This is a genomic window from Pseudomonas sp. IT-P395, from assembly GCF_949767675.1.
Classification (GTDB): Bacteria; Pseudomonadota; Gammaproteobacteria; order Pseudomonadales; family Pseudomonadaceae; genus Aquipseudomonas.
In genome coordinates, this window is sequence record NZ_CATKPW010000060.1 from 172,437 (window position 1) to 230,107 (window position 57,671).

At 59.7% G+C, this 57,671-nt stretch carries 46 protein-coding genes (2 of these 46 cut by a window edge); 16 read left to right on the top strand and 30 right to left on the bottom strand.

All coding sequences use genetic code 11. The features are described from left to right. Together ACM6IN_RS27415 and ACM6IN_RS27420 are read left to right on the top strand one after the other, a co-directional pair. On the top strand, positions 1-401 hold the end of the coding sequence (locus tag ACM6IN_RS27415) for an amino acid permease (RefSeq protein WP_414917043.1). Its footprint begins 1,021 nt before the window's first position; only the last 401 of its 1,422 coding nucleotides appear in the window; the start codon falls outside the window, past its left edge; its stop codon occupies positions 399-401. A gap of 165 nt (positions 402-566) precedes the next feature. Beyond that, positions 567-2,051 carry a glucosyltransferase domain-containing protein gene (locus ACM6IN_RS27420; RefSeq protein ID WP_414917044.1) on the top strand — a complete coding sequence of 495 codons (1,485 nt, stop codon included), beginning with the start codon at positions 567-569 and terminating at the stop codon, positions 2,049-2,051. A 60-nt stretch (positions 2,052-2,111) separates the two neighbouring features. Here the strand turns inward: ACM6IN_RS27420 and ACM6IN_RS27425 are convergent, their stop codons facing one another. Together ACM6IN_RS27425 and ACM6IN_RS27430 are read right to left on the bottom strand one after the other, a co-directional pair. Next, positions 2,112-3,731, bottom strand: a complete 1,620-nt coding sequence (locus ACM6IN_RS27425) for an FMN-binding glutamate synthase family protein (protein WP_414917045.1) — start codon at positions 3,729-3,731, stop codon at positions 2,112-2,114. A 171-nt stretch (positions 3,732-3,902) separates the two neighbouring features. Continuing rightward, complete coding sequence (locus tag ACM6IN_RS27430; protein WP_095112357.1) at positions 3,903-4,703, bottom strand: helix-turn-helix transcriptional regulator; 801 nt, start codon at positions 4,701-4,703, stop codon at positions 3,903-3,905. A gap of 125 nt (positions 4,704-4,828) precedes the next feature. On the opposite strand from ACM6IN_RS27430, the gene ACM6IN_RS27435 reads away from it, so the two are divergent. Both ACM6IN_RS27435 and ACM6IN_RS27440 read left to right on the top strand, forming a co-directional pair. Beyond that, positions 4,829-5,650, top strand: coding sequence for a carbon-nitrogen hydrolase family protein (locus tag ACM6IN_RS27435; protein WP_414917046.1), 822 nt, complete (start codon positions 4,829-4,831; stop codon positions 5,648-5,650). A gap of 295 nt (positions 5,651-5,945) precedes the next feature. Next, positions 5,946-7,271 (top strand): APC family permease, encoded by a 1,326-nt coding sequence (locus tag ACM6IN_RS27440; RefSeq protein WP_007916762.1) that lies wholly within the window; start codon positions 5,946-5,948, stop codon positions 7,269-7,271. 7 nt (positions 7,272-7,278) lie between these two features. Here ACM6IN_RS27440 and ACM6IN_RS27445 read toward each other — a convergent pair whose 3' ends face one another. From ACM6IN_RS27445 to ACM6IN_RS27465, 5 genes are read right to left on the bottom strand one after another with little or no spacing between them, the layout of a single operon-like run. Then, complete coding sequence (locus ACM6IN_RS27445) at positions 7,279-8,682, bottom strand: ATP-binding protein (RefSeq protein ID WP_095112355.1); 1,404 nt, start codon at positions 8,680-8,682, stop codon at positions 7,279-7,281. Then, positions 8,679-10,493 carry a DAHL domain-containing protein gene (locus ACM6IN_RS27450; protein ID WP_095112354.1) on the bottom strand — a complete coding sequence of 605 codons (1,815 nt, stop codon included), beginning with the start codon at positions 10,491-10,493 and terminating at the stop codon, positions 8,679-8,681. Before ACM6IN_RS27450 ends, ACM6IN_RS27445 begins: the two co-directional genes overlap by 4 nt. Further along, complete coding sequence (locus tag ACM6IN_RS27455; protein ID WP_414917047.1) at positions 10,490-11,443, bottom strand: cytochrome-c peroxidase; 954 nt, start codon at positions 11,441-11,443, stop codon at positions 10,490-10,492. Before ACM6IN_RS27455 ends, ACM6IN_RS27450 begins: the two co-directional genes overlap by 4 nt. Before the next feature lie 40 nt (positions 11,444-11,483). After that, a complete protein-coding gene (locus ACM6IN_RS27460; RefSeq protein ID WP_414917048.1) occupies positions 11,484-13,358 on the bottom strand; it encodes a putative bifunctional diguanylate cyclase/phosphodiesterase in 1,875 nt (624 codons plus the stop codon). Then, the gene (locus tag ACM6IN_RS27465; RefSeq protein ID WP_042704859.1) at positions 13,355-15,613 is read right to left on the bottom strand and encodes an EAL domain-containing protein; all 2,259 of its coding nucleotides are present in this window, start codon (positions 15,611-15,613) and stop codon (positions 13,355-13,357) included. Before ACM6IN_RS27465 ends, ACM6IN_RS27460 begins: the two co-directional genes overlap by 4 nt. A 252-nt stretch (positions 15,614-15,865) precedes the next feature. Here ACM6IN_RS27465 and ACM6IN_RS27470 point away from each other — a divergent pair, with 252 nt between their 5' ends. The 4 genes from ACM6IN_RS27470 (at position 15,866) to ACM6IN_RS27485 (ending at position 18,890) form a co-directional block, all read left to right on the top strand. Further along, complete coding sequence (locus tag ACM6IN_RS27470) at positions 15,866-17,227, top strand: HD domain-containing phosphohydrolase (RefSeq protein ID WP_007916752.1); 1,362 nt, start codon at positions 15,866-15,868, stop codon at positions 17,225-17,227. 66 nt (positions 17,228-17,293) lie between these two features. After that, complete coding sequence (locus ACM6IN_RS27475) at positions 17,294-17,728, top strand: NUDIX hydrolase (protein ID WP_007916750.1); 435 nt, start codon at positions 17,294-17,296, stop codon at positions 17,726-17,728. A gap of 23 nt (positions 17,729-17,751) precedes the next feature. Next, a complete protein-coding gene (locus tag ACM6IN_RS27480; protein WP_007916748.1) occupies positions 17,752-18,390 on the top strand; it encodes a LysE family translocator in 639 nt (212 codons plus the stop codon). A gap of 2 nt (positions 18,391-18,392) precedes the next feature. Further along, positions 18,393-18,890 carry a GNAT family N-acetyltransferase gene (locus tag ACM6IN_RS27485; RefSeq protein ID WP_414917049.1) on the top strand — a complete coding sequence of 166 codons (498 nt, stop codon included), beginning with the start codon at positions 18,393-18,395 and terminating at the stop codon, positions 18,888-18,890. A gap of 110 nt (positions 18,891-19,000) precedes the next feature. On the opposite strand, the gene metR is transcribed toward ACM6IN_RS27485, so the two are convergent. Then, a complete protein-coding gene (metR, locus tag ACM6IN_RS27490; RefSeq protein ID WP_007916739.1) occupies positions 19,001-19,918 on the bottom strand; it encodes a transcriptional regulator MetR in 918 nt (305 codons plus the stop codon). Positions 19,919-20,152: 234 nt separating this feature from the next. Continuing rightward, the gene (locus tag ACM6IN_RS27495) at positions 20,153-25,708 is read right to left on the bottom strand and encodes a dermonecrotic toxin domain-containing protein (RefSeq protein ID WP_414917050.1); all 5,556 of its coding nucleotides are present in this window, start codon (positions 25,706-25,708) and stop codon (positions 20,153-20,155) included. Positions 25,709-25,926: 218 nt separating this feature from the next. Here ACM6IN_RS27495 and ACM6IN_RS27500 point away from each other — a divergent pair, with 218 nt between their 5' ends. Further along, positions 25,927-26,961: an alpha/beta fold hydrolase gene (locus ACM6IN_RS27500; protein ID WP_007916736.1), complete on the top strand. Its 1,035-nt coding sequence runs from the start codon at positions 25,927-25,929 to the stop codon at positions 26,959-26,961. A 163-nt stretch (positions 26,962-27,124) separates the two neighbouring features. After that, positions 27,125-27,790: a DsbA family oxidoreductase gene (locus ACM6IN_RS27505; RefSeq protein WP_414917051.1), complete on the top strand. Its 666-nt coding sequence runs from the start codon at positions 27,125-27,127 to the stop codon at positions 27,788-27,790. Positions 27,791-27,986: 196 nt separating this feature from the next. Here ACM6IN_RS27505 and ACM6IN_RS27510 read toward each other — a convergent pair whose 3' ends face one another. The 15 genes from ACM6IN_RS27510 to ACM6IN_RS27580 all read right to left on the bottom strand — a co-directional run bounded on the left by ACM6IN_RS27510 (position 27,987) and on the right by ACM6IN_RS27580 (position 44,198). Beyond that, positions 27,987-28,325: a GlpM family protein gene (locus tag ACM6IN_RS27510; protein WP_095112348.1), complete on the bottom strand. Its 339-nt coding sequence runs from the start codon at positions 28,323-28,325 to the stop codon at positions 27,987-27,989. Between the two features lie 11 nt (positions 28,326-28,336). After that, positions 28,337-29,665 (bottom strand): sigma-54-dependent transcriptional regulator, encoded by a 1,329-nt coding sequence (locus ACM6IN_RS27515; RefSeq protein ID WP_007949592.1) that lies wholly within the window; start codon positions 29,663-29,665, stop codon positions 28,337-28,339. Then, positions 29,662-31,563, bottom strand: a complete 1,902-nt coding sequence (locus ACM6IN_RS27520) for a sensor histidine kinase (protein WP_414917052.1) — start codon at positions 31,561-31,563, stop codon at positions 29,662-29,664. The genes ACM6IN_RS27515 and ACM6IN_RS27520 overlap by 4 nt, the downstream gene beginning before the upstream one ends. A 144-nt stretch (positions 31,564-31,707) precedes the next feature. After that, positions 31,708-32,442 (bottom strand): amino acid ABC transporter ATP-binding protein, encoded by a 735-nt coding sequence (locus tag ACM6IN_RS27525; protein WP_007916729.1) that lies wholly within the window; start codon positions 32,440-32,442, stop codon positions 31,708-31,710. After that, entirely contained in the window at positions 32,439-33,110 is a 672-nt protein-coding gene (locus tag ACM6IN_RS27530) for an amino acid ABC transporter permease (protein WP_007916726.1), read from the bottom strand. Before ACM6IN_RS27530 ends, ACM6IN_RS27525 begins: the two co-directional genes overlap by 4 nt. Further along, complete coding sequence (locus ACM6IN_RS27535) at positions 33,110-33,856, bottom strand: amino acid ABC transporter permease (RefSeq protein WP_095112347.1); 747 nt, start codon at positions 33,854-33,856, stop codon at positions 33,110-33,112. The genes ACM6IN_RS27530 and ACM6IN_RS27535 overlap by 1 nt, the downstream gene beginning before the upstream one ends. Before the next feature lie 194 nt (positions 33,857-34,050). Next, positions 34,051-34,965, bottom strand: a complete 915-nt coding sequence (locus tag ACM6IN_RS27540) for a glutamate/aspartate ABC transporter substrate-binding protein (RefSeq protein WP_095112346.1) — start codon at positions 34,963-34,965, stop codon at positions 34,051-34,053. Between the two features lie 262 nt (positions 34,966-35,227). Beyond that, complete coding sequence (gene mtr, locus ACM6IN_RS27545) at positions 35,228-36,487, bottom strand: tryptophan permease (RefSeq protein ID WP_007916720.1); 1,260 nt, start codon at positions 36,485-36,487, stop codon at positions 35,228-35,230. 150 nt (positions 36,488-36,637) lie between these two features. Beyond that, entirely contained in the window at positions 36,638-37,966 is a 1,329-nt protein-coding gene (locus ACM6IN_RS27550) for an amidase family protein (RefSeq protein WP_414917053.1), read from the bottom strand. A gap of 30 nt (positions 37,967-37,996) precedes the next feature. Then, complete coding sequence (locus tag ACM6IN_RS27555; protein ID WP_123376504.1) at positions 37,997-39,706, bottom strand: NAD(P)/FAD-dependent oxidoreductase; 1,710 nt, start codon at positions 39,704-39,706, stop codon at positions 37,997-37,999. A 19-nt stretch (positions 39,707-39,725) separates the two neighbouring features. Beyond that, a complete protein-coding gene (locus ACM6IN_RS27560) occupies positions 39,726-40,211 on the bottom strand; it encodes an aromatic-ring-hydroxylating dioxygenase subunit beta (RefSeq protein ID WP_414917054.1) in 486 nt (161 codons plus the stop codon). Next, positions 40,192-41,490 carry a Rieske 2Fe-2S domain-containing protein gene (locus tag ACM6IN_RS27565; RefSeq protein WP_414917055.1) on the bottom strand — a complete coding sequence of 433 codons (1,299 nt, stop codon included), beginning with the start codon at positions 41,488-41,490 and terminating at the stop codon, positions 40,192-40,194. The genes ACM6IN_RS27560 and ACM6IN_RS27565 overlap by 20 nt, the downstream gene beginning before the upstream one ends. A 14-nt stretch (positions 41,491-41,504) precedes the next feature. After that, the gene (locus tag ACM6IN_RS27570; RefSeq protein WP_007916711.1) at positions 41,505-42,437 is read right to left on the bottom strand and encodes a flavin reductase family protein; all 933 of its coding nucleotides are present in this window, start codon (positions 42,435-42,437) and stop codon (positions 41,505-41,507) included. Further along, positions 42,434-42,850 carry a DUF4440 domain-containing protein gene (locus ACM6IN_RS27575; protein WP_414917056.1) on the bottom strand — a complete coding sequence of 139 codons (417 nt, stop codon included), beginning with the start codon at positions 42,848-42,850 and terminating at the stop codon, positions 42,434-42,436. The genes ACM6IN_RS27570 and ACM6IN_RS27575 overlap by 4 nt, the downstream gene beginning before the upstream one ends. Beyond that, positions 42,831-44,198: an MFS transporter gene (locus ACM6IN_RS27580; RefSeq protein WP_007916707.1), complete on the bottom strand. Its 1,368-nt coding sequence runs from the start codon at positions 44,196-44,198 to the stop codon at positions 42,831-42,833. Before ACM6IN_RS27580 ends, ACM6IN_RS27575 begins: the two co-directional genes overlap by 20 nt. Positions 44,199-44,303: 105 nt before the next feature. On the opposite strand from ACM6IN_RS27580, the gene ACM6IN_RS27585 reads away from it, so the two are divergent. Then, positions 44,304-45,191 carry a LysR family transcriptional regulator gene (locus tag ACM6IN_RS27585; RefSeq protein WP_414917057.1) on the top strand — a complete coding sequence of 296 codons (888 nt, stop codon included), beginning with the start codon at positions 44,304-44,306 and terminating at the stop codon, positions 45,189-45,191. A 288-nt stretch (positions 45,192-45,479) separates the two neighbouring features. Here ACM6IN_RS27585 and glpD read toward each other — a convergent pair whose 3' ends face one another. The 4 genes from glpD to ACM6IN_RS27605 form a co-directional block, all read right to left on the bottom strand. Beyond that, positions 45,480-47,018 carry a glycerol-3-phosphate dehydrogenase gene (glpD, locus tag ACM6IN_RS27590; protein WP_007916702.1) on the bottom strand — a complete coding sequence of 513 codons (1,539 nt, stop codon included), beginning with the start codon at positions 47,016-47,018 and terminating at the stop codon, positions 45,480-45,482. A gap of 246 nt (positions 47,019-47,264) precedes the next feature. After that, entirely contained in the window at positions 47,265-48,020 is a 756-nt protein-coding gene (locus ACM6IN_RS27595) for a DeoR/GlpR family transcriptional regulator (protein ID WP_007916700.1), read from the bottom strand. A gap of 274 nt (positions 48,021-48,294) precedes the next feature. Then, a complete protein-coding gene (gene glpK / locus ACM6IN_RS27600) occupies positions 48,295-49,797 on the bottom strand; it encodes a glycerol kinase GlpK (RefSeq protein WP_007916698.1) in 1,503 nt (500 codons plus the stop codon). A 77-nt stretch (positions 49,798-49,874) separates the two neighbouring features. Further along, positions 49,875-50,726 carry an MIP/aquaporin family protein gene (locus tag ACM6IN_RS27605; protein WP_007916695.1) on the bottom strand — a complete coding sequence of 284 codons (852 nt, stop codon included), beginning with the start codon at positions 50,724-50,726 and terminating at the stop codon, positions 49,875-49,877. 362 nt (positions 50,727-51,088) lie between these two features. Here ACM6IN_RS27605 and ybaK point away from each other — a divergent pair, with 362 nt between their 5' ends. Then, a complete protein-coding gene (ybaK, locus tag ACM6IN_RS27610; protein WP_007916692.1) occupies positions 51,089-51,559 on the top strand; it encodes a Cys-tRNA(Pro) deacylase in 471 nt (156 codons plus the stop codon). A gap of 95 nt (positions 51,560-51,654) precedes the next feature. Next, positions 51,655-52,437 carry a PhzF family phenazine biosynthesis protein gene (locus ACM6IN_RS27615; RefSeq protein WP_007916690.1) on the top strand — a complete coding sequence of 261 codons (783 nt, stop codon included), beginning with the start codon at positions 51,655-51,657 and terminating at the stop codon, positions 52,435-52,437. 78 nt (positions 52,438-52,515) lie between these two features. Here the strand turns inward: ACM6IN_RS27615 and ACM6IN_RS27620 are convergent, their stop codons facing one another. Both ACM6IN_RS27620 and argF read right to left on the bottom strand, forming a co-directional pair. Further along, positions 52,516-53,625, bottom strand: a complete 1,110-nt coding sequence (locus tag ACM6IN_RS27620) for an ABC transporter ATP-binding protein (protein WP_007916688.1) — start codon at positions 53,623-53,625, stop codon at positions 52,516-52,518. Beyond that, positions 53,622-54,542, bottom strand: coding sequence for an ornithine carbamoyltransferase (gene argF / locus ACM6IN_RS27625; RefSeq protein ID WP_414917058.1), 921 nt, complete (start codon positions 54,540-54,542; stop codon positions 53,622-53,624). The genes ACM6IN_RS27620 and argF overlap by 4 nt, the downstream gene beginning before the upstream one ends. Positions 54,543-54,946: 404 nt before the next feature. Here argF and ACM6IN_RS27630 point away from each other — a divergent pair, with 404 nt between their 5' ends. The 3 genes from ACM6IN_RS27630 to grxD all read left to right on the top strand — a co-directional run. After that, on the top strand, positions 54,947-55,237 hold the full coding sequence (locus ACM6IN_RS27630) for a hypothetical protein (RefSeq protein WP_007916677.1): 291 nt from the start codon (positions 54,947-54,949) through the stop codon (positions 55,235-55,237). A gap of 134 nt (positions 55,238-55,371) precedes the next feature. After that, positions 55,372-57,477 (top strand): molybdopterin oxidoreductase family protein, encoded by a 2,106-nt coding sequence (locus tag ACM6IN_RS27635; RefSeq protein ID WP_414917059.1) that lies wholly within the window; start codon positions 55,372-55,374, stop codon positions 57,475-57,477. A gap of 97 nt (positions 57,478-57,574) precedes the next feature. Continuing rightward, on the top strand, positions 57,575-57,671 hold the 5' portion of the coding sequence (grxD, locus tag ACM6IN_RS27640) for a Grx4 family monothiol glutaredoxin (RefSeq protein ID WP_007916674.1). Its footprint extends 245 nt past the window's final position; 97 of the gene's 342 nt are visible here — the first part of the coding sequence; its start codon is at positions 57,575-57,577; its stop codon lies off the right edge, out of view.

The following is a 57,671-nucleotide window of genomic DNA, read 5'->3' on the forward strand; positions in this document are numbered from 1 at the left end:
TGCCGCGTCGTGCATTGTTGTTGTCGATCGCTGCCTTGCTGTTGGGCGTGCTGCTCAACTATCTGGTGCCGGAAAAAGTCTTCGTCTGGGTGACTTCGATTGCCACCTTCGGCGCGATCTGGACCTGGGTGATGATCCTGCTGGCTCAGCTGAAATTCCGCAAAGGCCTGAGCGCCAGCGAGCGTGCCGGCCTCAAGTACAAGATGTGGCTGTACCCGGTAAGCTCGTACTTTGCCCTGGCGTTCCTGGTGCTGGTGGTCGGCCTGATGGCGTACTTCCCGGACACGCGCGTGGCGCTGTATGTAGGCCCTGCGTTCCTGGTGCTGCTGACGGTGTTGTTCTACGTGTTCAAGTTGCAGCCAAGTAACGTGACACAAGGTGCTGCGCGTTCGGCGTCTTAAGTAAAAAACGCTGATACAGCCAAGCCCCGATCGCGAGATCGGGGCTTTTTTGTGGGGGCTGGTGCCGCCCGACCACTGGTCTGAAACAGCGATACAAAACCGCCGTGGCCGCTCAAAGCTTTATCACACACCGCTCCCCGCGCAGTCGTGAACAGAGGCGCCGCCATGAGGATCAGCGATTTTGTCGTTCGCGAGCTCGGTCGTCGCCAGGTTCTGCTGTTCTTTGTGCTGGCGACCGGGTTGTATGTTCTGCCGTTGATCCTCGCCGACTTTCCTTACATCGACGACAACTGGCGCGCACTGGCCGCCGGTAATGCGTGGGCCGGTTACGGGCGGCTGTTTGCCGACTGGCTGTATCAGGCGTTGACGTTCACCGGCGCTGCGCCGGATGTCTTCCCTTTGCCTTTGCTGCTCGCCACCTTGGCGATGAGTCTGGCACTGACCCGGCTGACGTTTCACTACTTTGTCGAGCCGACGCTGGCCTGTTGTCTGGTGCCATTGCCGCTCTGGTACAACCCGTTCCTGCTGCAGAATCTCTCCTATCAGTACGACGGGCCGAGTATGGCGTTGAGTCTTGTCGCGATGATCTACGCGATCACCTTTCACGGTGCGACTCGGGTGCAGCGCTGGCTGATACCGGCGTTACTGATTGCACTGGGCACAGGGTTGTACCAGATCAGCGTCAACGTCTTTCTTGGCTTGTGTTGTGTGGAGTTGCTCAGGGCGTTGCACCGGCAAGTATCGTGGACTGAGGTCTGGCTTTTGCTTGGCGGCAAGCTTGCGCAGCTCGGTCTGGGCATCGCGATCTATGGCGTCACCGCGTATCCGTTCATGACAGCCGGGCGCTATTCAGAACGGCTCGATGGGGCAGGGCATCCATTCCTGCAGATCGGCACGAACATGGGCCGCGTGCTGGAAAAAACCGCGCTGTTGTTTCACGGCGGATATCTTTGGGTGTTTGCCGCTTTGGTGCTTTGTGCGTTCTTGGGGCTGGCCCGTCTCGGTCGTCCGGATCGGCGCGCAAGTCATGTGATCCTGGGCCTGACGGTTTTTGCTGTATTGGTGCTACTGGTGCCAGGTATCACGCTGTTGTTTCGCGACTTCAACGAGGGCGCGCGCACGTTGATGGGTTTTGGCGTGCTTCTGGTGTGTTTGTTTTATCTCAGCCGTCTGGCGCTGGCGGCGCATAACCGCTGGTTGCCCTTGCTGCTGATCATCCCGCTGCTGGCGACGTTGTCGCTGTCGTTTGCCTACGGCCGCGTGTTGAGCATGCAGAAAACCTTCGCCACTGCAGCCCTGTACAGCCTCGGTCACGACATCGCCACCCATAGCGAACTGCGAGAAGCCAAGCGTATATACCTGTCGATCAACTACTCCGATCGCTGGCTGGCCAGCGCCGAGGGATCGTTCAGGCAACTGCCGGTTTTGCGTTATCTGCTCAATGTCGACTACTACATGCTCGCGGAAAACCTGCCTTCGGTGGGCATCACCAACGTGGTTGCCGAACGTGAGCGCCGCAATGCCACGCACGTTGGCTATCTGCAATATCCAGCGCTGGTGGAAAGCCTGTATTACCGCATTTATCTGCTCGGCGATTACGGGTTTATCGTCATGAAGGAGCCGCCGCACGGGCGGTTGTTGCAATGGTGAGTGCTGATTATTCGTCGGGAGGAACGCGCCAGTCTGCGGTGCAGACCGGCGCTTTTGCCGTTATGCCGCGGCCACTTCCTGCGGCTCGAAACTGTCCGCCCGCGCCATCTGCCACATCCGCGAGTAAAACTCGCCATTCACTTCCCCGGTAAGCAATTCCCCCGGTTTCAAGAACACGTGCAACTGCGAGAACAACTTGATCTCGGTCGCCGACATGCGCCGCACCAGATGCTTGGCCGACAGTTGTGATGGATGTTCAAGCCCGGCCGCTGCGAGCATTTCCGCCAGAGCCTTCAAGGTGTTGCGGTGGAAGTTGAATACACGCTGGGCCTTGTCCGGCACCACCAGCGCACGTTGGCGCAAGGCATCCTGAGTCGCTACGCCGGTCGGGCATTTGTTGGTGTGGCAGCTTTGCGACTGGATGCAGCCGATGGCGAACATGAAACCGCGCGCGGAGTTGGCCCAGTCGGCGCCGATGGCCAGCACGCTGGCGATGTCGAAGGCGCTGACGATCTTGCCGCTGGCGCCGAGTTTGATCTTGTCGCGCAGGTTTAAACCGACCAGGGTGTTGTGCACAAACAGCAGGCCTTCGCGCATCGGCACGCCGATGTGGTCGGTAAATTCCACCGGTGCGGCGCCGGTGCCGCCCTCCTTGCCGTCGACGACGATGAAGTCCGGGAGGATGCCGGTTTCCAGCATGGCTTTGGCGATGCCCATGAATTCCCACGGGTGGCCGAGGCAGAACTTGAAACCGACCGGTTTGCCGCCGGACAGCTCTCGCAGTTGCTGAATGAACTGCATCATTTCGATCGGCGTGGAAAACGCGCTGTGGCGTGACGGCGAGACGCAATCTTCGCCCATCAGGATGCCACGGGTTTCGGCGATTTCCTTGGTGACTTTGTGCTTGGGCAGGATGCCGCCGTGGCCGGGTTTGGCGCCTTGGCTCATCTTGATTTCGATCATCCGCACTTGCGGGTTCTGCGCTTGGGCGGCGAAGCGTTCCGGGTCGAAACGGCCGTCGCTGGTGCGGCAACCGAAATAGCCACTGCCCAGTTCCCAAGTCAGGTCGCCGCCATTTTCGCGGTGATAGGGGCTGATGCTGCCTTCACCGGTGTCGTGGGCGAAGTTGCCGAGTTTCGCGCCTTGGTTGAGTGCGCGAATGGCGTTGGCGCTGAGCGAACCGAAGCTCATCGCCGAGATGTTGAACACCGAGGCTGAATAAGGCTGGCTGCACTGCGGGCCGCCAACGGTGACGCGGAAACTGCTCGGGTCGCTCAGCGGTGCCGGACGCATCGAGTGGCCGATGAATTCAAAACCGGATTGATAGACATCGATCAGCGTGCCGAACGGTTTGTCGGCGGTTTCGTTTTTCGCTCGCGAGTAGACCAGCGAACGTTGCGCGCGGGAGAAGGGCAGGGCATCGCTGTCGGACTCCAGCAAATACTGGCGGATCTCCGGGCGGATGCCTTCGACCAGATAGCGGATGTTGCCGAGGATCGGGTAGTTGCGCCGTACCGCGTGGGGGCTTTGCAGCAGGTCGAACAGACCGATCAGGCTCAGTACGCCGGTGACGGCGGTGATTGGCCATAGCCAGTCATGTTCGAGGAACGGCAGGCTGGCGAGGGTGAACATCACACAGACGGCAAAGAAGGCGTAGCGGCTCAGGAGTGACAGGCTCATACGGTTTCCTTGGTTCGGACTCGGAATAATCAGCGAAGATTGAGGGATAAACACATTCCCTTGTAGGAGTGAGCCTGCTCGCGATAGCGGTATATCAGCTACGAATGATTTGACTGACCCGACGTCATCGCGAGCAGGCTCACTCCTGCATAAAGCAACTTCACCAAACGATCAGGCGTTTTGTGCCTGAAGAAATATCGAAAACAGCTCGGACTGGGATTTGATCCCCAACTTGCTGTACATGTGTTTCTTATGGACTTTCACGGTTTCTACGGAGATTTCCAGCTTACGGGCGATTTCTTTACTGGAGCAACCGCTGAGCATCAAGCGCCCGACATCCAGTTCCCGCGCCGTCAGTTGCGCACCCTTGAGTTGTTGCACCGAGGCTTCCAGTTGCACGCGCCAGTCTGCTTGAACGGGTGCGGCAGCGAGGGCCACGGTTTCGTTGATTTCATACGGTAACCGCTGACGCAACAAGCCCAGCACCCAAGGCTGGATCAATGACAGCAAGGCGATCTGTTCGCCAGTGAAACGTTTTTCACTGCCCAGCGACAGACACAACGTGCGCTCACCTTCGAGCTGACAATTGAACTGGATTTCGTCCGCCACGACATTCAGACGAAAGTATCGCTGGTAATACTCGGTCAGTTCGAAATGCTCCGGCGCCACTTCTGACAGGCGATACAGACCGGTGCGCGTTTGCTCGCGGCAGGCGATGTAGAACGGGTCAAGCAGGTACAGGCCGCGCAGATAGTCCTGGAATAACGGATCAGGGCTGCCGTCTGCGCCGGGGCATTCGGCGAAGACTTGCGGGTGTTGATCGGCGCTGAACAGCAACGCCACCCAGCTATCGAACGGCACGTACTGGTCGAGCAACCGCACCAGTTGCGCCCAGAAATTCGGCTTGTCGAGCGCGTCGATCAGTTGCCCGACGGCGCGGTGCCAGGTGATGTCGTCAAACGAAAGTGTCATCGATCTACCCCTATCGGGTTACCCCGGCCGCGTAATTCCCTGGCCGCTCGCTTGCTGCGCATACTGGCCCACAGACAGCCACCGGGCAATCTTTCCGCGCCCGTCGCTCAGCACAAGGAATTCCCATGAAAGTCGAACTCGCCCAACTGGCGGGCCGTGACAATGCCACGGCCTACAACCTCGAACGCGCCCTGGCGGCGATTGCCGCGTGCGCGGCCGACACGCAATTGATGGTGTTCCCGGAAACCCACCTGATGGGCTTCCCGACAGCCGAAACCGTGGCGCAAACCGCCGAATCCGTCGACGGCCCGACCGTCAGTGCGGTGCTGGCCGCTGCGCGCGAACGCAACATCGCCGTGGTGATCGGCATGGCCGAGAACGACAACGGCCATTTCTACAACACCACGCTGCTGATCACCCCTCAAGGCATCGCCCTGAAATATCGCAAGACCCATCTGTGGGCGTCGGATCGCGGCGTGTTCGAGGCCGGCGACCGCTATGCCACGTGCGAGTGGAACGGTGTGCGTATTGGCCTGTTGATTTGCTACGACATCGAGTTTCCGGAGTCGGCCCGTGCCTTGGCGCAAATCGGTGCGGAACTGTTGATCGTGACCAACGGCAATATGGATCCGTACGCGCCGACACACCGCACCGCGATCATGGCCCGCGCGCAGGAGAATCAGGCCTTTGCGTTGATGGTCAATCGCGTGGAGGCGGGGGATGACGGTTTGATGTTTGCCGGTGGCAGTGCGTTGGTCGATCCGCTGGGGACGCTGCTGTTCGAGGCCGGGCGTGAGGAAGGGACGTTCTGCGTTGAACTGGATTTCGCGCGGTTGGAGATTGCGCGCAGGGATTACCGCTATCTGGATGATCAGCGTTTGAAGTTGCCGGGGGAGGTGCTGGAGCGTGGCGATGGTGTTCGCGAATTGTTGATTCCACGTCGTTGACCGCTGCCCTCACCCTAGCCCTCTCCCAGGGGGAGAGGGGACTGACCGAGTCGAACTGAGGATTTGAAACTGCGAATTCAAGTTGAACTCAGGATCTGAAACCCCTGGAGATCGGCTCCCTTTCCCCCTCTACCCCTTGGGGGCGGTCCGACGTTTCGGGAGGGCTGGGGTGAGGGGGAAGAGATTTCAAGTCGAACAAAAAACTCAAGCAACACCAGAACAATAAAACACACCCGAAAACATTCGCCGAACCCGGCTCTGCCATAAATCCAATAACATTCGGAGTAAGTCGCCCATGGCTCGTTTGCAACGCACCCTTTCATTAGGGTCGGTGGTGCTGTTCGGCATCGCCTACATGACGCCGATCATTGTCCTCGGCACCTTCGGCATCCTCGCTCAATCCACCGCTGGCATGGTGCCCGCCGCGTATCTGGCGGCGCTGGTGGCGATGTTCTTCACCGCCATGAGCTACGGGCGCATGGCCGCCGCGTTTCCAGTGGCCGGTTCCGCTTACAGCTACGTGCGCAAGGCGATCAGCCCGAAACTGGGCTTTATCGCCGGTTGGGCGGTGTTGCTCGATTACCTGTTTCTGCCGATGGCGATCTGGTTGATCGGCGCGGCTTATCTGGCCTCGGCGTTCCCGTCGATCCCGCAATGGATCTGGGTGCTGGCGTTCATCGGCATCACCAGCGCAATCAACATCATTGGCCTGAAACTGGCGAACGGCATCAACGCCTTGCTGATGCTGGTGCAGTTTCTGGTGCTGATTGCTTTCGTCGCGCTGTGCGTGCACTACATTGGCGGCGATGCGGGCACGCCGTTGTGGTCGATCAAACCGTTCTTCAACGGCGACATGCAGATGCCGCTGATCATGAGCGGCGCGGCCATCGCCTGCTATTCGTTCCTCGGTTTCGATGCGGTCAGCACCCTGACCGAAGAGACCCGCGACCCACGCCGCACCATTCCAAGGGCGATCATGTTGATCACCTTGATCGGCGGACTGATCTTCGTCGGTGTTTCGTATTTCGTGCAGATCGCGCACCCGTCGTTCCAGTTCGACAGTGTCGATTCGGCCGCCTATGAAATCGCCCGCAATATCGGCGGCGATCTATTCGTGTCGATTTTCCTCATCGGTCTGATTGTCGGCCAGTTCGCCTCGGGACTGTCGGCGCAGGCCAGCGGCTCGCGACTGCTGTTCGCCATGGGCCGCGACGGCGTGCTGCCCAAGTCATTTTTCGGCACCTTGCACGCGCGCTTCGGCACACCGGTCAACAGCATCCTGCTCTGTGCCGTGGTGGCGTTGCTGGCGCTGAAACTCGACGTGACCACTTCGACCTCGTTCATCAACTTCGGCGCTTTCCTGGCGTTCAGTCTGGTCAACCTGTCGGTGATCTTTCATTACTGGATCGGCGGCGAGAAAAAAGGTCCGCGCGAGTGCCTGCTGTTTCTGGTTTTCCCGTTTATCGGGCTGGTGGCGGACTTGTGGCTGATGGTCAGCCTTGATCATCTGGCGGTGTATCTGGGGCTGAGCTGGCTGGCGATCGGCGTGGTGTACCTGGCGGTGCTCACTGGTGGTTTCCGTCGGCAGCCGCCGGAGATGGACTTTCAGGAAACCACCTGAAGCGCCCTCAGGCAGCGGGCCGGTTCTGGCGCATCGGCAATTCGACGCGAAAGGTCGTGCCGACGCCCGGTTCGCTGCGTACGGAAATGTCGCCACCGTGCTTTTTGACGATGCCGTAGGACAGGGACAGGCCCAGCCCGGTGCCTTGGCCGACGGGTTTGGTGGTGAAAAACGGATCGAAGATTTTCTGCAGGATGTCCGGCGCAATCCCCGCGCCGGTGTCCGCGACTTCCACCCAGGCCGTGTCTTGTTGTTGCCCGGTGCGCAGGGTGATAGTGCCGCGCTCGGGGCCCATGGCCTGCGCCGCATTGACCACCAGGTTCATGATCACTTGATTGATTTGCGACGGCAGGCACTCGATGTCCGGCAGGGGCTGGTACTCCTTGATCAGGTCGGCCTTGTACTTGAGTTCGCTGGCGACGATGTTCAGGGTCGACTCGATGCCTTGTTGCAGATTGGCCCACTGCCATTGCTGCTGGGTATCGACCCGGGAGAAATCCTTCAGGTCCTTGACGATCTGCCCGACCCGGCCAATGCCTTCCTTGGATTCGCGGATCAGCACCGGGATGTCCTCGAGCAGAAAATCCAGGTCGGCGTCTTTGCGCAATTGCTCAAGCCGCGCCACGGACTCGCTGTCTGGCATTGGCCCAAGCGTCTGCCAGGCGTCGAGTACGCTGAGCAATTGTTTGAAGTAGCCGTCCAGTGTGCCGAGGTTGGAGGAGATAAAGCCGATCGGGTTATTGATTTCATGGGCCACGCCCGCCGCCATTTGCCCCAGTGAGGCAAGTTTTTCCGACTGCACCAACTGACTTTCCAGTTGCTTGCGCTCATCGATTTCCCGCTGCAGTTCTTCGCTGGCCTGCTTGAACTGGGCCGTGCGTTGATCGACCAGATGTTCCAGGTGATGCATTTGCAATGACGCACGTTCGGTCATCTGCCATTTGGTCAGCAGGGTGTTGGCCATCTGCTGCACTTCGATGTTGTCGAACGGCTTCTTCAGAATCAGCAAGCGGTCATGCGCCTGCAGACGCTCCAGCAGTTCATCCCAGGAATAATCCGAGTAGGCGGTACAGACCACCACTTGCAACTGCGGATCCTGCTGCCACAGATGCTCGATGGTTTTCGCGCCGTCCCAGCCGTCGGGCATGCGCATGTCGACAAAGGCCAGCGCGTAGGGGCGTTGTTCTGCCAGGGCCTGCATCAGTTTGCCCAGGCCCTCTTCGCCGCCATAGGCGGAATCGAGTTCGAACAGTGGGCGCTGGGGGCGTGTCTGGGCACCGAACAGTGCCGCTTCCATCTCGTCCAGTTCCACGGACTGCGCCGCCGGCGGCGCGAGAATCTTGCGAAAGTCTTCATGAATCGACGGCATGTCGTCGATCAGCAGAATGCGGCGGTTCGACAGCTCGCTCATGCGTTCTCCGTGACGCTGATCAGGGGGATCTGCAAGGTGAACAGTGCACCCTGGCCAGGGCCGTCGCTGTGCGCGGTGAGGTGGCCATTCATCTCGATAGCCGCCAGGGCGCAACTGTGCAGGCCGAAGCCGTGGCCTTCCTTGCGGGTGGTGAAACCGTGGGCAAAGATTCGCGTCATGTTTTCCGGCGCAATGCCTTCGCCGTCATCCTTGACGCTGATCTCAAGGAAATTGTTATCGACGATCCTGACCGCCAGGGTCATGGTGCGGGGGCGGTTGCTGAGGTCGGACATGGCGTATTTGGCGTTGCTGATGAGGTTGATCAGGATCAGCAGCAATCGGTGTTTGTCGCCCATCACCTGCGGCACCTCGGCGTACTCCCGGACCACCGTGACATGGTGGCGGGTCAGGGCACCGGCGTTCATGCGCAACGCGTCTTCGAGCAATTCGTTGATGAATAGCGGTTCGGTCATGCTGTTGGCGCCAGCATAGGATTGCTGGGTGGCGACGATGTCCTTGATATGATCGACGCTTTTGTTCATCTGATTCAATTCGTCGAGCATTTCCTGTTGTTCCTGGGCAATCGCGACCACCAGTTGGTTGAGGTAACCGGGGAGCAATTTGCCTTTGGCGTCTTCGCTGAGGAACGCGCCGAGGTCATCCGGGTGTTCATTGATCAGTTGCATGGCCTTGCCCAGGCCTTGGCTCTTGCTGTTGCGCAGCTTGCGCGTGATCAGGTCGCTGGAGATGTTCACGCTGTTGAGCACGTTGCCGACGTTGTGCAGCACATTCGTGGCGATTTCCGCCATGCCGGCCTGACGTGCCGCGTCGAGCAGTTCGCTCTGGGCGTCCTTGAGTTCGCGGGTGCGTTCTTCGACCCGTTGTTCCAGCGCATCGTTGGCCGTTTGAAGCGCATTATTGACCCGGTTGATTTCGGCGAAGCTGCCGATCAGGCGGATGGCCAGCCACACCAGCGACAACATCAACAGCACCGAAAACAACAGCAGGTAGAAGTGGTATTGCCGGTCGACCTGATCGGCGCGCTGCTGATCGTGATCGAGCATGGTGGTGATGTTGTCGAGGCTGTCAGCCACGGGGATGTTTTCGATGTTTTCGAGCAACTGGTTGACCAGTGGCTGTTCGCGAGCAATCAGTGAGATATGGCTGCTCAGGATTTTGATCGGGGTCTGAAACGCCGGCGGCAGGCGTTGTGCATTGACCTTCAGCTTGTTCAGGCCGACCTCGATGTCGGCGGCCCGGTCGTCGGAGGTGACCTGGGCGAACTCAAGGGCGCTGAGCAGCAAGTCGTAGGTATCGGTGATGATGTTTTGCAGCTGCAATTTATCGAAGTCCGACAGGCTCGCCAGTTGCTGCTGGATGTCGTCTTCAGCGGTGGGTAAAAAAGCCAGGGAGTTACGCAACAGCGCGTTGTGCGATTTGAACTGTTCGACCAGACGGGTCTTTTCCTGCATCGCCTGCAGGAAACGCTCGTGAGCTTCGTTCCATTGCGCCGAGTCTTTACGCCCGTGCCCGGACTCGATCGCTTCGAAGCGCGCCCAGAGCCGGTTCATTTCGTTCATCGGCGACACCAGCGGATCGTAGTTGTGGGTGAGCGCCACTCGCGCCTTGAGAATTTCGTTTTCCCACAGCGAGTTCTGCTGTTTGATCTGCCGGATCAGATCCCGTGATTCGGTGTACGTCATGCTCTGGTCAGAGCTGGATTTCAAGTACAGAAACAGCAGAGTCGAGGCCAGCGCCAGGGCGACCAGGGTCAGCAACAACAGGCTGCGTCGCCGCGAGATGTTGATCATGGCTTGTCTCTCCCTTGGCCGGTGAGGGTGGTGAGAAACAGAATGATCAGTGTTTTGTCCTTTTCACTCGGTAAGCGCCCCAACTGGTACCGGAACATCACATCCACAGCATCTTCGAGGGTGAGCGCCGAACCGTCGTGAAAGTACGGCGCGGTGATCGCGACATTGCGCAGGCTCGGCACCTTGAACACGGCCCGGTCCGCTTCGTCGCCGGTCACGTTGAAACGTCCCTGATCGGCCACGGTCGGGTTGCCGCGATCGACTATGTAATCGCCGAACACGCCGAACTTCTGGAACATGTTGCCGCCGATGTTCACCCCTTGATGGCAGGCAATGCAGCCGTATTCCTTGAAGCGCTGGTAACCGTACTTTTCCTCCAGAGTGAGGATGTCGGTGTTGCCGAGCAAGTATTGATCGAAGCGTGAGTTGGGCGTCAGCAGGGTGCGTTCAAAACTGGCCAGCGCCTGCTGGACATTGGCCTGGGTCACGCCGTCCGGGTAGGTGGCGGCGAAATCACGACGGTAGTCGGGGTCGTTGCCGATGCGTTCGATCACGGTGCGCCAGTCGCTGCCCATTTCATGGGGGCTGGTGATAACGACATTGCTTTGTTCCTCCAGCGTTTTGACGCGGCCATCCCAGAACTGACGAAAGTTGAGGGCCGCGTTGAACACGGTCGGTGTGTTGACCGCTACCGGTTTACCGTCGAAGCCCAGTGACAAGGCGCGGCTGTCGGCCCCGTTCTTGTCGAGTTGGTGGCAGCTGGCGCAGGACAGCGTGTTGTTGATCGACAAGCGTGGCTCGTGGAATAACCGTCGACCGAGTTCCACGCGCCGGGCATCCTGCTGCGGCACTGCGGGCAACGGTTTGAGCGGCTCGTCCAGTGGCTCGGCACTGGCGCCGACGCAGAGTCCGCACAGCAGCAACGCCATGGCGTGGTGGAACAGGCTCATCGGCAAATGTCTCCCTGACTCAAGGCCGTTTTCACAGTGATCATTCAATCGCCCAGGGCGTGGGTTGCGTACCAGCGAGCAACTGCGCAAACGTGTCTGCCGGCAGCGACTTGCTGAAAAAGTAGCCCTGGCCCTCTTCGCAGTGGTGGGCCTTGAGAAACGCCAGTTGTTCGGCGGTTTCGATGCCCTCGGCGATGACGTTCAGGCCCAGGCTCTTGCCCAGGTTGATGATCGCGCTCACCAGCGCGGCATCGCTGCGGTCGTTGCACAGGTTGCGAATGAACGATTGGTCGATCTTCAGCACATCGATGGGAAACCGCCGCAGGTAGCTCAGGCTGGAATAACCGGTGCCGAAGTCGTCGATGGCCAGCCGCGTGCCCAGCGTTTTCAGGCGGTTAAGTGCTGTCATCGTCGCTTCGACGTTTTGCATCAGCACGCCTTCGGTGATTTCCAGTTCCAGCCACTCGGGCGCCAGACCAGTCTGTTGCAGTACGCGTTCGATGCCGGCGACGAAGTCACGCTGGCGAAAATCGATGGGTGAAGTGTTGACCGACATGCGGATCGGCGGCAGTCCGGCCAGTTGCCAGGCACGGGTCTGCCGACAGGCTTCAGCCAGCACCCATTTGCTCAACGGCACGATCAGGCCACTGTCCTCGGCCACCGGGATGAAGTCCGCCGGATAGACCCAGCCATGCCCGGGTTTTTGCCAGCGCAGCAGTGCTTCGGCACCCACCACGGCGGCCGTGCGCAGGTCGATTTTCGGCTGATAGTGCAGGACGAATTCATGTTCCTGCAGGGCGCGGCGAATGCCCGACTCGATGCTGTGCTGTTCCCGGGCGTGCTGGTTCATGGCTTCGATAAAGAAGCCGATGTTGTCAGGCCCCAGTTCCTTGACGTTGCGCATCGCGGTCTCGGCCTTCTTGATCAGCTCGGTGGCTTCGAGGCCGTCATCGGGGTAGACGCTGATGCCGACGCTGGCAGTGACGCTGACATCGTGACCGGCAATCGTCTGCGGCAAGCGAATGGCAGTGAGGAGTTTTTCCGCGACGGCGTGGGTTTGCTGAGGGTGGTTGATGTCGCCGAGGATCACTACGAACTCGTCGGAGCCGTAGCGAAACACCGAGTCCGAATCACGCACACAGGTCAGCAGTTGTCGGGCGACCCGTTTGAGCATCTCGTCGCCCGCCGGATGGCCCAGCGCATTGTTGATGCGCTTGAAGCGATCCAGGCCGAGAAACATCACCACCAGTTGTTTGTCATGCCGTCGGCACACCGCTATGGCCTGGCTCAGGCGATCACCGAGCAGGGTGCTGTTGGGCAGCTCAGTGAGGCTGTCGTATTGCAGCAGGTGCGAAACCTTGAGCAGTTCGTGCACCCGCGCCTCGATGGTTCGCTCAAGGCTGAGCATCTTCAGCGCCGCGTCTTGCGCCAGTTGCCATTTCCACGTCAGGGCGTTGGCCATCTGGCGGATTTCCAGACTGTCGAACGGCTTTTTCAGGATCAGCAACTGGTCGCCAAACTCCAGCCGTTCGGCCATCGCCTCCCAGCTGTAGTCGCTGTAGGCGGTGCACAAGGCGATTTGCAAATTCGGGTCGACTCGCCACAGTTGCTCAATGGTTTCCAGGCCGTCCCAGCCGGGCGGCATGCGCATGTCGATAAAGGCGAGGGCGTAGGGATTGCCACTGGCCAGTGCCCGGTTGACCAGCGCCAGCGCTTCCTGGCCCTGATAGGCAGAGTCGAGCTGGAAGCTCAGGTGCGGCGTCTGCTGAGTGCCGAACAACGTTTGCTCCAGTTGCTGCAAATCCGCTGCGTCTGAAACCTGTGGCGCAAGGATCTTGCGAAAGTCATCGTGGATCGCCGGCGTGTCGTCGATGATCAGGATGCGCCGGTTGGTCTGGGGAAAAGGCGCTTTCATGCCTCGTCCTCCTTCGGTGCGAGGAGGGAACTGTCCTTGAGCAAATGCCCGGCCTGTTCGGCGCTGACCGCCGCGCTGAAATACAGGCCCCGGGCACTGGGCAGCGCGGCTGCGGCAGAGGGCGCGCGCGGCTGCTCCGGCGATGGCTGGCCTTCAGCGATGATGCCGATGCCCAAGTCCCGGGCGAAGTTGACGATCGCGCGCAGGGCATTGGCGCCGGCGACATCGTGGGCGGCACTGTCGACGAAACTCTGCGCCAGTTTGAGGTGATTGACCCGGTAGGTTTTCAGATAGTCGAACGATGAGTATTCGGTGCCGAAATCATCGATGGCGATGGCCACGCCCAGTTCACGCAGGCGCGGCAGCGCATCGTTGTGCGTCCACTTGGTCTGGGCCAGCGTGGCCTCGGTGACATCGAAGCGCAGCTCCCAAGGGGCGAGCTCCCAGCGGGCGGTGGTGCGTAGCACGTTGTAGATCAGTTCCGGGCCGCTCTTGAGTTGCGCCAGCGAGAGTTTGATCGCCATCACCGGCGGCGCGACGCCTTCGTTACGCCACAGATGCATCTGCTGGCAGGCGTGATCCAGCACCCAGCGTCCGAGCGGAATGATCGCGCCGGTTTTCTCCGCGATAGGTACGAAGTCGGCGGCCGCCAGCAGACCGCGACGGGGATGCTGCCAGAGGACTTGCGCCTCCATGCCGAGAATTCGGCCGCTGTGCAGATCGATTTCCGGCGCATACCGCAGCATCAGTTCATTGCTCTCGAGGGCAGTCATCAATTCGCTGACGAGGGTCATGCGTTCGGCCACTTCCCGGGAGATTTCCTCGGAGTGGAAGTGGTACTGGTTGCGGCCCATTTCCTTGGCGCGGTACAGCGCCATGTCGGCCTGCCCGAGCAGCGCGTCGGCATCGAGGCTGAGGTCGCTGTAACTACTGATGCCGATGCTCACCGAAATATGCAACGCATTACCGGCCAGGTGGTAGGGCGCCAGCAGCGTGTCGCGGATGTTGGCAGCCATCGTGGCCGATTGGGTCGGGTCGCTGACGTCCAGTTGCAGGATCGCGAATTCATCGCCGCCCAGGCGCGCCACTACGTCACTTTCGCGGACGCCGAACTTGATACGCCGGGCGACCTCCTGCAGCAGCAGATCGCCCACCGGGTGGCCCAGGGTGTCATTGATCCGTTTGAAATGGTCGAGGTCCAGGTAGAACACCGCGAACGGCATGGCGCCCCGTCGCGCGGCAGCAAACGCCTGATGCAGGCGTTCGATCAACGTGGCGCGATTGGCCAGGCCCGTCAGGCCATCGGAGCGCGCGAGCAAGGCCAGTTTTTCCTCGGCCAGGCGGCGTTCGGTGATGTCGAGGATGATGCCTTCGACTTCCAGCAGGCGGCCGTCCTGATCGCGCACCGGAATGTAGCGGTTCTCCACCCAGCGCCAGGTGCCCTGGCCGGTGCGCATGCGGAATTCGATGGACGCGCCCGACGCATGCCGATCCAGCACCCGGGCCATGGCCGCATCGACGTTCGCCTGATCGTCCGGATGAATCAGTGCCTGCGCCCAGTCGGGCGACCCCACCAGATCGGCGGCGACATGACCGTAACGGGTGATGTTGTGGGAGATATACATCAGCGCAAACGAGGGTTCGCCGCGCAAACGGTAAAGAATGGTCGGGCTGTTCTGCACGATCATATTGGCATCGGACAGCTCGCGGGTGCGCTCCTGCACCGCAGCTTCCAGCAGGGTCATCTTCAGCTCGGCGTCTTCGGTCATCTGCCATTTGACCGTGAGGGCGCTGGCCATCTGCCGTATCTCGATGGCGTCGAAGGGCTTTTTCAGGATCAGCAACCGATCGTTCAGCGCCAGACGTCGGTCGATGTCCTCCCAGGAGTAATCGGAATAGGCCGTGCACAGCGCAACTTGCAGCTTGGGGTCGATCTGCCACAGCCGTTCGATGGTCTCCAGGCCATCCCAGCCCGGCGGCATGCGCATGTCGATGAAGGCCATGGCGTAGGGACGGTTTTGCGCCAGTGCGGCCTGGAGTTTTTCCAGGGCTTCGCGGCCCTGAAACGCCGAATCCAGTTCGAAATGTTGGGATTGCTGTACTGAAGGGGTGCCGAACAGCAGGCTCTCGGTTTCGCCCAGACCATCGTCGCCGGGGATGACCGGACAGAGAATCTTGGCGAAATCGCCATGGATTGCCGGGCTGTCGTCAACGATCAGCACACGGCGATTGATGTGCACGGTTGCTGCTGTCATGCCGCGCCGCCCGTGGGGAGGCATGCTGTGATCATCCGGGGCATCCTTTTCCCTCGCCATTTGCCTGCTTGTATCAGCCGATGGTGTCTTGCGCTGTCTTCAGCATAGTCGGCTCCTCGGTACTACGCTTTCGGCCCCGGACAAAGATCGGCGTGAATGCCGGCGAAAATCATCTAGCCTTGGACTCAGGCGCGGACCGGCGCAGTGTTGGCTCGGTGCGTCGTAATTTCCCTGTTTGCTTGAGGCCATGCCATGGAAGAGCCATCCGCGCCGATGCCGGCGCATCGACCCACTGTGCTGCTGGTCGACGACGAGGAGTCGATCCTCAATAGTCTGCGTCGCCTGTTGCGCGGCCAACCCTACGATCTGCTGTTGGCCACCAGCGGCGCCCAGGCGCTGGAGCTTCTCGCGCAGCAGCCGGTAAATCTGGTGATGAGCGATGCGCGCATGCCGGGCATGGATGGAGCTTCGTTACTGGCGCATGTCCGTGAGCGTTATCCGGCGACTGCGCGGATCATGCTCACCGGCTACGCCGATCCGGCGGCGATCATCAAAGCCATCAATGACGGGCAGATTCACCGTTACATCAGCAAGCCGTGGAATGACGAGGAGCTGCTGCTGATTCTGCGCCAGTCCCTCGAACACCAGCATTCCGAGCAGGAGCGCCAGCGTCTGGAACGCTTGAACCGGGTGCAGAACGACCAGTTGAAACTGCTCAACAGCACCCTGGAAAAGCATGTCGCGGCGCGCACCGCCGAACTGCAGCAGACCGCCGACATGCTTGATCTGGCGTACGAAGAGCTCAAGCACAGCTACGTCACCGGCACTGAAGTGTTCTCGCTGCTGGCCAATCTGCGCTTGCCACCTGCCAAGCAGACCAACCGGCAGATCATCGAACTGGTGCGCAGCTACTGCAAACAGCACGGGCTGGACGAGGCCACCAGCCGCGATCTGACCATGGCTGCGGCGCTGTACAACATTGGCAAACTGAGCTGGACCGACGCGATGATGACCACGCCCTCGGATCTGCTGCGCCATACCGAACGCGAGCGCTATCGCAGTTATCCGAAGCAGAGCGAATCGTTGCTCATGACCCTGGATCCGATGAAGGATGCGGCGCGTCTGATCCTGCATCATCAGGAGCGCTGGGACGGCAGCGGTTTTCCCGACCGGCTCAAGGGCGAGGGCATTCCGTTCGGTTCACGCTTGCTGAAACTGGCGGTGGATTTCGTCGAGTTGCAGCGCGGTCTGATCCTTGAGCGGCAGATGAACAGCGATGAAGCGCTGCTGTACCTGCGCCAGTACGCCGGACGTTTGTACGATCCCGATCTGGTCGAAGACTTCATTCAGGTGTGCGCGGCGTTCCTCAGCGACGTGACGCTGGCCGATCCGTCGGTCAAGGTGCTGTCTACTCGGGATCTGGCGGCGGGGATGATTCTGGCGCGCAATCTGAATGCCGATAACGGCATGCTGCTGCTCAACGCCGGCAAGGTGCTCAGCGCGCTGCTGGTGGAAAAGCTGATTGCGTTCGAAGCCATGGAGGGCGGCAAGTACACGATTTTTGTCAAGGTGCCGGAGGAGGTTGAAGCCACGCTCAAGGCTCAGGGTGAGTGATTTACGGGGTGACCTCAGCGGCGCTCGCATGGGATCCTTGGGGTTTTTCACGCTGGTGGCTGCCCCATGACTTCTGTATCCCTTGTCTCTGCAAACCTGATTCGTATAGCCGCCGCGCTGTTGCTCAATCCCGAAGGCCAGACCCTGCTGGTACGCAAGCGTGGCACCACGGCATTCATGCAACCGGGCGGCAAGATCGAGGCGCATGAGTTGCCGGTGCACGCGCTGGCCCGCGAGCTGGAAGAAGAGTTGGGGCTGCAGATCGATCCTGCGCAGGCCAGGTTTCTCGGCCAGTTCTCGGCGCCTGCGGCCAACGAACCGGGGTGTGTCGTTCAGGCCGAGATCTTCCAACTGACCATCGACGCTGAAGTCACGCCGGCCGCAGAAATCGAAGAAGTGATCTGGGTCGATCCGACCACTGATCCTGCTGTCGTTCTGGCGCCATTGACACGCGACCTGATCCTGCCGTTTTATCGCAACTCGCTGAGCGCAATCGCCTGATCATCCACGCAAAGGACTTTGCCATGATCCCGCTGCAAGACCTGCTGATTTTTGCCGCCGCTGCCCTGCTGATGGTGCTGACGCCGGGGCCGAACATGATCTACCTGATCTCGCGTTCGATCTGTCAGGGACGCAAGGCCGGGGTGACGTCGTTGCTCGGCGTGGTGGCGGGGTTCTTTGTGCATCTGTTTGCGGCGGCGGCCGGTTTGACCGCTGTGTTTCTGGCGGTGCCGATGGCCTACGAAGTGCTGAAATGGGCCGGCGCGCTGTACCTGCTGTGGCTGGCCTGGCAAGCGGTGAAGCCTGGCGCACGCTCGCCGTTCCAAGCGCAGCAATTGCCTGCGGACTCGTCGCGCAAGCTGATCACCATGGGCTTTCTCACCAGCGCGCTGAACCCGAAAATCGCCGTGTTCTATCTCTCGGTATTTCCGCAGTTCATCACCCCTGAACACGGCTCGGTGTTCACCCAAAGCATCATTCTCGGCCTGACCCAGATCAGCGTGAGTTTCTGCGTCAATCTGCTGATCGCGCTGTTCGCGGCGGGCATCGCTTCGTGGTTTGTGCGTAACCCGACGTGGCTGGCGCTGCAGCGTTATTTCATGGGCTTCGTCCTCGGCGGTCTCGCTGTGCGGCTGATGCTTGAGCAGCGCAGGACGCCGTGAGCATGTGGATCGAACGGCTGGACGCCAGTCATGCTCTGGCTTACCGCGAACTGATGCTCGAAGCCTATGACCGCCATCCGCAGGCTTTTACCTCAAGCGTGCGCGAACGAGCGGTGATGCCATTGAGCTGGTGGGAAGGGCGCCTGACCAGCAAGCTCGACGTGGTGCTCGGTGCCTTCGACGGCGGCACGCTCGCCGGCATCGTTGGCCTGGCCTTCGAACCGCGCGCGAAGGCGCGCCACAAAGCGACCGTGTTCGGCATGTACGTTTCAGCGGATTTTCGCCAGCGCGGCCTGGGCCATGAACTGGTGCAGGCGGCCATTGCCGAAGCGCAAAACCAACCGGCGCTGAAACTGCTTCAGCTCACCGTGACCGCCGGCAATGACGCGGCATTCAAGCTCTATCAGCGCTGCGGCTTCATCCAGTTCGGCCTCGAACCACTGGCGGTGCGGGTGGGCGAGGACTATTTCGACAAGATCCATATGTGGCGCGAGATCTGAGTTCACACTGATCCCTGTGGGAGCGAGCCTGCTCGCGAAGGCAATCTGACATTCACTATTTGTGTGTCTGATACATCGCTTTCGCGAGCAGGCTCGCTCCCACAAGTGACTCAGCGCACGGCGCTGACACCGTCGAGAGTCGAGAACGACGTGTCTTTCGCCGTCAGCAGAAAATCACGCATGTACGGCGCATCGAGCATGTCGGTACGAATCGCCGCGTACAACGTCGCGAACAAGCCTTTTTCCCCCAGCCGTTTGCCCTTCACGTAACCGCGCGAGCTGTATTCATGCAACGCCCAGTGCGGCATGCCGCAGACGCCACGGCCGCTGGCAACCAGTTGCATCATCATCACTGTCAGCTCTGAAGTGCGCACCTGCGCCGGTTCGATATCGGCCGGTTCCAGGAAGCGCGTGAAGATGTCGAGGCGGTCGCGTTCCACCGGGTAGGTGATCAGCGTTTCCGTCAGCAGGTCTTCGGGGACGATGTACGGTTTGCTCGCCAGCGCGTGCTGATTGGCCACGGCGAGCATGGCTTCGTAGGTGAACAGTGGCACATAAGTGATCCCGGCGATTTCCAGTGGATCAGACGTCACCACCAGATCCAGATCGCCACGGGCCAGCGCCGGCAACGGAGCGAAAGCGAAACCCGAGGCGAGGTCGAGTTCGACTTCCGGCCAGGCATCGCGGAACTGGTCGATGGTCGGCATCAGCCACTGAAAGCAGCTGTGGCATTCGATGGCCATATGCAAACGCCCGGCGGTGCCACCGGCCAGCCGACCGATATCCCGTTCAGCGGCGCGTAACAGCGGCAGGGTCGCATCGGCCAGTTGCAGCAGGCGCAAACCGGCACTGGTGAAGCGCACCGGTTTGGTCTTGCGCACGAAAAGAGCCATGCCCAAGCGCTCCTCAAGCTCCTTGAACTGGTGCGACAGCGCTGACTGCGTCAGGTGCAAACGGTCGGCGGCATCGACCAGACTGTCGGCTTCGCGCAAGGCATGCAGGGTTTTCAGGTGGCGGATTTCAAGCACCGATGGCTCCATGAGGAAAACTTGTGATTAACGCAAAGATGGTGAGTTTGTCTCAAGTTGAGAGCGCTGTCGACGATTACACCTTTTTACGCGTGCAGTCTCGAAGTCGCCTACCATTCCCTGATCGTTTCAACGGCTCAACGTGGGTTCCGTTGTCGAACCATTGGCTGCGCGAACACCTCGCCGCGCTACTGTCAGATCTGACAGTAGCGACGGGCGGTAGCACGTGTGGATTCAAATCCCTTCGAAATGCTGCAAAACAATCGACTGTGCGGTGATTCTGGAATCGAGCAGGGTCGGGTCGTCAGCGTGAGTCAGGTGGCGATGCGCCGGCAGTTTCAGATGAGCCCTTTCGAATTTGCGCAAAGGTCGGGTCGCCGAGCGGTAATGGAAATGTGCGTACCAGAGCAGTTGCTCAGGTTCGCGCGTGATGTTCCAGATCTCATATTCCTGCAGGTAGTCGGGTTGCCCCTGATGGTCGGTGATGCGCCGGATCGCAAGGGGTCTGCGGATCACTACGGCGTTCTGTCCGATGAGGTCATCAAGCATACCGTCGGTGGGCTTCTGACTGGTCAGTGAGTATTGGGTGCGCAGGGCACGACCTTCGACGATCAGCTCAGCGGCCTGATCGCGCAATTGCTGAATGATCGGCTGCTCTGCCGACTTGGCGGCGATGCGATTGGCGCGGGTATTGAGCTCGCCTGCCTGGCTGGTCATCATGTGTTCCAGGTTGACAGGGAGCATGTCCCGGTCGGCGTTGCTCTGCACTTTGGCGCGGTAAGCTGCCACGTTATCCAGACGCTGCTGTGCTTCGGTGAGCAGTTTGGCCAGACTCAATGCGGCGGGCGAACGGGTTGCGATGTTTTGCGGATTGGTCAGGCGTAATCTGCCATCGGCGCCTTGTTCCCAGATCTCTTCATGGCCACCAGGCCCGGTACTTTTATATTGTCGGGTCTGGGTCGCACTGTCCCATTGCTCGACGCCATGGCGCAGTTGATTGTCCTCCGTGATGAACACACGCTGTTGCGGTTGTCCTGCAACGCTTGGCCCGGGCGGCTTGTTGATCCCGGCGCGCGCCCGATCGGCCAGTCGGTCAACGCCTTCAAGCAATGGCTCGACCACTTCCAGATGAAAGAATTGCGGATAGCTGGCGGTCCAGGCGGCCATCTCGCGACGGTACTCGACACAGACGTCGACGCACTCCTGAAGAATCCGGTTACGTTGGGCGACCGTGCCAAGAATGTTCGGCAGGTCGTACTGGCTGTACAGGACACGGTCGATGTTATTTCGAAGTGGCTCCGCCAGTTCCAGCAGATAGAGCCACGACGCATCATCGGGGCTGCCGGCTTTCTTGACGATCTCAAGGCGTTGAGAGGTTTTCAGGTACAGCAGGGATGTATCGCTGTGCAGAACGTTGATGTTGTCGACGAGTGCGGACATCTTCGGCCGGTCTTTGGCAAGCATACGTTCATACCATTGATTGACCTGCTCCTTGAACCCTTCCATATGGTCGAGCTTTTTCACGATCTCGACACGCAAGACACGTATCTCTTCCATGATTTCCAGGCGCCGGGCCAGTGTGCCGTCTGGCAGAGCATCGCGTACCTGCTTGAGCTCCTTGATCTTCAGTGTCATGGCGTGAACATTGTGCGATGCGTGAACTGCGCGCCGCCGATAGCGATCGGTCAATAACCATGCGGTCTTGCTTTGCATATCGGCGACTTCCCTGCGCTTTCTGCGATGGGCCACCTCAGTCAGCTCGGTCAACGTCTGGTAACGCTGTTGGGCTAATTGGATATCGCCGACGCAGGCGGCTTCGACCGCCGGCCACATGGCGGGGCGTTCCGCTACCGAGGCGGCGCGGTAGGCGTTCAGTACCAGGTCGCTTTTTGCACCTCGGGCCTGCAGTTGATCAGCCAGTTCGTCAGCGGCGGCGGTCAGTTGATGGTGACGGCGAAAGTTTCGATCCACCAGCCAGCGCGGCAGGCGCTGCCGAATCGCCGGTGGCCAGTAAGCATCCAGCGTATCGGCGACACGCCCGGCAATATTGCCGCCACCGGCCAAGCCGCTTTCAAGGGGCTCCCCGTAGACGCCGAACCAGGTGTCCCATTGCCCGTTTTCATCCAGTGCGATCGGCTGCTTGTAAGTTTTTCGCGAGTTACCGGACAGACGCCAGCTGCGCGAATCCCGGCTCAGCTCCACTGGGTAGAGGCGACCCTGACGTTCAATGAAATCACCGTCGGCATGCCGGTAGATCCCGCGGTAGAGGCCATGGCTGGCGGGTTCTGTGCCTGTCAGGGAAATCGGCTTTTCATATTCGTAATCCTTGAAGCGCGCCAGCACATGCCGGGCGTGACGCTGCGTTTTGATCTGCAATGCCGCCACGTTGCGGACCACCGCGTGAAGTTGGCGCGCCCGAGTCAACGCGCGGGTCGTGCGCGAGAGAGTCGAGGCGGCTGCTTCGCCCGGGAGCAAATCCATGAAAGCGTCGACCAACGACAGCAGCATCGACTCGATTTCCACCAGACCGTCAGCCACGTCGCCACGCAGAAATGCAGCGACGGCCTGATTGGCAGCGGTCCAGGCCTGATAAAGCGCCAGCACACTGCCGACGAAGGGCACCATCCCCAGCGCCATTTTTATGTAGTTAAAAGCGCGCGGACCTTTCAGGGCATAGCGCTCGAAGAACAGTTCATCGTTGGAGCGCGACGTGCCGCGATGGGCTTCGATCAACCGGCCCATGTGAGCATCGAGCAGGTGCGCTGCCAGCGAGGTACTTGCCGGCCAGCGCACGCCCACTTCAATAATGGCGTCGAAGTTTTTTTCCACGGCCTGGCCGATACGGCTGATATGAGCCCTGACGTTACCCTGCAACGTCCTGCCCGCCAGATACTCGATCCACTTGTCACTCCCGCACAACCGGAACAGCCCTTTGCGCGCCGCTTCAAGATTGTCGTAGCGGCGGAAAAACTGCCCGTCCTGGCTGTCTGGCAGATACAGCAAAGTGACGCCGCTGATCTGTTCTTCGATCAGGCTGACGCCGGACAGGGTTACCGGCCCTTCGCCGGGGGTATCCTTGCCGCCTGCTTTCAGAGCGACCGGCAGCAGGACCAGGCGCTTGCCGTTGGCTTGCCACGCGTCTACGGTGCTGGCATCGATGGCGATGTTCAGCAAGGCGGACTCATCACGGCTGAGATGTTTTTGCAGGCGGGCAGTCTCGCTTTGTATTTTGAGCATCAGCCGCCATGGCTCGATCAGGCTTTCCCGGCGATGCTGTTTGACGAAGAGCGACTCGCTGCTTGCGCCTCTGAATGCTTCATTGATCTTCTGTTCATACGCCTTGGGCAGATCCAGTTCCGGCAGCACCTTGCGCAGATACCTCAGGTTGATGCCGTTGAGCAGGCGGGAGCGATCCGTTTTATGCGTCGCGGTGACCTCCAGGCGCAGGAAGACCAGGCGTTGCGACAGCGAGTCATTGAGCACTGATTGCACATTATCGATATTCAGCTGGGCCAGATCCTCAAGTGACATTTTGCTGCGGGACTTGCTAGGGACAATGACGGTGGTTTTGCGAATGCCACCGGGCCCTGCCTCAGGAACCTGTTCGGTAGTGGTCGAGTCGGGCAACTCGACTTGTATGGAAAAATGGCCTTCAAGGGAAAAATCCTTGCGCAGTCGGGCGTACAGGTGTCGGCGGGTGAAGTCGTCACGCGGTTCCAGCGCGAGCGTCATAAGGGCGTGGCTTGTGCGCATCGCTGCGATATACGCCTCGATGTTGTGTTTCAGCCCGTTACGCTCATTCTCGTTGAGTCTGGTCAACCAGCCTGGCCGATGGCCGGCGAGGGTGGCGGTGCGTTCCTGCTCTTGCAGGTGAGCAAAGGCCAGGCTTCGGGCGTCGTGCAGCGGAACCTGCACAGTGGCGAGACAGCCTTGGCGCAGAATTTCCAGGGCGTCCGCCTGCTCGGGCAGACCGCGCAGAAGGGTGGCTTTTGATTCGAAGTCGGTTATCAGCTCATTGAGGCAGTGATGCAGCGGGTCTGTGGTGAGCGGGCTCAGTTGCAGGGTCAGATCGCTGGCGTGGTCCGCAATCCTGAACACCTCGCGCTCCAGTGTCTGGCGATCAGCAAAGCGCTGCAGGCCCCCACCGGTGCCTGGCCAGTAGAGCAGCAGACTGGACGTCGATGCCCGGTCCGTGAGCATCGCCTGGCGTCCGATCACCAGCACGCCTTTGAGCCGTTCACTCTGCGTCGTACGAATCTCGTCCTTGGTTTCGGTCAGTGACAAGGTCAGGCTCGCTGCCGTGATGTCCGGGTCGCGTTCGGCGGCAACAGGGTTGTCCAGCACGGCTTTGAGCAGATCGTGATCGGCGCTGTCGAGTTGGCCCAACGCCGCTTGCAGATTGCCTTCGGCATACAAGCCATCCCGGTGCGCCTGACGCAGGGCCGTGAGCGCCGTGTTGAAAGTGCTGACGTCGAGGGGATTGTCGCGGTACAGCAGGGATGAGGCGGCGGTCTCGCCGGCTTGCTCAGCGGTTTCCAGCGTTTTGAGGGCTTCCTTGCATTGCCGATATCGAGCACCGTCGCCATCGTTGCTCTGCAAGCGTTCAAGCGCATCGCGTTCGCGTTTGAGCGCTGCTTGTCGCACGGCCAGTGGAATGCCGGCCGACAGGCTGCCGAACAGCGATTCGTCCTCCATCTCGCTATCACTGCCGGGCGTGAGCGGTTTTGGCGGGGCCGCCACAATGATCGCGCTGCTGCGTTGATGATCGATCAGGTCGACATGTATCAGTGATCGCGCGCCGTGCTCTTTGATCCCGGGAGTGTCTTTGTTGGTATTGCTCAACGCATCGAGTTGCGCGTGGTGTCGACCTGCGAACAGATCGCTTGCCCCGGTGACCATCGGGTCGAGCGCTGCGCTGTAGTCAACGCGCAGTATTTCCTTGGGCAGTCCCGTGGGGATCGGTACCTGACGGGTCAGCCACGTCTGCATTGCTGCGCGTGAATTGAAGGCCTGGATCGATGTGGCGTTGCAGGGCAGATAAAGCAATGGTGCCGCTGTGGACACATCGCCGACGCAGACGACCCATGCACCGGGGAGTTTGACCTTGCTGTCGTTGCTCAGCACCAGCGCCAGTTTTTCCGTATGAATGGGCTGACCATCGACCGTTAGCGCGTCAGCACCTGAATCAATGATCAGTTGCAGCGTTTTGAGTTGCGCCGCGGTAATCGCCTGATGAGCGAGAGCCATGTGCGCAGTGGCTTCGAAATGCGCACGGTAAAGCTGCGTGGCTCGGGTACGGCGCGACACAGGCGTGCGCGGCGCTCGCGCGTCCCAGAACTGTGCCCAGCGAGTCTCGTGACTTTTGCGTGGGTCGAGGGCTTTGAGTTTTTCCAGGAGTTGCAGGGGCTTCAAGGCATACAACGGATGATCTGCGCCGATACCGGTGAGGTCACAGCGCTGATCCAGGTCGGTTTCCAGCGTCGGCTGTTGAACGACAAAGGCACAGGCATCGGTGAGGCTGACGATATGTTCCGGCTGGTCATCGGTGGCAGCAAAGCGCAGTCCGGTTTTTTCGCCATCCAGTTGCAGTTGTTGGCGCAGCAGTTCATTGACGCTGTCGCGCAGGGCCGGGCTGGCGGCAAACAAGTCGCGCAAACCCTCACTGCTGGTACGCCAGCGTTGGTTGGCCTGCAGCAGCAGGCTGTGATCAATCGTTTTCGGCAGGTGCTCGACGGTCTCTGGCAACGGTGACGGTGCGGGGAGCTCATCCAGAATAAGGCGATCGGGCATGGTGGCGTGACTCGCATTGGCGGGGCGGGGAATCCGTCCCTGAGCGGGTCATTCAAGAGAAATCGCGCAAGGCGATGGCGGTACATAGATATTCTTTGCGACCAGCGTCCATGACCGCTCGGCACTCTTCATCAAACTGTCATGGAAGTGTGGCAGCGCGCTTGAACAAACTTCATCAGACTCGCGCTCTACTGGGGTTCTGCGTTTCGGTGTTTTTCATGGTTAAGGCTTTTTTATCGGTCGCGGCTGTTTTGGTCGCGATTTTTTTCGGACCGTCGTCCTGGGCGGCGGCGCGTTGCGACGTCAATGTGCCGACAGAGCACGTTGATCTGCAGCAGGTGAGCCTGGCTTACCAGAGCATTGGTCGCGCGTCGGATCCGGCGTTGTTGCTGGTCATGGGCCTGGGCGGACAGTTGATCCACTGGCCGGACGAAGTGGTGGTCGCGCTGTGTCAGCAGGGCTTTCGGGTGATTCGCTATGACAACCGCGACGTCGGTCTGTCGACCTGGCGCCAGGCGCCGGCCGAAGCCAACCTGACCTTCGAAGTACTGCGCTACAAGCTCGGTCTGCCGGTGTCGGCGCCCTACAGTTTGACCGACATGGCTGACGATGCGCTGGGCTTGATGGACGCGCTGCACGTTGAGCAATTCCACGTGCTGGGCGCGAGCATGGGCGGGATGATTGCCCAGCACATGGCGGCAATGGCCCCGCAGCGGGTCGAGAGCCTGACCTTGATCATGACCACTTCGGGCGCCGAAGGATTGCCGGCACCGAGTGCCGCGCTGGTTCAGTTGTTGTCGCGTCGCGGCGCACCGAATCGTCAGGTGGCACTGGAGCAACAGGCTGATTTGCTGGCGGCACTGGGTAGCCCGGCGGTCGCGGATGACCGGCAGGCCTTGCTGCATCAGGCTGCGCTGTCGTATGACCGTGCGTTCAACCCCGAGGGCGTGAAGCGGCAGATCATGGCGATCCTTGCCGAGCCGAGCCGGGTGGCATTGCTCAATCAATTGCGGGTGCCGACGCTGGTGGTGCATGGCACGGCGGATCCGCTGTTGCCGGTGATGCACGGGGTTCATCTGGCGGCACATATTCGCGGCAGTCAGTTGAAGCTCATTCCGGGGCTGGCGCATCGTTTTCAGGAGGCGTTCAAGGCGCCGTTGCTGGCGGCGGTGTTGCCGTATTTGCAGGCGCATCGTGAAGACACCTCGCACTGGGCGCAGATTGAACCGGTGGTGGGCGCGAATCTGCTCTAAACAAAAGTGGGCGGTGTTGGTATGGCCCCTTCGCGACCTCATTTGGAATGCGTATCCCTGTGGGAGCGAGACTGCTCGCGAAGGGGCCGTTACGGTCACCACAAAATCCGGAGCAGGTGTATCGTGCAAACTTTCCCGCACGATTTCCCCTGCGAGGTGTTTGATGAATTCCGCTCTGAAAATCGACTTTGTCAGCGACGTCTCTTGCCCTTGGTGCGTCGTCGGTTTGTATGGCCTGTTACAGGCACTGGAAATTCTGCGCAACGAAGTGCAGGCCGAGATCCGATTTCAGCCATTCGAACTGAATCCGAAAATGGGTGCCGACGGGCAGAACATTGCCGAGCACATTCAAGAGAAATACGGCTCGACCCCGGAGCAATCGCAGAAGAATCGCGAAGCGATCCGCGCCCGTGGCGCCGAGCTTGGGTTTGTCTTTCGCACTGATGGCAACAGCCGCATCTACAACACCTTCGATGCGCATCGCCTGTTGCACTGGGCCGGTCTTGAAGGTGTGCAGTTGGCCTTGAAAGAGGCACTGTTCAAGGCCTATTTCAGCGATGGCGGCAATCCGTCCGATCACCGGCAACTGGTGCAGATTGCTGAAAGTGTCGGGCTGGATCGTCGGCGAGCCGAGGCTGTACTGGCGTCGGACGAGTTTGCCGATGAGGTGCGTGAAGAAGAGCAGTTGTGGCTGCAGCGCGGGGTGAGTTCGGTGCCGACCGTGGTGTTCAACGGGCAGTACGCGGTGACGGGTGGACAGCCGGTGGAGACGTTTGTTGGCGCGATCCGGCAGATCATGGCGGAGTCCAAGGGCGGGACGGTCAGCTGATATCGGTAGGAGCCAAAAGCCCCTCACCCTAACCCTCTCCCGGAGGGAGAGGGGACTGACCGCGTTGTATTTGGCTATCCGCCGACCTGATGCATTGAGTCGATTATGGATTCGGTACTGCACTTTCACGTCGGCGGAGATCTTCAATATTCAGCGGTCGGCCCCCTCTCCCTCTGGTAGAGGGCTGGGGTGAGGGTCAGCTGTGTAACCGAACCCAGACCGTCACCAACACCGTAGCAGCCATCAACCACGCCACCGCCGCCACGGCCAACGAAGCCTCCAGTCGCAGCCGATCCACCATCACATACAACGTCGCCAGATACACAAAGTACGGAATGATCGACCACATGCCGAACACGATCGTGGTCTTCAGATCTTCAATCGAACGCCCTTTGCCGACGATGTAATGCGCAATCAGCGCAAACGTCGGAAACAGCGGCACCAGCCCGGCGATGTAATAGTTTCTGGTCTTCGACAGCGCGGCGATGATCAGCACCACCGCCGCACCCAGCAAGGCTTTGAAAAAAAGATCCACATCGTTCTCGCTTAATGGCTCAGGCCGTATTTTTTTACTTTGTCGAACAGCGTGGTCTTGGCCATGCCCAGCTCAAGACTGGCCTGAGTCAGGTTGCCGCCGCTGCGTTGCAGGGCGTCGCTGAGCAGGTTGCGTTCGAACGCTTCCACCGCTTCGGCAAACGCCAGGCCTTGTCCACCGCTGCTGGCGCCGGATTTTTTGAACGCTGGCAGGCCGAGGGCAAAACGCTCGGCGACGTTGCGCAGCTCGCGCACATTGCCTGGCCAGTCGTGGCTCATCAGGTTCGACAGGGTCTGGTTGTCCAGCTCCGGCAGCGCGCGGTCGAAACGCAGGGCCGACTGCTGGGTGAAGTGTTCGAACAGTTGCAGGATGTCTTCGCGGCGCTCGCGCAGGGGCGGCAGTTCCAGGGTCACGACGTTGAGACGGTAATACAGGTCGCTGCGGAACTCACCGGCCTTGCTCGCTTCGTCGAGGTCGGATTTGGTCGCCGCGATCACCCGGCAATCCACGGCCACGCTCTGGTTCGAGCCGAGGCGTTCGAGGGTGCGTTCCTGCAACACGCGCAGCAGCTTGATCTGCAACGGCAACGGCATGCTTTCCACTTCGTCGAGGAACAGCGTGCCGCCGTCGGCGTGTTCGATCTTGCCGATACGCCGCTTGCCGGCACCGGTGAAGGCATTGGCCTCGTGGCCGAAAATCTCGCTTTCGAAAAGGTTTTCCGGCAGGCCGCCGCAGTTGAGTGCGACGAATTGTTTGCTGTGGCGACGACTGAAATCATGCAGACAGCGCGCGACCAGCTCCTTGCCGGTACCGGTCTCTCCTTCGATCAATACGTTGGCCGAGGTGTCGGCGACGTTGGCGATCAGTTCGCGCAGATTCTGCATCGCCGGCGAACGGCCGATGATCCGTCCTTCCAGGGAATCGCGTTCGGCCAGTTGGCGGCGCAGCGAAGAGACCTCGCGGGCGAGGCTGCGTTGCTCCAGCGCACGCCGCGCGACGTCGACCAGACGCTCCGGCGAGAACGGTTTTTCCATGAAGTCATAGGCGCCTTTCTGCATCGCGCCAACGGCCATGGAAATGTCGCCGTGGCCGGTGATCAACACCACCGGCAAGCTGCGATCGCGTTGTTTGAGGCGGGTCAGCAATTCCAGGCCATCGATGCCCGGCAGGCGAATGTCGCTGATGACGATGCCGGCAAAGTTGTCGCCGACACGCTCGAGCGCTTCTTCGGCGCTGCCAACGCCGACACAGGGGATGTCTTCCAGCGTCAGCGCCTGTTGGCAGCCGAGCAACACATGGGGGTCGTCTTCGACGATCAGCACACTAAGGTCGTGGTTCATATTGGCTCGGCAGGAGTAGGGCTTACCAACGGTAAACTGAGGACGAAGGTGGTGCCACCGCTGGCGGGGTGTTCGACACCCAGATGCCCGCCGGTGGCGGCCGCGAGGCTGGCGGAAAGGGTCAGACCAAGGCCCAGGCCTTGTTCGCCGGGCTTGGTGGTGAAGAAGGGTTCGAACAGATGCTTGCGCGCTTCGGCGTCGATGCCATGGCCGTTGTCACGCACGCGCAGACGATATTTGCCGTTGAACTCTTCGCCCTCCAACCACAGCTCGGGCAGGGGTTGCGCCTGCATGGCGTCGAGGGCGTTGCCGATCAGGTTGACCAGAATCTGCTCGAGGCGGGTCTGGTCGATCTGCACCTGGACATCAATGAACTGGCGGTGAATGTTGACCGCCGAACTCTCCAGGCGTGCCCCGAGCAATTGCAGCGCTGCCTCCACGGCTTTGCCGAGGCTGGCCTGGCCCTGGTTGTCACCGCGCCGGGCGAACGAACGCAGGCTGGCGGTGATCCGGCCCATGCGGTCGATCAGCTCGTTGATGGTTTTCAGATTGGTGCTGGCGACATCCAGTTGACCCCGTTCGAGGAAGCGCACGGTGTTGCCCGACAGCGTACGCATCGCTGCCAGCGGCTGGTTCAATTCGTGGGCGATGCTGGTCGACATCTGGCCAATTGCAGCGAGTTTTCCGGCCTGCACCAGCTCATCCTGCGCACGGCGCAGGGTCTCTTCGGCCTGACGGCGTTCGCGGATCTGGCTCTTCAGACGCTCGTTGCTGGCGCGCAGGTCGGTGGTGCGTTCGGTAATCCGACGCTCCAGTTGATTGTTGGCTTCCTGCAAGGCTTCGCGGGCGGCAAGTCGGGTGGCGATGACCTTGCGCCGCTCGTTCCAGGCGATCAACAGGAACGCCACCAGCGCAAACGCGACCGCCACCAGAACCCCTTGGTTGATGGCTTCGCGACGCAGGTCCTGCAACGGCGTGAGCAGGGTGAAATTCCACGGCGTGTCGGTCAGTGGCCGGGTCTGCGCCAGATAGCTGATGTCGTCATCGTCGGAGCGCACTTCGCTGTTGGCGGGGAAGGTGAGTTTTTCCACACCTTCGGACAGGGTTTCCCGGGCCAGCGGTTGCAGCTCGTTGAGCGGGAACCAGTAGTACTGCAGGCTGCGCGCGAGTTTTTCTTTGATTTCGTCACTCAGCGGAATCACTGATTTAAGGCGACGTGCCGGATCACTGGAAAGAATGATGATGCCGTTCTCATCGCTGACAAAGGCTTCGAGACGTGCGCGTTGCCAGCGTTCTTCCATGGCTTCCAGGCGCACCTTGACCACAGCGACGCCGATGATCTTGCCGTGCTCTTCGAGGCCGTGGGCGAGGTAATAACCGGGCTCGCCGTTGGTGCTGCCGATGCCGTAGAAACGGCCTGGCTCGCCGCGTACGGCTTTTTGGAAATAGGCGCGGAAAGACAGGTCTTCACCGAGGTAACTGTCGACATCGCGCCAGTTGCTGGTGGCCATGACACGGCCAGTGGTGTCCATCACGTAGATGGCCCGACTGCGGCTGCGCCGGTTCAGGCCTTCAAGGTAATCGTTGACCGCTTGCCGGTTTTCCGGAGTCGGGTCGGCCAGCAGCTGCGACACACTCGTTTCGAGTTCCAGCAGGCTGGGCAGGTAGGTGTATTTGCTGATTTCGCTTTCGACGGCGCGTGCGTTCAGTTCGAGCTGGCGCTGGCCGTTTTCGCTGAGGCTGCGAATGCCAAAATGCTCACTGGTCCAGAAGCCGACGTAACCCAGACCGATCATCAGGATGATGACCAGCGGCGGCAGGAACAGATGACGAATCAGACGGGGTTTCACGGCAAGTGATGGCGGCGCGGCGCGATAGAGATTGGGGTCGCATTTCATCACAGTTGCCTTGGGTCAACCACCACAACAAACTTCACCAATCCCCTGTAGGAGCTGCCGCAGGCTGCGATCTTTTGATCTTTAAAAACAAAGTCAAAAGATCGCAGCCTGCGGCAGCTCCTGCAGGGGGAGGCGGTGTTGCTTTTAGTGCTGCAGGATTTTCTCGAGGAAATGCTGCGCGCGTTCGGAGCGGGCGCTGATATCGCCGAAGAACTCCTCTTTCGGGCAGTCTTCGATGATCTTGCCGGCGTCCATGAAAATCACGCGGTCGGCCACTTTGCGCGCAAAGCCCATTTCGTGGGTCACGCACATCATGGTCATGCCTTCGTGGGCCAGTTGCACCATCACGTCGAGCACTTCGTTGACCATCTCCGGGTCGAGCGCCGAAGTCGGTTCGTCGAACAGCATGACGATCGGGTCCATCGCCAGCGCACGGGCAATCGCCACGCGCTGTTGCTGACCACCGGACAGTTGCCCCGGATGCTTGTGGGCGTGTGCAGACAAACCGACGCGCTCAAGCAGTTGCAGACCTTTCTTGGTCGCCTCTTCCTTGCTGCGACCCAACACCTTGATCTGCGCGATGGTCAGGTTTTCGGTGATGGTCAGGTGCGGGAACAGTTCGAAATGCTGGAACACCATACCGACGCGCGAGCGCAGTTTCGGCAGATTGGTCTTCGGGTCGGCAATCGAGGTGCCGTCGACAACGATGTCGCCTTTCTGGAACGGCTCCAGCGCGTTGACGCATTTGATCAGGGTCGATTTGCCGGAACCCGACGGACCGCAGACCACGATCACTTCGCCTTTTTTGACCTCGGTGCTGCAATCAGTCAGCACCTGGAAGTCGCCATACCACTTGTTGATGTTCTTGATAGAGATCATACGGCAAACCTTTTTTGCAGACGCTTGACCAGCAGCGAGGCGGCAAAGCTGATGATGAAGTAGACGACACCGGCGAAGATCAGGAACTCGTTGGAACGACCAATGATGTCGCCACTGGCGCGGGATGCGTTAAGGAAGTCAACCAGACCCACGGTGTAAACCAGCGAAGTGTCCTGGAACAGGATGATGCTCTGTTGCAGTAACAGCGGGGTCATTTTGCGGAACGCCTGGGGCAGGATGATCAGGCGCATCATCTGGCCGTAGCTCATGCCCAGCGCTTGTGCCGCGCCCATCTGGCCTTTCGGGATCGACTGTACGCCGGCCCGAACGATTTCGCAGAAGTACGCCGCTTCGAACATCATGAACGCCACGATGCACGAGGTGAACGCGCCGATCGGGGTGTCTTCGCCGGTGATCCAGCGCAGCACGAATGGCACTGCCAGATAGAACCAGGTAATTACCAGCAGCAGCGGGATCGAGCGGAAATAGTTAACGTACGCGCCAGCAATGTTCGACAGCAGTTTATTGTGCGACAGCCGGCAGAGCGCGAGGATCGTGCCGAGAATGATCCCGCCGACCACACCCATGGCCATCAGCTTGAGGGTCATCACCATGCCGTTCCACAAACCGGGAATGGCCGGGACGATGCCACTGAAATCGAATTCCATTATTTACCCCCCACGGAAATCAGGCCGGGCACGGAGACTTTCTTCTCGACCATGCGCATCAGTAGCATCAGGCTCATGTTCAGGGTGAAGTAGATCAGGGTCGCCAAGGTGAACGCTTCAAACAGGTTGGCCGAGAACTCGGCAGTCTGTTTGGTTTGCGCGAGCAGCTCCATCAGGCCGATCAGCGAGGCCACGGAGGAGTTCTTGAAGACGTTGAGGAATTCCGAGGTAAGCGGCGGAATGATGATGCGGTAGGCCTGGGGCAGCAGCACATTCCAGTAGATCTGTGGCAGCTTGAAGCCCATGGCGCGGGCGGCGGATTCCTGGCCACGCGGCAGCGCCTGGATACCGGTGCGCACTTGTTCGCAGACACGGGCGGCGGTGAACAGGCCCAGGCACACGACTACGCTGAGGTAAGCCGAGGTGGTCGGGTTGAGGTCCTGCTTGTACCACTCCTGCAGATCCGCCGGCAGCAGGTCGGGCACCAGAAAGTACCAGATGAACAGCTGAACCAGCAGCGGCACGTTACGGAACAGCTCGACGTAGCACGTCGCGATGCCCGACACGATACGGTTCGGCACGGTGCGCATGACGCCCAGTATCGAGCCCAGCAGCAGGGCGATGATCCAGGCCACGATGGCGATGGCGATGGTCCAGCCCAGACCGGAGATGAACCAGTCGAGATAGGTCTCGCTGCCCACGCCGGTGGACTTGAAGAACACGCCCCAGTCCCAGTTGTAATTCATTAGGGTCTCCCCTCGATTCGATCGATGTACAAGTGCCCGCCTGGGGAAACTCCGTTCCCTCCCTGACCTTGACGGTCAGGCACACGCGATCGGCTCGACAGCCACCGGTTCGAGTGTTTCCAGAAAATGCCAGCAGGGAGTGACCATCCCCTGAAAAGGCAGAAGCCTCCTCAGGGGATAAGGTTAGTCAGAAATCAGGATTTCTTGTCGTCAGCCGCTTTGTCGGTCGGATTGGCGATCAGGGCCTTGAGCTCGTCGCTCATCGGGAAGTTCAGATTCAGGCCTTTTGGCGGAATCGGCTGCATGAACCACTTCTCGTAGATCTTGTTGATCGCGCCCGAAGCATAAGTGGCCTTGATGGCGTCATCCACAGCCTTTTTGAACGGCTCGTCGCCTTTGCGCATCATGCAGCCGTAGATTTCGTACGACTGTGGAGTGCCGGTCACGGCCCAGTCAGTCGCCTTTTTGGCCTTGGCGGCTTCACCGGCCAGCAGCGCGTCGTCCATCATGAACGCAACGGCTCGACCCGATTCCAGCATCTGGAAGGATTCACCGTGGTCTTTGGCGGAGATGACGTTCATGCCCATCTGCTTGTCGGCGTTCATCGCCTTGAGGATGCGCTCGGAGGTGGTGCCAGCGGTGGTCACGACGTTCTTGCCTTTCAGATCGTCGAAATCCTTGTACTTGGAGTCAGCCTTGGACAGCAGACGGGTACCGATTTCGAAGATGCCGACGGAGAAGTCAACCTGCTGCTGACGCTCGACGTTGTTGGTGGTGGAGCCACACTCGACGTCCACGGTGCCGTTCTGCACCAGCGGGATACGGGTCTGCGAGGTCACCAGATTGTATTTGACTTGCAGGTTTGGCAGGTCGAGGTCTTTCTTGATCGCTTCGACGATGGCCAGCTGGATATCGTGGGAGTAGCCAACCGGCTTGCCGGAAGCGTCAGCGATGTAGGAAAACGGGATGGAGGCGTCGCGGTGGCCCAGGGTGATCACACCGGACTCTTTGATTTTCTTCAGGGTGCCGGTGAGTTCGGCGGCGAAAACTGGCGTGCTGATCAGAGCGGCCGCAATGGCTGCGCCCAGGATATGGGGAACGATGCGCATCAAATTTTCCTCGACATTGTTTTTTTTATGGAGCCAGTTTGTCGGCCCTTTTGTGCTTCGAATGCCTGACGGCTCCTGAAGTGTTGGCACAACAGGCATTCGTCGAGAGAGTGTAGAGCATGACTCGTGCCAGACCAGTCGCAGATAGATAACGTGTTGTTTTATAACGTTATTAAACTTTTGTGGCGGTATTTTTTAACGTAACTGATCCGGTTAACCGAATCGACCGTAAGGTCGCGTTCGGAAAACCGAACGAGAAGCCTCAGCGCCACACAGGCAGACAATCAAATACGAACAGCAAATGGGACACCGCGCAGATCGCCCCGAAAAACAGCACCAGCACGATCATCGGCGTCCCCCCCCACACCTGATAGCGTGGACTGCCAAAGCGCTTGCGCGAAGCCCGAGCCAGTAGCGCCGGAGTAATCACCGCCCACAATGTCGCCGCCAATCCGGCAAAACCGATGGCATGCAGAAAGCCTTCCGGCCAGAGCAATCCGCAGAGCGTCGGTGGCGCGAAAGTGATGGCGGCGGTCTGCAGGCGGCCGATGGGGCTGTCGTCGAAACCCAGCACATCGGCCAGGTAATCGAACAAACCCAGGGTCACCCCGAGAAATGAACAGGCCACGGCGAAATTGGAGAAGAACGTCAACAGCAGATCGACGTTGGCGCTGTTGAGCTGTGAACCCAGGGCGCTGATCAGCGCATCGATATTGCCACCGCGCTGAGCGATGTCCTTGAATGCGTCGCGGGGGATGTTGCCCATGCTGCAGAGCATCCACACCAGATACAGCGCCAGAGCGATCAACGTGCCGCCGACCAGGCAAGCGCGAATCCGCTGCGGGTCCTTGCCGTAATGCTTCATCAGGCTCGGCACATTGCCGTGAAAACCGAACGAAGTCAGGCAGAAGGGCAGGGTCACCAGCAGATAAGGCCAGTAATGGTTGTCACCGCTGTTCAGGTTGAGCAGCGTGGTGCTTTGCACATGGCCGAGCAAACCGCCAAAGGTTAGAAAGAACGCGAGGATTTTTGCGCCGAACACCAACGTGGTCATGCGGCTCACCGCCGTGGTGCTGAGCCAGACAATGAACGCCACCAGCAGCGTGAACCCCAAACCGCCCGCGCGCGATGACAACTCAAGCCCGAAGGTTTGCGCGGTGTGATGAAGCACTGAGCCGCTGGCGGAAATGTAGGCGTACGTCAGGGTGTACAGGACAAAGACAATGCTCAAACCATTCAAACGGCTCCAGCCACGCCCGAGCAGATCGCCGGTGATCGTGGCGAAACTCGCGCCTTCACGGTAATTGAGATTGGCTTCAAGAATCATCAGGCCCGAGTGCAACGTGCAGAACCAGGCAAACAGCAGCACGGCAACCGAGCCGTAGAACCACAGCCCGGACATGATCACCGGCAGCGAAAACATGCCGGCACCGACGATGGTGCCGCCGATGATCATGGCGCCGCCAAGGATCGACGGCGAGCGTTCGACAGCGGGAACGGAGGATATTGAGGTGACGCGCATGGCAAGGCCCGCAATTTGAATTGTTATAGGTGCATCGACGCAGAGCCCCTGTAGGGGCGAGCCGGCTCGTGATAGCGATGTGGCAGACGAAGTTGATGTCGACTGACACGACGCCTTCGCGAGCAGGCTCGCTCCCACAGGGATCGTGGTTTAGCCGATGTCGAGCAGGTGCTTCAGGTGCCGCACATTGGCCAATAGAAAGTCGTCCTGCTCTGGCAATGCATCGAACGACAGGCCCACCGGTAACGCACCCGCCGCCGCTACCGGCACACTGATGCTTGGCGCCGCCAGATTGCTCGCCGGGTCGGTATTGCGCACGAACGTTTCAAAGTTGCTTTCATCCGCGCAAGCGCTGAGCAGCGGTGCGCTGCACGTGACGGTCGGGTAAGCCAGCAGGTCCAGTTGATGGCGGCTGAAGAGGGCGCGGTATTCCTTCTCCAGACGCAGTTTGCTCATCAATGCCTGCACGTAGTCGGTGTAGGAAATCGCTGGGCTTTTCAGTTGGGCGGTGAGGATTTTCTTGATCGCCGGATCGCGAATCTGCGCGAGGATGTCGAGGAACTGCTCACCGCGTCCGGCTTTCATCAGGAACCGTGGAAAATCGATGAAGAACTCGTAGATCGGTAGCGGAAACTGAATGCTCTCGTTGATCTCGCCAATCACGGCATCGTCGACCGGCACGATGATCACACCGCGATCGGCCAAGGTATCGATGGCCGTGCGGCAAGCGCGTTGCACGTTGTCAGCGAGGTCGGTCCAGAGAAACCGCTCGGGAATGCCAATGCGCAACGACCGGGTTTCTGGCTGATGCAGGCAGCCGGTCAATTGCCCGTGAACGAACTGACAATCCTCCACGGTGCGGGTCAACAAGCCCGGAGTGTCTTTGGTTTGCGACACCGGGACGATGCCGTCGACCGGATAAACGCCGGTGGTGGGGCGAAACCCGACAATCCCGCAGAACGCCGCCGGTATCCGTACCGACCCCCCGGTGTCGGTGCCGACCGCACACGCCACCAGTCCGGCAGCGACGGCGGCAGCACAGCCGCCGCTGCTGCCACCGGCACTGTGGCGTTCGTTGACTGGGTTGATCACCGCGCCATGGGAATGGTTGGCCGAGGTCACGCCGAACGACAATTCGTGCATGTTGTTCTTGCCGACAATTTGCGCGCCCAATTGCCGAAAGCGCTCGACGATGCCGGCATCGGTTTGCGGCACATAGTCGGCCAGCCCGGGCGTACCGGCGGTGGTCGGCATGCCGCTGACGTTGATGTTGTCCTTGAACGACACCGGCAGGCCATACAGTGCGCTGTCGCGCCCAGCGGCATTTGCCTTGGACGCTGACGGGTCGAAGGTGATGAAACTGTTCAGGTGTTGCATCTGCACATGACGCTCGCGCAAGGCATGCTGCCAGGCGTCCGGGCAGTGTTGGCCACTGCGCAAGCCGTTGACGAGCTGTTCAATTGAAAGCTGGCTGTACATGGATGATTCTCGGCGTGGAAAGGGACTGGGTCAGCAGTAGCGGTACTGCGAGTGCAAGTCGTCGAGCGGGTTGCCGGCAAGCAGATCGCCGCCCAGGCTGCTGATCACCGCGCACGCACCGTTGAGTGCGGTTTGAATCGCGCCTTCGGCCCAGCCACCGGTGAACGAGGCGCCGCAACCGGCCAGGTACAAACCGGTGTCCTGTTGCGGATCGAGTGCGGTACGGAACTGATAAAACAGGCGCTCGGAGTAAATGTCGTCGCCGGGGAAATTCAGCTTGAAAGCGCCGAGTGCGTGCTTGTCGGTCAGCCAGTCGTATTCCAGAACGTAGCGCTGGTAGTCACCGTCCAGCGGCAGCAGATGGCTGGCAAATTCCGGTGCGCTCATCGCCAATTCGTCGACCAGACGCAGGCAGCGCTGCACCTTGTCGGTCATCGAAACCATCTTGTGCGAGTCGTCTTCCCAGGTGTAACTGATCAACACCACGCCCCAGGAATCCGGATCGTGCGGCGCGTAATCGAGGCAATACACGCCCTTGACCAGGGTGTCGGTCTGGATGTTTTGCGCCAGGCCATGTTTGAGCCAGAACTTGTCCTTGGTCAGGATGAACAGCTTGGATGAGCCGACCATGTGCGTTTCGTTGATCGCCCGCGCGACGTCGCGATTGACGAAGGCCTGGTTCTGCGTGAGCTTGAGGTTCACTTGCAGGGCGCGGGTCGTGGTGGTGGTGATTACCCGGTCGCAGGCGTAGGTTTCGCCGTTGCTGCCGGCCAGCAGAATCTCGCCGTGCGCACCTTTGTTGATCGACTCGATGCGCGTGCGGCAAATCATGTCGCGCACCTGAATACCGTTGAATTCGGTGTCGGCAATCCGCTCGGCCAGCGAGGAAATACCGTTGGGCACCAGACGCTGATTGACCTCCAGTGCATTGACCACCAGGCGCAGGATTTCGGTGAACGACGCGCGGTACACCGACTGGAAACCGCCCGAGCCAATGCCCAGCGAGCCGAAGAGGTGGAAGTCTTCGGGCTTGCGCCACGGTTTGCCGCCCGGCGGTTTTTTGCCGGTGAAGATGCGCACCATCGCCGAGTAAAACGAGCTGTCACCGAAGCAGTCCAGGTAGCGTTGCCACTCGGGCTGCACTTCGCAGTAATTGTGCTGCTTGAGCAATTCGGTGATCAGCAGCGGTGGCGCCAGGCACGTGCCGTCATCGAGGGTCACGCCTTCGCTGAGAAAGGCGATCCAGCCTTGGTGCACGGTGCTGAACAGCGCCGGCGGTGGTTGCATGGCTGCCCAGTGATGGGCTTCGCCACGGTAGTGGATTTCGGTGTCGACCACGCCCGGGTCGGGAAACGCCTCGGTGGTCTGGATGCCGAAGCGATTGAGGTAATGAAACAGCCCGACTTCACTCGGCGGAAAACGCATGGCGCCCATTTCCGCGATGAACTGCGGCTGTTCCTCATCAAAACACTGCGTCAGCAGACGCCCGCCGACATGCTCGGGTTCCGCTTCAAACAGCGTCACGCGACGCGCACCGGCGCGCAGCAGTTCGTAAGCGGCGACCAGCCCGCTGAGGCCAGCGCCGACGATGCCGATGTGTTTCTCGGCAGTTTCCGCCGGCAGGTAACCAATGGCTTCATCGGCACTGCGCAGGAACTGGCCATAGTCATACAGCAGATCGACGTAGGGAAAAGACAGGCACGCGGACGCCTGACTGGAATCATGGGAAATAGCTTTCACAGGGAGACTTCTCGATCGATCAGATAATGAGCTGCAGGCTTTCAAGGGCGCGTGCGGGGTTGAGCAACAGGATCTTCTTGCCGTGAATCTTCCACGTGCCATCGATGTTGATCAGTTGATGTTCGACGGTCACCGGGTAGTGCCATTCGTTGTCGCCGCGCGCTTCGCAATAGAGCATGTTAGAGCTGGCGCACGCGCTGAACGAGGCTGCGTCGAGCGTGATGCGCGGGCGCTGGGCGATGTGCAGGCTGCGGCTCTTGGGCTGTTGGGAGAAGTTGCGCGCATTGGCCAGTCGGTTGATCCGCAGCGTGGTCAGAAAACGGTCTTCGTACACCAGCGATGATTCGTGCAACGGACTGACCTGCTCACGGGTCATGGGAATCCAGTAGTGGTAGTCATCGCTGAGCAGCTGTTGCCAGGCGTCGAAATCCTGCTGGTCGAGCAAGTGCAGTTCGGTCTCGATCAGTTGCTCGATGGCGTGGTGATTAGATTGATCGTGTTGCATGGTCGTCCCGCATCAAGTGCTGCCAACTGTTATAGAAATTACGCATGGCCATTTCGCTGGTGCCGGACACCACTTGGGTCTGCGCATAGGATTCGTTCGGGCTGAACAGGCGGGCGACGTTGACCCATTCGTTGGCGTCGCTGCCCAGGCCTTCCATGGCCCGTTCGTACATTTCCACGTCGTCGTGGGCGACCATCGAACACGGCGAGTTGATCAGGTTGTTGTACTGCACAGTCCTTTCCAGCAACTGCACGGGGGCGCCCTGCAGTTCGAAGATCCACGACTCGACGATGGTTTCGCGGGCGCTGAGCGGTTTGATCACGCGCAAGGTCTGGATCGGTCCCTTGACCATCAGGTTGGGGAAATACACGGTGTTGTGGCGGGTGTCGTCGAGGATCGCCCGGGCCTGCTCTTCACCGTAGCTTTCCACCATCAAGTCCCAGTAACCGTGGATGTCGGTGTAGGCCTTGTGAATCGAATTGCTGACCCCGGTGTGCCCGTGGCCATTGGGCCAGACGCGAATGCCCATGCCGGCGAAAAACTCGTAGGAGGCCATGAACGGCGAGAACAGTTCGACGGCCATCGGTGGCTTGCCCTGATCACCGGTTTCCTGCCACAGGCGGATGGCTTCGCCGGCCGAAGATTCGTGGGCGATCATCGGGTGGCAGGTGTCGGTCTGGTTGTCGACGACCATTTTCCAGTTGCAGCGATGGCGGTGCAGCAATGGCTGGCCGATTACTTTCAGTTGGCCCTGCGGCGAGCGCATGACCATGTTGTCGAGTGTCGACAGCGACTCGCCAAAGAACTCCTCGAAGCCGATGCCTTCTTCCGTCAGGCGGACAAAGACGAAGCCGCGATAGTTGTGCACCGCGCTCACCGGGCGCATGCCTTTGTGCGCGGAACAACTGCTCAGGTCGCAGTCGTCGTACTCCTTTTTCACCGGAATGCTCAGCAGCTCGCCGTCCGTCTTGAACGTCCACGCGTGGTACGGGCAACGCATGAAGCGGCCGACATTGCCGCGCGCTTCGGCCAGCACTTTCACGCCTTTGTGCGGGCAACGGTTATGCAGCACGACGATGGCGCCGTTCTTCTGCCGAACCATGGCCAGCGGCTGTTGTGCAAGGGTGGTGGTGAAGTAGTCGCCGGTCTCGGGGATCAGGCTGTCGTGACCCAGGTAGCACCAGCTCGCGGCGAATACGCGCTGCTGTTCCTGTTCGAAAAGCGCCTGATCAAGGAACAGAGATTTATGCACTTCTCTGCCATTGAAATAGTTGTCCAACGGAGTGTCCTCTCTCAGATCGCCAGTTTCAGGCGCGGGCTTTTGGCGCGGGAGACGCAGGGGTAGATTCGCGCACTGCACGCCGCTTCCTGTTCGCTCATGATGAAATCGCGGTGGTCGACTTCGCCTTCGAGGACGTCCAGCGCGCAAACGCCGCATTCACCACGACGACAGTCGTACAGCGGGTCGAGCCCGGCCGCTTCCAAGGCTTCGAGCAGCGACTGTTGCGGGCCGACATTGATGCTGACGCCGGAGTCGGCCGCCTCGATGACGAAGCCTTGCGCGGTGGTTTCGCGGGCAACGTTGAACACTTCCAGATGGATCTGTTCACGCGCCAGGCCAACGCTTTCGGCGTGACTGAGCACTGCGTTGAGCATCGCTGCCGGGCCGCAGACATACAGGCGGTCATCGGCGCGCAGATCGGCGAGCACTTCGCTGATCGCCGGGCGACTGCCGGAGAGGTGCAGTTGCAGGCGTTCTTGCAGGTGTTCTTGCAGGTACCGGGCGTAGACCGCATCGTCGGCGCTCTTGGCGAAGTAATGCAGGTGCGCAGGGCGATCCAGCGCAGTCAGGTGGCGCAGGATGCCGGTCAGCGGCGTGATGCCGATGCCGCCGGCAATCGCGATATCACGCCCGCTGTCAACGTCGAGCGGGTAGTTGAAAGTGTTCAGCGGACCTTCCAGTTCCACGCTGTCATTGACCGCCAGGGTGCGGATGTACTGGCTGCTGACGGAGTCTGGCGAGAGGCGAATGGCGAAGGTGAACTGGCCATCCTCAACCTCCTTTACATGCACCGTCGAGTAGTGACGACAGTCATCCAGCCCCGGGATCTGCCATTTGAAATGTGCCCCGGCGTGGCTCATGTCGATCAGGGAAGGCGGGCCGCTGACGGTGACTTCCTTGATCGACGCCGAGAGCATCCGGCAGTGGGTGACGGTGTATTTCATGCAGGTTTTTCCTGGCTCAACGGTGTTTCGTGCAGGTACAACCACTGGACGTCGTGGTGCTGGACGCGAAGGATCGCCAGCGAAATACGCGAGGTTTCGCTTTGGTTCAGGCGATGGATTTCCTTGTAGCGCAGGGCCACGGTCGAACCTTCGTGCCAGACCGTGTGCAGGTCGCTGATCAGAATCTCCAGACCTTTGCGGGCACCGACGGCGCCGCTGAACAGTTGCTCGACTTGCGCCCGACCGACCACGGCGGCCGAGGTGGTGACCATGCTGAAGTGCTCGGCAAACACCTCCATCAGCGGCGCGATGGCGTCTGCGCCGGCCCCGTCAGCGTCGGTAAAAACGCGGTGAATCAGCTCGTGCACGTGGTGAATACTGTGTTGCGCTCGTTCAACCAGGTTGTTGTTCATGGCATTCCTTTGGAGGGTTCAATTGACTCATCTGAAACAGCGGGAACAGCCCGACCAGCGCGGCAATCGCGAACGTCGCGTGGTAGGCCTGCGTGGTGTCGAACTGCTTGAGCAGCACATTGAAAATCATCAGAAACAACGCCGCACCGAGGCTGAACGACATCTGCCGATTGATGTTCCAGATCACACTCGCCTTGTGCGTATCGCCGCCGGCAAAATCCATCAATGAGGTGGTTTGCGCGGTGTTGGCACCGATGCCACCGCCGATGCCCATCAAGCTGTAAGCGATGACGATCACCCACAGGTCCGTTGGCGCGTTGACCAGCATCAGCGTGGCGATGCCGGCGCTGTGCAGCAGCATGCCGAGGGTGAACAGGCGTTTCGCGCCGACCCGGTTGTAGACCCGGCCGCAAATCGTCATCGCAATGAACGCGCCGATGGCGTAGAGGATCATGAACATCCCGGTCAGCCGGGCGCTGAAGTGCAGCGTGTTCTGCAGGAAGAAAATGCTCATCAGATTGACCCCGGTGAACACGCCGGGAATCGCGTAATAGATGAAGATCGAGGTGCTGAGCTTTTTACTTTTGAGCAGGCTCAATTCGATGATCGCGTTGCTGCAGCGGCGGTAGTGCCGCAGGTACAGCACGATGAACAGCAAACCCGCCGCGACACAGCTCAACGCGGCCAGCGCCGGGTAGTCGCCGCCGTACAGCGACATGCCCATCAGCAGGCTGGCGAGCGCGGCACTGACCAGCAGCAGGCCTTTGATGTCCGGGCGCGGCAGATCGGTCGGTTTGCTTTCCTTGATCCAGAACCACGACAGCCCGGCCGCGATCAACGAAAACGGGATGTTGCTGTAGAACACCCAGCGCCAGGAGCTGCTGTCGACAATGATGCCGCCGACCGTCGGTGAAATCGCCGGGGCAATCAGCGCGACGGCCATCACCAGTGTGGATATTTTCGCCCGTTGCTCGCCCTGAAACAGATTGAAGGTCAGCGCCTGACCGACCGGAATCAGCAGCCCGCCACCGACGCCCTGAACGAACCGCCAGATCACCAGTTCGTGGAAACTGTCGGCCATGCCGCACATCCACACAGAGCCGGTGAACACCAGCATCGAAGCGGTGAGAATCTCGCGACTGCCAAAACGCCCGGCCAGCCAGGTGCTGACCGGAATAATCAGGGTCAGGCCAAGAATATAAGCATTGGCGACCCACGCCACCGATGAAGTACTGACCTGTAAAGTTGCCGATATACTCGGCAGTGCCACCGCCGACATAAATATGTTTATACAGTCAATAAAAAAGCCGATCAGAAAGATCAGCGCGATCTTATAGCGATAGTTCATGTTGAATCCCCTTTGCCGCGCAGCATAGGGGCGATGGACTTGAAGTGTCGATACGACTATGCTTAAAACAATGTTTGACAGGATTTAACAGTGAGCCATAGCGCCATGCACTCTCATCTTAATCGGGTTCAGACGTTCCTCGCGGTGGTGGATTTTGGTTCTTATACCAAAGCTGCAAACTACCTGAGTATCAGCAAAGCCATGGCCAGCCTGCATGTCAAGGCGCTGGAAGAGGTTTTGTCGGCGACGCTGTTGATCCGCAACACCCGCAATATATCGCTGACCGAAATAGGTCAGGAGTTTTATGAAGAGTTCAAGGGGATTGTCGCGGACATCGACAATGCCTTTGATAATGTCCTGAAAGGTAATAATCGGGTATCCGGAAAGTTACGGATTAGTTCAACCAGTGAATACGGTGAAAAGTATATTCTGCCGTTGATTCCACTGTTCTCCGAGCGTTATCCGGAAATCCGCTTGTGCTATAACTTCAACTCTTCATTGAATGATCTGGTCGCGGAAAAACTGGATCTGGTGGTCCGTCTGGGTAACTTGGCGGATTCGGCATTCAAGAGCCGCAAGTTGGCCGATTATGAAATCGTGCTGGTGGCCACCGAGCAATTTCTCGCCCGGCATCCGGTGCGGCAACCGCTGGACCTGAACAGCGTGCCGTGGATTGCCAACAGCAATTTGCAGGCGCCGACTCAGTGGACATTGCGCCATGGGCCAGGGCAGGGCGTTGAGGTCGGTGGCACCAGCCACTTCGAATCGAACTCGTCGACGGCGATTCGCTCGATGACGTTGTCTTCACTGGGCGTATCGGTTCTGCCTGCCTGGGTGGTGGCAGATGACATTGCCGCCGGGCGTCTGGTGCGCTTGCTGCCGGAGTATTCGCTGCCCTCGCAGTCGATCAATGTGGTGTTTCCCAACACCCCGCATCTGCCGCACAAGTCGCGGGCGTTCATTGATTTTCTGTTGTTGCATCTGGCGCAGTGATCCCGGCCCCAAAGCCCCTCACCCTAGCCCTCTCCCAGAGGGAGAGGGGACTTGATCGCGTGGTCCTTGCGAGTTACGCCGACCTGAAATATCGAGTCGAACTCAGGATTGAAAAAGCCCTCGATCGGCTCCTTTTTCCCAGCGCGGTATTTGAGCGAGCCCCGATCTGCTCCCTTTCCCCCTCGCCCCCCTTGGGGGGAGAGGGCTGGGGTGAGGGGGGCTGGATCTCATTGGCACAACAAAAAGCCCCTGAATCTCACAATTCAGGGGCTTTCGTTTAAGCGTTGATCAGGCCGCTTCGATCTTGCGGTTTTGTTCAACCTTGCCCAGATAAGCCGCCAGTTTTTCCTGCTCTGCCGGCGTGGTGAACAAACCGAGTTTGCTGCGGCGCCACAGAATGTCGTGGGCAGTGGTCGCCCATTCTTCGCTGCACAGGTAATCGACTTCACGGGTGTAGAGTCCGCCGCCGAGGTGTTCGCCCATGTCGGCCAGGGTTTCCACGCCTTCGAGCATGCGCCAGGTGCGGCTGCCGTAAGTGGTGGACCAGCGACGGGCGATCTCGGTCGGCACGAAGTCGAACTTGTCGCGAATCTGCGCGCACAGAGCCTGTGGCGTGGTCATGTCTTCGCCACCGGGCAGGGTGGCGGTGGCCGTCCAGCTCGGGCGCATCTGGGTGAAAAATGGCAGCAACTGCGCCATCGCCGACTCAGCGAGTTTGCGGTAGGTGGTCAGCTTGCCGCCGAACACCGAAAGCAGTGGCGCTTCTTCGCCGCCAGCCGACAAGGCCAGGGTGTAATCGCGGGTGACGGCCGACGGGTTGTCGGATTCGTCGTTGCATAGTGGTCGTACGCCCGAGTAGCTGTGCTGGATGTCGTCGCGGCTGATCTGCTGCTTGAAGTGTGCGTTGACCACTTTCAGCAGGTAATCGGTTTCGGCATCGGTAATCGCCACTTTTGCCGGATCGCCAGTGTATTCACGGTCGGTGGTGCCGATCAGGGTGAAGTGGTTGTTCAGGTACGGAATGGTGAAAACGATGCGCTGATCTTCGTTTTGCAGAATGTGCGCGTGATCGCCTTCATACAGCTTCGGCACGATGATGTGGCTGCCCTGAATCAGACGGATGCCGTACGGCGACTCCATCTTCAGGTCATCACGAATGAACTTGGCGACCCACGGGCCAGCGGCGTTCACCAGCGCTTTGGCAGTGATCGAAAACAGGCTGCCGTCGGCACGTTCCAGGTTCAGGTGCCACAGGCCCTTGGCGCGGCGAGCGCTGACGCAGCGAGTCTGGGTGTGTACGTGGGCGCCTTTTTCACGGGCGGCCATTGCGTTCAGAACCACGAGGCGGGCGTCGTCGACCCAGCAGTCGGAGTATTCGAAGCCTTTCTTGATTTCGCTTTTCAGCGCGCTGTCGGCGCCGAACTTCAGGCTTTTCGAACCTGGCAGTTTTTCGCGCTTGCCGAGGTTGTCATAGAGGAACAGGCCCGCACGAATCATCCACGCCGGACGCAGGTGCGGACGGTGCGGCAGCACAAAGCGCATCGGTTTGACGATGTGCGGCGCTTTGGCCAGCAGTACTTCGCGTTCAGCCAGCGCCTCGCGCACCAGGCGGAATTCGTAATGTTCGAGGTAGCGCAGGCCACCATGGATCAGCTTGCTGCTGGCCGACGAGGTGTGGCTGGCCAGATCATCTTTTTCACAAAGGAACACCGAAAGCCCGCGACCGGCGGCATCCGCTGCGATCCCCACGCCATTGATCCCGCCGCCGATAACGGCGATGTCGTAGATCTCGGAGATTGGGGGCGTACGCAAGGTAGAGGTGGACATCGGCTGGCCTCGGGTTCTTTTGATTTTCTATATTGGAAATCGAACATTAATGTTCATTTGCGAAAATGGTAGCCCATAAAGACGCGCGCAGCCAGTCACGTTCGATTGAAAAAACTCATCGAAGGGCGATTAAAAGAAAATTTTCGAACATTAAAAGCAAAAGATCGCAGCCTGCGGCAGCACCTACAGGTCAAGTGAACTCATGTAGGAGCTGCCGTAGGCTGCGATCTTTTGATCTTGCGGGAGTTAGACGACTTCTAGGCGAATCTTGTGCTGACTCAACAATTGCGCGAGCGCAGGCACCGGCTGCTGATCGGTTACCAGACAATCGATCAGGCTGATCGGGCCGAGGCGAATCATCGCATTGCGACCGAACTTGCTCGAGTCCGCCGCCAGAATCACTTGCCGCGCATTGGCAATGATCGCCTGGGAAACCCGCACTTCCTGATAATCGAAATCCAGCAAACTGCCGTCTTCATCAATACCGCTGATCCCGACCAGCGCGAAATCAACCTTGAACTGATTGATGAAATCCACACTGGCCTGGCCGACCACACCGCCGTCACGACGGACATTACCGCCAGTCAGCAGCACATCAAAATCATCCTTGGCACTGAGCATCGACGCTACGTGCAGGTTGTTGGTGATGATCTTCAGATGATTGTGATTGAGCAGAGCGCGGGCAATCGATTCGGTCGTGGTACCGATATTGATAAACAGCGAGGCGTGATCGGGAATCTGGGCGGCGATGGCTTCACCGATGCGTTGTTTTTCATCGCGCATCTGATCGGCGCGCATCGCATAGGCAGTGTTTTCGACGCTGGAATCATAAGCGGCACCGCCATGATAGCGACGCAGCAGATTGGCTTCCGCGAGCTGATTGATGTCGCGGCGGATGGTTTGCGGGGTAACAACGAACAGCGTGGCCATTTCCTCGATGCTCACATAGCCGCGTTCGCGGACCAGCTCGAGGATTTGTTGCTGACGGGGAGGCAGATTCATGGGGCTTCCTTTGGGCTGCCGTGCAAAATTTGCCCATGATGACGCAGGAATCCGCTCCCTACCAGTTTCCAAACAACGTGAAAGCTACTTCGTGCTGGGCGCCTACGGCGTTACGCAAGCCATCCTGCGTTAAAAACAGGCTCGGACTGCTCATTTACAAACCCGTAAAGTCGAGTGCGACCCCAGCCGGTCCTCGCCTGTTTTTGCCTTGGCTTGCCTTCGCTCGCTACGCTTTCACGCTGTTTGGACCGCTTTAGCCAGTCCTAAGGTTGGCTTATTCAGCGTCTTCACGCGCCCAGTCACGGGTGCGGCTGACGGCTTTTTTCCAGCCTTTGTACAGCTTCTCTTTCTCAACTTCATCCAGGCTCGGCTCGAACTCGCGCTCGATCACCGCTTTACCGCGCAGTTCTTCCAGGCTGCCCCAGAAGCCGCACGCCAGACCGGCCAGGTAAGCTGCGCCGAGTGCGGTGGTTTCGCGCATTTGCGGGCGCTCGACCTGCGTGCCGAGGATGTCGGCCTGGAACTGCATGAGGAAGTTGTTCGCCACCGCGCCGCCGTCAACACGCAGAGCCTTGAGGCGTTCGCCGGAGTCCTGTTGCATGGCGTCGAGCACGTCGCGGGTCTGGTAGGCGATCGATTCCAGCGCGGCGCGGATGATGTGATCCACACGTACGCCGCGCGTCAGGCCGAACAGCGCACCGCGGGCATACGGGTCCCAGTACGGCGCGCCGAGACCGGTGAAGGCCGGCACCAGGTACACGCCATTGCTGTCCTTCACTTTATTGGCGAAGTATTCGGTGTCGTGGGCGTCGTTGATGATTTTCAGTTCATCACGCAGCCACTGCACCGTGGAACCGCCGTTGAACACCGCGCCTTCCAGTGCGTAAGCAACTTCGCCACGCGGGCCGCAGGCGATGGTGGTGAGCATGCCGTGTTGGGATTTCACCGCTTTGTCGCCGGTGTTCATCAGCAGGAAGCAGCCGGTGCCGTAGGTGTTTTTCGCCTGACCTGGCTCCACGCACATCTGCCCGAACAAGGCGGCTTGCTGGTCACCGGCGATACCGCCGATGGCGATGCCGCTCTTGGTGCGACCGTAGATTTCCGAAGAAGCCTTCACTTCCGGAAGCATCTCGCGCGGGATATCGAGGATCTCCAGCATCTTCGAATCCCACTCCAGCGAGTGGATGTTGAAGAGCATGGTGCGCGAAGCGTTGGTGTAGTCGGTGACGTGCACCTTGCCGCCGGTGAATTTCCAGATCAGCCAGCTATCGACGGTGCCGAACAACAGTTCGCCATTGCGCGCACGTTCGCGGCTGCCTTCGACGTTGTCGAGGATCCACTTCAGTTTGGTGCCGGAGAAGTACGGGTCGGTGACCAGACCAGTGTTGTCGCGGATATATTCTTCGTGGCCATCGCGCTTGAGCTGCTGGCAGATCTCGGTGCTGCGGCGGCACTGCCAGACGATGGCGTTGTACACCGGGCGGCCGGTGGTCTTGTCCCAGACCACGGTGGTTTCGCGCTGGTTGGTGATGCCGATGGCAGCGACCTGGTCGTGGTGCAGACCGGCCTGGGCCAGCGCTTCAACCATTACCGCGCTCTGGGTGGCGAAGATTTCCATCGGATCGTGTTCGACCCAACCGGCCTGCGGGTAATGCTGAGCGAATTCGCGCTGCGCGGTGCAGACCACGTTCGCATCGCGGTCGAAAATGATCGCGCGGGAGCTGGTCGTACCCTGATCGAGGGCAATGATGTAGTTCTTATTCTGAATGTCGGTCATGTCGATTGCCTTGGACGAAATAAGGGAGAGTGGGCCGTGGCGCAGGCTCTATCGGGCAGGAGCCGGCGCCGACTGTTTCAAGAAGTTCTTGGTTTGCCGTCAATGGCCGGTTCTGCATCCTTTGTAGCAGGTGTGGCGCCGGTCAGGTGACGGGCGATGAGCCCGCGATACCCGGCAGCGCCGAGGCAGGCACCGACAATCGGTGCAAAAATCGGAATCAGGAAGTACGGAATATCGCGGCCGCCAGTGAAGGAAATTTCACCCCAGCCGGCGAAGAAAGTCATCAGTTTCGGACCGAAGTCACGCGCCGGGTTCATCGCGAAACCGGTCAGCGGACCCATCGAGCTGCCGATCACCGCGATCAGCAAACCGATCAGCAGCGGTGCCAGCGGGCCTTTCGGCAGGCCGTTGTTGTCGTCGGTCAGGGACATGATCACGCCCATCAGGATGGCGGTGATGATCATCTCCACCAGGAATGCCTGAGCAGTCGACAGCACTGGATTGGGGAACGTCGAGAACACTGAGGCCAACTCGAGGCTGGCAGCCGAGCCGCGAACCATTTGGTGAGTTTGTTCGTAATCGAAGAATAGATTGCTGTACAGCGTGTAAACCAGCAGCGCTCCGCAGAAGGCGCCGGCGATCTGGGCAAGAATGTAGAACGGCAGTTTGCGCTTTTCGAAGTCAGCGAAGATCGCGAGCGCAATGCTCACCGCTGGGTTCAAGTGTGCGCCGGAAACCCCGGCAGTGAGGTAGATCGCCATGCTCACGCCGACGCCCCAAATGATGCTGATTTCCCACAGGCCGAAGCTGGCGCCCGCGACTTTGAGCGCGGCGACGCAACCGGTGCCGAAAAAGATCAGCAGTGCAGTACCCAGAAATTCGGCCATGCATTGGCTCGAGAGCGATGGTTGCTGTAAAGCAGTTGTCATTGAAAACCTCGGTTTTTGTTGTTGTCTGGCGTCATGCCGATAGGGCAGGGCGCGATTTTCCCCGGTCAGGAATCCCCATTCCTTTCCCGGTTTACTGCTGAGTGCTGCGATGACGATAATTCTTACATTATTCAGATTCGAAAAAATATAGACAAGAAACAAACCTGTCAAAGGTCGAAAGTGAACCATCGGTCACAATAAAACTATTCGCTGTGTGAATGATCCTTCGCCGGCGAGGCGGAACGGCGCGCTCAGAATGTCTGCAAGTCACGGGAATCACGGCTTGGGATAGAGCCTTTTAGGGGCTGATCACCTAGAATCCGGCACAGTGTTTTTCCGTCACTGCCGAGCCCGGAGCTGCCATGACCCCTGCGTTGGACTTGTTGAAAAAAGTTCGTGCCGAACATCGCGTGCACAGTTACGAACATGACCCCAAAGCCGCCTCCTATGGGCTGGAGGCCGCAGAAAAACTGGCACTTGAGCCGGCACAGGTGTTCAAGACCTTGCTTGCAGCCAGCGAAAAAGGTGAATTGCTGGTCGCAGTAGTGCCGGTCGTCGGAAGCCTCGACCTCAAGGGCCTGGCGCATGCTGCCGGGGTGAAAAAAGTCGAGATGGCTGACCCGGCAGCGGCCCAGCGCTCCACCGGTTATCTGCTGGGTGGCATCAGCCCGTTGGGGCAGAAGAAGCGCTTGCGCACCTTCATCGATAACTCCGCTCAGGGGTTTGCGACTATTTATGTCAGCGCCGGCCGGCGCGGCCTTGAAGTGGAATTGGCGCCCGCCGTGCTTGCTGAACATACCCAGGCGAAGTTTGCCGATATCGGCCGCACGTAGCCGTTATCGCTGTATGCAGAAAATTGGCCGGTTCTGTCACTGGCGCTGATTGCCTCGTGGTTGCATGCTCGGCGGACTGACTTAGGGAGAAGGTTATGCAGCTCGAGTTTCATCAGGTCGACGCGTTCAGTGATCGGCCGTTCAGTGGCAATCCGGCGATGGTTTATCGGCTGGAGGCGTGGCTAGCGGATGAGTTGATGCAAAAGATCGCTGCCGAACACAATCTGGCGGAAACCGCGTTTCTGGTGCGCGAAGGTCAGGCCTGGCATATCCGCTGGTTTACCCCGACCACTGAAGTGCCGTTGTGCGGGCACGCCACGTTGGCCAGTGCTTATGTGCTGTTCGACATCTACAAGGAAAGCGCTGAGCGTATCGACTTCACTTGTAAGTCCGGCGCGCTGAGCGTCACTCGAGAAGGTGATCGGTTGTGGCTGGATTTTCCGTCGATCATGCCGTCAGAGATCGGCGTTACCCTGGATGTTGAGCGGGCGCTGGGTGTCGAAGCGGTTGATGTCCTTGGCTCAAACGAACTGTTTGTGGTGCTGGAGTCAGAGCAGGCGGTGCTCGATTGCAAGCCGGACATGGTTGCACTCGCCAAACTGCCGTGGCTGGGCGCGATCGTTACGGCGCGGGGCAATCAGCACGATTTCGTTTCGCGCTATTTTGCACCGGCGATCGGCATCAATGAAGACCCGGTGACCGGCTCGACGCATTGCAGCCTGATTCCGTATTGGTCGAAACGTCTGGGCAAGTCGAGCCTGACTGCGTGCCAGCGCTCGGCGCGGGGTGGGGAGTTGTTCTGTCGTCTGGAAGGTGAGCGCGTGAAGATCGGCGGCAATGCTACGCTGGTTGCCAGTGGCACCCTGATCCTCGGTTAAAAGCTGAAAGATCGCAGCCTTCGGCAGCTCCTACATTGATCCCTGTAGGAGCTGCCGAAGGCTGCGATCTTTTGATCTTTAAAGCGCGGTGCTGTAGCGGCGGACGCCGTTTTCCACTGCCGGGATTTGTGCAGCGGTACTGCCCGATGCCTGGAACAGCACCAGATGTTCAGCAGCTACGCGAATCCCCACCTCTGCCCCAACCTGATGATCGGCGTGGCTGGGGAAAATCGATTCCAGCTGCGCACCCGTCGGCAATTGCAGGCGATACAACGTTGAAGCACCAAGGAACGTCTTGCCGACAATCCGCGCTTTCAACGCACTGTCCGGCGCATAAACAATGTCATCCGGACGCAACAAAACATCCACCGCGCCGCCAATCGGCCAAGTGTAAGCACGATTGCCGCGCAGCTCACCCAGCTCAGTCTGCACCGATTCCGGGCTGTCGAGCTGGCCGCGAATGAAGTAACCCTGTCCGATAAAACTGGCCACATAGGGCGTTGCCGGCTCGTGATAGAGGTTGTAAGGAGTGTCCCACTGTTCGAGTCGACCTTCCTTGAACACTCCGACGTGATCGCTGACGGCGAAGGCTTCTTCCTGGTCGTGGGTCACCAGAATCGCACTGGTGCCACGGGCCTTGAGGATGTCGCGCACTTCATGACTGAGCTTGCGGCGCAGTTCGCCATCGAGGTTGGAGAACGGCTCGTCGAGCAACAGCAATTGCGGCTCCGGTGCCAAGGCGCGGGCGAGGGCGACGCGTTGTTGCTGGCCGCCGGACAACTCGTGCGGAAAGCGTTTGCCAAGGTTTTTCAGGTTGACCAGTTCGAGCAGCTCTTCGGTGACGCGCTCCTTGTTCGGGTGCTTGCGAATACCGAAGGCAATGTTGTCGGCGACGCTCAGGTGCGGGAACAGCGCGTAATCCTGGAACACCATGCCGATCCGGCGTTTTTCCGGCGCCAGGGTGAAACCGGCGCTGGAGATGGTTTCGCCACCGAGGGTGATTTCACCTTCGTGCACCGGTTCGAATCCGGCGATGGCGCGCAGGGTGGTGGTCTTGCCGCAGCCGGACGAGCCGAGCAGGCAGCCAATGTCACCGGCGTTGAGGTGCAGATTGAGGTTCTGCACCACGCGTTGGTCTTGATAGCCGCAAGCGAGGTTGCGCAGGTTCAGCAGTAATTCATGGCTCATGCGTGGTGATATGCCGGTTCGACGAGGAACTCGAGCAGGGCCTTTTGTGCGTGGAGACGGTTTTCTGCCTGATCCCAGGCGACGGAGCGCGGGTCATCAAGCAGGTCGAGGCTGATTTCTTCGCCACGGTGCGCAGGCAAACAGTGCATGAACAGCACGTCCTCGGCAGCGAGGTCGAGCAGGGCGCGGTTGACCTGGAACGGGGCGAACAGCTTGAGGCGCTTGGCAGTTTCCTCTTCCTGACCCATCGAAGTCCAGACATCGGTGCTCACCAGATGCGCGCCGCGCACGGCGTCGGCCGGATCGCGAACGACGGTCACGCGATCGCCAGCCTTGGCCACGAACTCCGGGTTAGGCTCGTAGCCTTCCGGGCAGGCGACGCGCAACTGGAAGTCGAACTGGATCGCCGCCTCTATATAGCTGTTGCACATGTTATTGCCGTCGCCGATCCAGGCCACGGTCTTGCCCTGAATCGAGCCACGGTGTTCAAGGAAGGTCTGCATGTCGGCCAGCAACTGGCAAGGGTGCAGGTCATCGGACAGGCCGTTGATTACCGGCACGCGCGAGTTGGCCGCGAATTCGGTCAGAGTGCTGTGGGCGAAGGTACGGATCATCACCGCATCGAGCATGCTCGACATGACGATGGCGCAGTCACCGATCGGCTCGCCCCGGCCCAGTTGGGTGTCACGCGGGGACAGGAAGATTGCCTGGCCACCGAGCTGGATCATGCCGGCCTCGAACGAGATCCGGGTGCGGGTCGAGGATTTCTCGAAGATCATCCCCAGCACGCGGTTTTTCAGAGGCTCGAACAGTACGCCGCGGTTACGCAGGTCCTTGAGCTCAACGCCTCGACGGATCACGCTGACCAGCTCTTCGGGCGTGCAATCCATCAGGGAGAGAAAGTGCCTTGCGCTCATCATTGACTACCTTTTTGCTACAAACCGCAGATGCTCAAAGCCTTGTTTAACGGAACAACGGGCGAGACCTGCGGCGTAAGCCGCACGGGGCGACGAAATAGGGGAAGGCGCGATATTGACACTAAATGTCGCGTTTTTCCAATAGGCTACGGTTTTTGCGGAAATCGAAGGGCGCACTGGATGTAGCAGTCACGCATTTGAAGTCGGGTTCAGGACAGCAGCGAGCCTCTTTGTACACTGGCCTCGCGGGGCTTGGCAATGCGCCGTGACGGGGATTGGGTCAACTGGGTCGGTTTACGACCGTGGCGCCATGCCATCACTTGGTCGGATGCTTGGGCTGAAACATTTGCTAAAGCAAAGTGCTGGGTTATAAATAAGTTTCGAGCGACGCAGGAAGCCTCCGCATGGAATCGAAAGAAAAACTGTTAATGGAACTGTTGGGCCACACGGCTCGCTCTCTGACTCATCTCACCGCGTCAGTCACTTCAATGTCATTCGAACTGCTGCGCAGCGAAGACGAAGTGGTGAAGAGTGCCGGCCGCCACATGATTGATCGCATGGCGACTATCAGCGCCGGGCTCGACGAGCATTGGCGGTTGATTGGCGAACTGACCGGCGTCCATGTCGCCCACGAGCAGATCGAAACCATTCAGGAAATCCAGTTGGCGGCACCGCCTCAGCTCCCTTCCAGTTAAACGTGGCGATCTATCGGCTCTCCTGATAGTCGTCGATTCACAAGACGAACGTCGCTGGCGCCTGGACGGCGCCGGGGCCATAGTTTTGTTCCCGCGGGCGTGATTGTCCGCCCAGAACAAGACAGAGACTGGCCATGACCAAGACTCTCCATCACCGTGCCTGCCACCTGTGCGAAGCCATTTGTGGGCTGACCATCGAGACCACCGAAACCGATGGCCATGTTGCGATCACCTCGATCAAGGGTGATGCCCTCGACACCTTCGGCCGTGGCCACATCTGCCCCAAAGCCGTGGCCCTGCAAGACATCCAGAATGATCCGGACCGCCTGCGCCAGCCAATGCGTCGCGTTGGTAGCGAGTGGCTGCCGATCGAGTGGGACGAAGCGTTTGCGCTGGTGGCCGAGAAACTGGCGGCGATTCAGGAACGTCATGGCCAGAACGCTGTGGCGGTCTATCAAGGCAACCCGAGCGTGCATAACTACGGGCTGATGACCCACAGCAATTATTTCCTCGGTTTGCTGAAGACGCGCAATCGCTTCTCGGCGACCTCGGTCGATCAGTTGCCGCACCACTTGAGCAGTTACTTGATGTACGGCCACGGCTTGCTGCTGCCGATTCCGGACATCGATCACACCGACTTCATGCTGATCCTCGGCGGCAATCCGCTGGCCTCCAACGGCAGCATCATGACCGTGCCAGATGTTGAGAAACGTTTAAAGGCAATCCAGGCGCGCGGCGGTAAAGTCGTTGTGGTTGATCCACGACGCAGTGAGACGGCGGCGATGGCTGATCAGCATTTGTTCGTGCGTCCGGGGGGCGATGCGGCGCTGTTGTTTGGTGTGCTCAACACCTTGTTCAGCGAAGGGCTGACCCGCGACAGTCATTTGCCGATTGATGGTCTGGACGACGTACGCGCGGCGGTGGCGGCGTTCACGGCGGAGGCGATGAGTCCGTTGTGCGCCGTGCCAGCCGAGCAGATCCGCCAATTGGCACGTGACTTCGCTGCTGCGCCGAGTGCGGTTTGCTATGGGCGCATGGGTGTTTCAACCCAAGCCTTTGGCACCTTGTGTCACTGGGTCGTGCAATTGATCAATCTGGTCACTGGCAACCTCGACCGGGTTGGCGGCGCGTTGTGCACCGAGCCGGCCGTGGATCTGGTGGCGTCGACTTCGGGCGGGCATTTCAACAAATGGCAGAGCCGTGTCTCGGGTCGTCCTGAATACGGCGGCGAGTTGCCGGTCTCGGCGCTGGCCGAAGAAATGCTCACTGAAGGCGACGGCCAGATCCGTGCGCTGATCACTGTGGCCGGCAATCCGGTGTTGTCGACGCCGAACGGGCGGCAACTGGAGCAAGCGCTGGACGGCCTGGAGTTCATGGTCAGCATTGACCTCTACATCAACGAAACCACGCGCTACGCCGATCTGATCCTGCCGTCGACCTCGGCGCTGGAGAATGATCACTACGACACCACCTTCAATCTGTTCGCGGTGCGCAACGTCACCCGCTTCAACCGCGCGATCCTCGCCAAGCCTGAGGGTGCTTTGCATGACTGGGAGATCTTCGTCGGTCTGGCCAAGGCCTTCGCCGAGAAGACCGGTAAAGAACTGAAACCGACCATGCCGCCGGCGAAGATGATCGACATGGGCCTGCGCATGGGCCTGTACGGTGACGCCTCCGAGCAGAAACTCTCGTTGGCGACATTGTTCGATCATCCCCACGGGATCGATCTGGGGGCGCTGAAAGCGAATCTGGCGTCGCGGCTGAAAACGCCGAATCAGCGAGTGCAGGCCGCTCCGCCAGAGATTCTCGCTGACCTTGCACGTTTCGCTGCCTTGCAGGCGCCAGCCGCCGATGAGCTGTTGATGATCGGCCGCCGCCACGTACGCAGCAACAATTCGTGGATGCACAACTATCACCGTCTGGTGAAGGGCAAGCCGCGCCATCAACTGCTGATGCACCCGGATGACCTCGCTAGCCGTGGGCTTAACGATGGTCAGTTGGTTCGCGTCAGCTCGCGGGTGGGGCAGATCGAGGTCGAGGTGCTCGGCAGTCTGGACATGATGAAAGGCGTGGTCAGCCTGCCGCATGGTTGGGGGCATGCGCGGCCGGGCGTGCAAATGGCGATTGCCAGCAGTCAGCCTGGGTCTAGCGCAAACGATCTGACCGATGAGTGTCAGCTTGATGAGCTGTCGGGTAACGCCGCACTTAATGGTGTGCCGGTGACCGTGGCGGCGGCCTGAATGTGACCGTCGGGGAGACCGAGCATGGCGCTCGGGATTCCGTTACAATGCGTCACCGTGCCGACCCATGAGTCGGAAAGTTCAGCCGAGGTGCTCCATGGATATCATCGAAACGATTAAAGAGCAGATTGCCAACAACACCATTCTGCTTTACATGAAAGGCTCGCCGAATGCCCCACAGTGTGGCTTCTCCG

What these genes read in the sequence shown, in the direction of transcription:
- ACM6IN_RS27420 (WP_414917044.1), top strand. Translation starts at nt 567, where the DNA reads ATGAGGATCAGCGATTTTGTCGTTCGCGAGCTCGGTCGTCGCCAGGTT.
- ACM6IN_RS27425 (WP_414917045.1), bottom strand. Translation starts at nt 3,731, where the DNA reads ATGAGCCTGTCACTCCTGAGCCGCTACGCCTTCTTTGCCGTCTGTGTG.
- ACM6IN_RS27430 (WP_095112357.1), bottom strand. Translation starts at nt 4,703, where the DNA reads ATGACACTTTCGTTTGACGACATCACCTGGCACCGCGCCGTCGGGCAA.
- ACM6IN_RS27435 (WP_414917046.1), top strand. Translation starts at nt 4,829, where the DNA reads ATGAAAGTCGAACTCGCCCAACTGGCGGGCCGTGACAATGCCACGGCC.
- ACM6IN_RS27440 (WP_007916762.1), top strand. Translation starts at nt 5,946, where the DNA reads ATGGCTCGTTTGCAACGCACCCTTTCATTAGGGTCGGTGGTGCTGTTC.
- ACM6IN_RS27445 (WP_095112355.1), bottom strand. Translation starts at nt 8,682, where the DNA reads ATGAGCGAGCTGTCGAACCGCCGCATTCTGCTGATCGACGACATGCCG.
- ACM6IN_RS27450 (WP_095112354.1), bottom strand. Translation starts at nt 10,493, where the DNA reads ATGATCAACATCTCGCGGCGACGCAGCCTGTTGTTGCTGACCCTGGTC.
- ACM6IN_RS27455 (WP_414917047.1), bottom strand. Translation starts at nt 11,443, where the DNA reads ATGAGCCTGTTCCACCACGCCATGGCGTTGCTGCTGTGCGGACTCTGC.
- ACM6IN_RS27460 (WP_414917048.1), bottom strand. Translation starts at nt 13,358, where the DNA reads ATGAAAGCGCCTTTTCCCCAGACCAACCGGCGCATCCTGATCATCGAC.
- ACM6IN_RS27465 (WP_042704859.1), bottom strand. Translation starts at nt 15,613, where the DNA reads ATGACAGCAGCAACCGTGCACATCAATCGCCGTGTGCTGATCGTTGAC.
- ACM6IN_RS27470 (WP_007916752.1), top strand. Translation starts at nt 15,866, where the DNA reads ATGGAAGAGCCATCCGCGCCGATGCCGGCGCATCGACCCACTGTGCTG.
- ACM6IN_RS27475 (WP_007916750.1), top strand. Translation starts at nt 17,294, where the DNA reads ATGACTTCTGTATCCCTTGTCTCTGCAAACCTGATTCGTATAGCCGCC.
- ACM6IN_RS27480 (WP_007916748.1), top strand. Translation starts at nt 17,752, where the DNA reads ATGATCCCGCTGCAAGACCTGCTGATTTTTGCCGCCGCTGCCCTGCTG.
- ACM6IN_RS27485 (WP_414917049.1), top strand. Translation starts at nt 18,393, where the DNA reads ATGTGGATCGAACGGCTGGACGCCAGTCATGCTCTGGCTTACCGCGAA.
- ACM6IN_RS27495 (WP_414917050.1), bottom strand. Translation starts at nt 25,708, where the DNA reads ATGCCCGATCGCCTTATTCTGGATGAGCTCCCCGCACCGTCACCGTTG.
- ACM6IN_RS27500 (WP_007916736.1), top strand. Translation starts at nt 25,927, where the DNA reads ATGGTTAAGGCTTTTTTATCGGTCGCGGCTGTTTTGGTCGCGATTTTT.
- ACM6IN_RS27505 (WP_414917051.1), top strand. Translation starts at nt 27,125, where the DNA reads ATGAATTCCGCTCTGAAAATCGACTTTGTCAGCGACGTCTCTTGCCCT.
- ACM6IN_RS27515 (WP_007949592.1), bottom strand. Translation starts at nt 29,665, where the DNA reads ATGAACCACGACCTTAGTGTGCTGATCGTCGAAGACGACCCCCATGTG.
- ACM6IN_RS27520 (WP_414917052.1), bottom strand. Translation starts at nt 31,563, where the DNA reads ATGAAATGCGACCCCAATCTCTATCGCGCCGCGCCGCCATCACTTGCC.
- ACM6IN_RS27525 (WP_007916729.1), bottom strand. Translation starts at nt 32,442, where the DNA reads ATGATCTCTATCAAGAACATCAACAAGTGGTATGGCGACTTCCAGGTG.
- ACM6IN_RS27530 (WP_007916726.1), bottom strand. Translation starts at nt 33,110, where the DNA reads ATGGAATTCGATTTCAGTGGCATCGTCCCGGCCATTCCCGGTTTGTGG.
- ACM6IN_RS27535 (WP_095112347.1), bottom strand. Translation starts at nt 33,856, where the DNA reads ATGAATTACAACTGGGACTGGGGCGTGTTCTTCAAGTCCACCGGCGTG.
- ACM6IN_RS27540 (WP_095112346.1), bottom strand. Translation starts at nt 34,965, where the DNA reads ATGCGCATCGTTCCCCATATCCTGGGCGCAGCCATTGCGGCCGCTCTG.
- mtr (WP_007916720.1), bottom strand. Translation starts at nt 36,487, where the DNA reads ATGCGCGTCACCTCAATATCCTCCGTTCCCGCTGTCGAACGCTCGCCG.
- ACM6IN_RS27550 (WP_414917053.1), bottom strand. Translation starts at nt 37,966, where the DNA reads ATGTACAGCCAGCTTTCAATTGAACAGCTCGTCAACGGCTTGCGCAGT.
- ACM6IN_RS27560 (WP_414917054.1), bottom strand. Translation starts at nt 40,211, where the DNA reads ATGCAACACGATCAATCTAATCACCACGCCATCGAGCAACTGATCGAG.
- ACM6IN_RS27570 (WP_007916711.1), bottom strand. Translation starts at nt 42,437, where the DNA reads ATGAAATACACCGTCACCCACTGCCGGATGCTCTCGGCGTCGATCAAG.
- ACM6IN_RS27575 (WP_414917056.1), bottom strand. Translation starts at nt 42,850, where the DNA reads ATGAACAACAACCTGGTTGAACGAGCGCAACACAGTATTCACCACGTG.
- ACM6IN_RS27580 (WP_007916707.1), bottom strand. Translation starts at nt 44,198, where the DNA reads ATGAACTATCGCTATAAGATCGCGCTGATCTTTCTGATCGGCTTTTTT.
- ACM6IN_RS27585 (WP_414917057.1), top strand. Translation starts at nt 44,304, where the DNA reads ATGCACTCTCATCTTAATCGGGTTCAGACGTTCCTCGCGGTGGTGGAT.
- glpD (WP_007916702.1), bottom strand. Translation starts at nt 47,018, where the DNA reads ATGTCCACCTCTACCTTGCGTACGCCCCCAATCTCCGAGATCTACGAC.
- ACM6IN_RS27595 (WP_007916700.1), bottom strand. Translation starts at nt 48,020, where the DNA reads ATGAATCTGCCTCCCCGTCAGCAACAAATCCTCGAGCTGGTCCGCGAA.
- glpK (WP_007916698.1), bottom strand. Translation starts at nt 49,797, where the DNA reads ATGACCGACATTCAGAATAAGAACTACATCATTGCCCTCGATCAGGGT.
- ACM6IN_RS27605 (WP_007916695.1), bottom strand. Translation starts at nt 50,726, where the DNA reads ATGACAACTGCTTTACAGCAACCATCGCTCTCGAGCCAATGCATGGCC.
- ybaK (WP_007916692.1), top strand. Translation starts at nt 51,089, where the DNA reads ATGACCCCTGCGTTGGACTTGTTGAAAAAAGTTCGTGCCGAACATCGC.
- ACM6IN_RS27615 (WP_007916690.1), top strand. Translation starts at nt 51,655, where the DNA reads ATGCAGCTCGAGTTTCATCAGGTCGACGCGTTCAGTGATCGGCCGTTC.
- ACM6IN_RS27620 (WP_007916688.1), bottom strand. Translation starts at nt 53,625, where the DNA reads ATGAGCCATGAATTACTGCTGAACCTGCGCAACCTCGCTTGCGGCTAT.
- argF (WP_414917058.1), bottom strand. Translation starts at nt 54,542, where the DNA reads ATGAGCGCAAGGCACTTTCTCTCCCTGATGGATTGCACGCCCGAAGAG.
- ACM6IN_RS27630 (WP_007916677.1), top strand. Translation starts at nt 54,947, where the DNA reads ATGGAATCGAAAGAAAAACTGTTAATGGAACTGTTGGGCCACACGGCT.
- ACM6IN_RS27635 (WP_414917059.1), top strand. Translation starts at nt 55,372, where the DNA reads ATGACCAAGACTCTCCATCACCGTGCCTGCCACCTGTGCGAAGCCATT.